48 protein-coding genes, 1 pseudogene and 1 riboswitch (1 of these 50 only partly in view) are annotated in these 57671 nt (G+C 69.3%); of the genes and pseudogenes, 26 read left to right on the top strand and 23 right to left on the bottom strand.

The annotated features are described in order from the left end of the window. Positions 1 to 818, bottom strand: partial view of an aspartate ammonia-lyase gene (locus HQ308_RS05960; protein ID WP_222645882.1) — the 5' portion only. Its footprint begins 580 nt before the window's first position; only the first 818 of its 1398 coding nucleotides appear in the window; its start codon is at positions 816 to 818; the stop codon falls past the left edge of the window. A gap of 155 nt (positions 819 to 973) precedes the next feature. Here HQ308_RS05960 and recC point away from each other — a divergent pair, with 155 nt between their 5' ends. The 5 genes from recC to HQ308_RS05985 all read left to right on the top strand — a co-directional run bounded on the left by recC (position 974) and on the right by HQ308_RS05985 (position 12234). After that, entirely contained in the window at positions 974 to 4309 is a 3336-nt protein-coding gene (gene recC / locus HQ308_RS05965) for an exodeoxyribonuclease V subunit gamma (RefSeq protein ID WP_222645972.1), read from the top strand. Between the two features lie 54 nt (positions 4310 to 4363). Beyond that, the gene (locus HQ308_RS05970) at positions 4364 to 7678 is read left to right on the top strand and encodes a UvrD-helicase domain-containing protein (protein WP_222645889.1); all 3315 of its coding nucleotides are present in this window, start codon (positions 4364 to 4366) and stop codon (positions 7676 to 7678) included. Positions 7679 to 7683: 5 nt separating this feature from the next. Beyond that, positions 7684 to 9552 carry an exodeoxyribonuclease V subunit alpha gene (gene recD, locus HQ308_RS05975; RefSeq protein ID WP_222645973.1) on the top strand — a complete coding sequence of 623 codons (1869 nt, stop codon included), beginning with the start codon at positions 7684 to 7686 and terminating at the stop codon, positions 9550 to 9552. A gap of 203 nt (positions 9553 to 9755) precedes the next feature. After that, positions 9756 to 11201, top strand: a complete 1446-nt coding sequence (locus HQ308_RS05980) for a hypothetical protein (RefSeq protein ID WP_222645891.1) — start codon at positions 9756 to 9758, stop codon at positions 11199 to 11201. Between the two features lie 46 nt (positions 11202 to 11247). Continuing rightward, the gene (locus HQ308_RS05985) at positions 11248 to 12234 is read left to right on the top strand and encodes a hypothetical protein (protein WP_222645984.1); all 987 of its coding nucleotides are present in this window, start codon (positions 11248 to 11250) and stop codon (positions 12232 to 12234) included. 4 nt (positions 12235 to 12238) lie between these two features. Here the strand turns inward: HQ308_RS05985 and HQ308_RS05990 are convergent, their stop codons facing one another. From HQ308_RS05990 to HQ308_RS06000, 3 genes are all read right to left on the bottom strand, one after another. Further along, positions 12239 to 13696, bottom strand: coding sequence for a DUF2079 domain-containing protein (locus tag HQ308_RS05990; protein ID WP_222645893.1), 1458 nt, complete (start codon positions 13694 to 13696; stop codon positions 12239 to 12241). Positions 13697 to 13785: 89 nt separating this feature from the next. Continuing rightward, positions 13786 to 14589 (bottom strand): ABC transporter permease, encoded by an 804-nt coding sequence (locus HQ308_RS05995; protein WP_027504944.1) that lies wholly within the window; start codon positions 14587 to 14589, stop codon positions 13786 to 13788. Continuing rightward, complete coding sequence (locus HQ308_RS06000) at positions 14586 to 15593, bottom strand: daunorubicin resistance protein DrrA family ABC transporter ATP-binding protein (protein ID WP_027504945.1); 1008 nt, start codon at positions 15591 to 15593, stop codon at positions 14586 to 14588. The genes HQ308_RS05995 and HQ308_RS06000 overlap by 4 nt, the downstream gene beginning before the upstream one ends. Positions 15594 to 15782: 189 nt before the next feature. On the opposite strand from HQ308_RS06000, the gene HQ308_RS06005 reads away from it, so the two are divergent. After that, positions 15783 to 16964, top strand: a complete 1182-nt coding sequence (locus HQ308_RS06005) for an FAD-dependent oxidoreductase (protein WP_308115689.1) — start codon at positions 15783 to 15785, stop codon at positions 16962 to 16964. Positions 16965 to 17006: 42 nt separating this feature from the next. Here HQ308_RS06005 and malQ read toward each other — a convergent pair whose 3' ends face one another. Beyond that, entirely contained in the window at positions 17007 to 19106 is a 2100-nt protein-coding gene (gene malQ, locus HQ308_RS06010; RefSeq protein WP_222645895.1) for a 4-alpha-glucanotransferase, read from the bottom strand. Between the two features lie 109 nt (positions 19107 to 19215). Here malQ and HQ308_RS06015 point away from each other — a divergent pair, with 109 nt between their 5' ends. The 4 genes from HQ308_RS06015 (at position 19216) to HQ308_RS06025 (ending at position 22690) form a co-directional block, all read left to right on the top strand. Next, a complete protein-coding gene (locus tag HQ308_RS06015) occupies positions 19216 to 20316 on the top strand; it encodes a hypothetical protein (RefSeq protein ID WP_222645896.1) in 1101 nt (366 codons plus the stop codon). A 106-nt stretch (positions 20317 to 20422) separates the two neighbouring features. After that, positions 20423 to 21811, top strand: a complete 1389-nt coding sequence (locus HQ308_RS06020) for an OFA family MFS transporter (protein WP_051613185.1) — start codon at positions 20423 to 20425, stop codon at positions 21809 to 21811. Continuing rightward, positions 21808 to 21933 carry a hypothetical protein gene (locus HQ308_RS22480; RefSeq protein WP_261770158.1) on the top strand — a complete coding sequence of 42 codons (126 nt, stop codon included), beginning with the start codon at positions 21808 to 21810 and terminating at the stop codon, positions 21931 to 21933. The genes HQ308_RS06020 and HQ308_RS22480 overlap by 4 nt, the downstream gene beginning before the upstream one ends. Continuing rightward, positions 21926 to 22690 (top strand): DUF2071 domain-containing protein, encoded by a 765-nt coding sequence (locus tag HQ308_RS06025; RefSeq protein WP_308115690.1) that lies wholly within the window; start codon positions 21926 to 21928, stop codon positions 22688 to 22690. Before HQ308_RS22480 ends, HQ308_RS06025 begins: the two co-directional genes overlap by 8 nt. Here the strand turns inward: HQ308_RS06025 and HQ308_RS06030 are convergent. The 10 genes from HQ308_RS06030 to HQ308_RS06070 form a co-directional block, all read right to left on the bottom strand. Then, positions 22687 to 23910 (bottom strand): SfnB family sulfur acquisition oxidoreductase, encoded by a 1224-nt coding sequence (locus HQ308_RS06030; protein WP_222645897.1) that lies wholly within the window; start codon positions 23908 to 23910, stop codon positions 22687 to 22689. The two genes, HQ308_RS06025 and HQ308_RS06030, sit on opposite strands and share 4 nt — an antisense overlap. After that, the gene (locus HQ308_RS06035) at positions 23907 to 25088 is read right to left on the bottom strand and encodes an LLM class flavin-dependent oxidoreductase (RefSeq protein ID WP_027504950.1); all 1182 of its coding nucleotides are present in this window, start codon (positions 25086 to 25088) and stop codon (positions 23907 to 23909) included. The genes HQ308_RS06030 and HQ308_RS06035 overlap by 4 nt, the downstream gene beginning before the upstream one ends. 65 nt (positions 25089 to 25153) lie before the next feature. Continuing rightward, the gene (locus tag HQ308_RS06040; protein ID WP_307091894.1) at positions 25154 to 26299 is read right to left on the bottom strand and encodes an alkaline phosphatase family protein; all 1146 of its coding nucleotides are present in this window, start codon (positions 26297 to 26299) and stop codon (positions 25154 to 25156) included. Between the two features lie 31 nt (positions 26300 to 26330). After that, a complete protein-coding gene (locus HQ308_RS22485; RefSeq protein ID WP_261775756.1) occupies positions 26331 to 27704 on the bottom strand; it encodes a YbjN domain-containing protein in 1374 nt (457 codons plus the stop codon). Between the two features lie 47 nt (positions 27705 to 27751). Then, positions 27752 to 28045 (bottom strand): GNAT family N-acetyltransferase, encoded by a 294-nt coding sequence (locus tag HQ308_RS06045; RefSeq protein ID WP_027504953.1) that lies wholly within the window; start codon positions 28043 to 28045, stop codon positions 27752 to 27754. A gap of 9 nt (positions 28046 to 28054) precedes the next feature. Further along, entirely contained in the window at positions 28055 to 28801 is a 747-nt protein-coding gene (locus HQ308_RS06050; RefSeq protein WP_222645898.1) for an ABC transporter ATP-binding protein, read from the bottom strand. Beyond that, on the bottom strand, positions 28798 to 29592 hold the full coding sequence (locus HQ308_RS06055; RefSeq protein WP_222645899.1) for an ABC transporter permease: 795 nt from the start codon (positions 29590 to 29592) through the stop codon (positions 28798 to 28800). Before HQ308_RS06055 ends, HQ308_RS06050 begins: the two co-directional genes overlap by 4 nt. Beyond that, positions 29570 to 30604 (bottom strand): ABC transporter substrate-binding protein, encoded by a 1035-nt coding sequence (locus HQ308_RS06060; protein WP_056448409.1) that lies wholly within the window; start codon positions 30602 to 30604, stop codon positions 29570 to 29572. Before HQ308_RS06060 ends, HQ308_RS06055 begins: the two co-directional genes overlap by 23 nt. Continuing rightward, positions 30601 to 31353, bottom strand: a complete 753-nt coding sequence (locus HQ308_RS06065; RefSeq protein WP_222645900.1) for a TenA family protein — start codon at positions 31351 to 31353, stop codon at positions 30601 to 30603. The genes HQ308_RS06060 and HQ308_RS06065 overlap by 4 nt, the downstream gene beginning before the upstream one ends. Beyond that, positions 31347 to 31442, bottom strand: a riboswitch (TPP riboswitch). It overlaps the preceding gene by 7 nt. A gap of 29 nt (positions 31443 to 31471) precedes the next feature. Next, positions 31472 to 32869 (bottom strand): sugar porter family MFS transporter, encoded by a 1398-nt coding sequence (locus HQ308_RS06070; RefSeq protein ID WP_027504958.1) that lies wholly within the window; start codon positions 32867 to 32869, stop codon positions 31472 to 31474. A gap of 148 nt (positions 32870 to 33017) precedes the next feature. On the opposite strand from HQ308_RS06070, the gene HQ308_RS06075 reads away from it, so the two are divergent. After that, the gene (locus tag HQ308_RS06075) at positions 33018 to 33407 is read left to right on the top strand and encodes an SRPBCC family protein (protein WP_222632754.1); all 390 of its coding nucleotides are present in this window, start codon (positions 33018 to 33020) and stop codon (positions 33405 to 33407) included. 46 nt (positions 33408 to 33453) lie between these two features. Further along, on the top strand, positions 33454 to 34998 hold the full coding sequence (locus HQ308_RS06080) for a carboxylesterase/lipase family protein (protein ID WP_056448415.1): 1545 nt from the start codon (positions 33454 to 33456) through the stop codon (positions 34996 to 34998). A 6-nt stretch (positions 34999 to 35004) separates the two neighbouring features. On the opposite strand, the gene HQ308_RS06085 is transcribed toward HQ308_RS06080, so the two are convergent. Beyond that, entirely contained in the window at positions 35005 to 35304 is a 300-nt protein-coding gene (locus HQ308_RS06085) for a DUF1540 domain-containing protein (RefSeq protein WP_027504961.1), read from the bottom strand. A 167-nt stretch (positions 35305 to 35471) separates the two neighbouring features. Between HQ308_RS06085 and HQ308_RS06090 the strand changes: the two genes are divergently transcribed. The 5 genes and pseudogenes from HQ308_RS06090 (at position 35472) to HQ308_RS06110 (ending at position 41140) form a co-directional block, all read left to right on the top strand. Beyond that, positions 35472 to 36446, top strand: a complete 975-nt coding sequence (locus tag HQ308_RS06090; protein WP_222645902.1) for an LppP/LprE family lipoprotein — start codon at positions 35472 to 35474, stop codon at positions 36444 to 36446. A 73-nt stretch (positions 36447 to 36519) separates the two neighbouring features. Next, positions 36520 to 37356, top strand: a complete 837-nt coding sequence (locus HQ308_RS06095) for a nitrilase-related carbon-nitrogen hydrolase (protein ID WP_222645904.1) — start codon at positions 36520 to 36522, stop codon at positions 37354 to 37356. Further along, the gene (hydA, locus tag HQ308_RS06100) at positions 37353 to 38771 is read left to right on the top strand and encodes a dihydropyrimidinase (protein ID WP_222645905.1); all 1419 of its coding nucleotides are present in this window, start codon (positions 37353 to 37355) and stop codon (positions 38769 to 38771) included. The genes HQ308_RS06095 and hydA overlap by 4 nt, the downstream gene beginning before the upstream one ends. Before the next feature lie 3 nt (positions 38772 to 38774). Further along, a pseudogene (locus tag HQ308_RS06105) lies at positions 38775 to 39817 on the top strand (TIGR03842 family LLM class F420-dependent oxidoreductase). A gap of 12 nt (positions 39818 to 39829) precedes the next feature. Beyond that, on the top strand, positions 39830 to 41140 hold the full coding sequence (locus tag HQ308_RS06110; protein ID WP_222645907.1) for an aspartate aminotransferase family protein: 1311 nt from the start codon (positions 39830 to 39832) through the stop codon (positions 41138 to 41140). Here the strand turns inward: HQ308_RS06110 and HQ308_RS06115 are convergent. Next, positions 41137 to 42510 carry an FAD-binding oxidoreductase gene (locus HQ308_RS06115; RefSeq protein WP_204868670.1) on the bottom strand — a complete coding sequence of 458 codons (1374 nt, stop codon included), beginning with the start codon at positions 42508 to 42510 and terminating at the stop codon, positions 41137 to 41139. The genes HQ308_RS06110 and HQ308_RS06115 overlap by 4 nt on opposite strands. A 271-nt stretch (positions 42511 to 42781) precedes the next feature. Here HQ308_RS06115 and HQ308_RS06120 point away from each other — a divergent pair, with 271 nt between their 5' ends. Beyond that, a complete protein-coding gene (locus tag HQ308_RS06120; protein ID WP_231476246.1) occupies positions 42782 to 43162 on the top strand; it encodes a hypothetical protein in 381 nt (126 codons plus the stop codon). A 3-nt stretch (positions 43163 to 43165) separates the two neighbouring features. Here the strand turns inward: HQ308_RS06120 and HQ308_RS06125 are convergent, their stop codons facing one another. Continuing rightward, the gene (locus HQ308_RS06125) at positions 43166 to 43801 is read right to left on the bottom strand and encodes a Type 1 glutamine amidotransferase-like domain-containing protein (RefSeq protein WP_222645909.1); all 636 of its coding nucleotides are present in this window, start codon (positions 43799 to 43801) and stop codon (positions 43166 to 43168) included. A gap of 60 nt (positions 43802 to 43861) precedes the next feature. Here HQ308_RS06125 and dhaL point away from each other — a divergent pair, with 60 nt between their 5' ends. Further along, positions 43862 to 45517, top strand: coding sequence for a dihydroxyacetone kinase subunit DhaL (gene dhaL, locus HQ308_RS06130; RefSeq protein WP_222645911.1), 1656 nt, complete (start codon positions 43862 to 43864; stop codon positions 45515 to 45517). Between the two features lie 16 nt (positions 45518 to 45533). Here the strand turns inward: dhaL and HQ308_RS06135 are convergent, their stop codons facing one another. Together HQ308_RS06135 and HQ308_RS06140 are read right to left on the bottom strand one after the other, a co-directional pair. Beyond that, positions 45534 to 45953, bottom strand: a complete 420-nt coding sequence (locus tag HQ308_RS06135; protein ID WP_027504969.1) for an HIT family protein — start codon at positions 45951 to 45953, stop codon at positions 45534 to 45536. Continuing rightward, on the bottom strand, positions 45950 to 46744 hold the full coding sequence (locus HQ308_RS06140; protein WP_222645913.1) for an NAD-dependent deacylase: 795 nt from the start codon (positions 46742 to 46744) through the stop codon (positions 45950 to 45952). Before HQ308_RS06140 ends, HQ308_RS06135 begins: the two co-directional genes overlap by 4 nt. Positions 46745 to 46990: 246 nt before the next feature. Between HQ308_RS06140 and HQ308_RS06145 the strand changes: the two genes are divergently transcribed. From HQ308_RS06145 to HQ308_RS06155, 3 genes are read left to right on the top strand one after another with little or no spacing between them, the layout of a single operon-like run. Beyond that, positions 46991 to 48115 carry an NAD(P) transhydrogenase subunit alpha gene (locus tag HQ308_RS06145; protein WP_261775823.1) on the top strand — a complete coding sequence of 375 codons (1125 nt, stop codon included), beginning with the start codon at positions 46991 to 46993 and terminating at the stop codon, positions 48113 to 48115. Continuing rightward, on the top strand, positions 48115 to 48456 hold the full coding sequence (locus HQ308_RS06150; protein WP_056448442.1) for an NAD(P) transhydrogenase subunit alpha: 342 nt from the start codon (positions 48115 to 48117) through the stop codon (positions 48454 to 48456). Before HQ308_RS06145 ends, HQ308_RS06150 begins: the two co-directional genes overlap by 1 nt. Then, the gene (locus HQ308_RS06155; RefSeq protein WP_222645915.1) at positions 48456 to 49898 is read left to right on the top strand and encodes an NAD(P)(+) transhydrogenase (Re/Si-specific) subunit beta; all 1443 of its coding nucleotides are present in this window, start codon (positions 48456 to 48458) and stop codon (positions 49896 to 49898) included. Before HQ308_RS06150 ends, HQ308_RS06155 begins: the two co-directional genes overlap by 1 nt. A gap of 28 nt (positions 49899 to 49926) precedes the next feature. Here the strand turns inward: HQ308_RS06155 and HQ308_RS06160 are convergent, their stop codons facing one another. From HQ308_RS06160 to pdhA, 3 genes are all read right to left on the bottom strand, one after another. Further along, positions 49927 to 50580, bottom strand: coding sequence for a hypothetical protein (locus HQ308_RS06160; protein ID WP_056448448.1), 654 nt, complete (start codon positions 50578 to 50580; stop codon positions 49927 to 49929). A gap of 69 nt (positions 50581 to 50649) precedes the next feature. Further along, positions 50650 to 51678, bottom strand: coding sequence for an alpha-ketoacid dehydrogenase subunit beta (locus HQ308_RS06165; RefSeq protein ID WP_222645917.1), 1029 nt, complete (start codon positions 51676 to 51678; stop codon positions 50650 to 50652). Next, on the bottom strand, positions 51675 to 52754 hold the full coding sequence (gene pdhA / locus HQ308_RS06170; RefSeq protein ID WP_222645919.1) for a pyruvate dehydrogenase (acetyl-transferring) E1 component subunit alpha: 1080 nt from the start codon (positions 52752 to 52754) through the stop codon (positions 51675 to 51677). The genes HQ308_RS06165 and pdhA overlap by 4 nt, the downstream gene beginning before the upstream one ends. Positions 52755 to 53013: 259 nt before the next feature. Here pdhA and HQ308_RS06175 point away from each other — a divergent pair, with 259 nt between their 5' ends. The 4 genes from HQ308_RS06175 (at position 53014) to HQ308_RS06190 (ending at position 57665) form a co-directional block, all read left to right on the top strand. Further along, entirely contained in the window at positions 53014 to 54498 is a 1485-nt protein-coding gene (locus tag HQ308_RS06175) for a cryptochrome/photolyase family protein (RefSeq protein WP_222639171.1), read from the top strand. 71 nt (positions 54499 to 54569) lie between these two features. Beyond that, positions 54570 to 55397, top strand: coding sequence for an SDR family oxidoreductase (locus tag HQ308_RS06180; protein WP_027507259.1), 828 nt, complete (start codon positions 54570 to 54572; stop codon positions 55395 to 55397). Between the two features lies 1 nt (position 55398). After that, the gene (locus HQ308_RS06185) at positions 55399 to 56616 is read left to right on the top strand and encodes an acyl-CoA dehydrogenase family protein (RefSeq protein WP_222632738.1); all 1218 of its coding nucleotides are present in this window, start codon (positions 55399 to 55401) and stop codon (positions 56614 to 56616) included. Positions 56617 to 56663: 47 nt separating this feature from the next. Next, entirely contained in the window at positions 56664 to 57665 is a 1002-nt protein-coding gene (locus HQ308_RS06190; protein WP_222645976.1) for a phosphotransferase family protein, read from the top strand. The last annotated feature ends 6 nt before the right edge of the window (positions 57666 to 57671 follow it).

The following is a 57671-nucleotide window of genomic DNA, read 5'->3' on the forward strand; positions in this document are numbered from 1 at the left end:
CCGACGTCCTGCGTGGCCTCGACGAGATCCGTCGCGCTGACGAGGGGGAGTGCGGTGATCTCGCGGAGGTGCCGGACCGCTGCCTCGCGGTAGCCGGGGGCGGCGTTGAGTCCGGTGCCGATCGCGGTGGCGCCGATGTTGATCTCGTGAACCAACAGTGACGCCTCCTCGAGGCGGGCGCGGTCCTCGTCGATCATGACGGCGAACGTGCCGAACTCCTGGCCCAGTGTCATCGGCACGGCGTCCTGCAACTGGGTCCTGCCCATCTTGACGATGGCGCGGAACTCCTCTGCCTTCGCGCGGAAGGCGTCCTGCAGGATGCGCATCGACTCGGACAGGTCGGCCACCGCGAGGATCGTCGCGATGTTGCAGGCGGTGGGGTAGACGTCGTTGGTCGACTGGCCGAGGTTGACGTGCTCGTTGGGGTGCAGGTGCGCGTACTCGCCGGGACGGTGGCCGAGCAGCACCAGCGCGCGGTTGGCGATGACCTCGTTGGCGTTCATGTTGGTCGACGTGCCGGCGCCGCCCTGGATCACGTCGACGACGAACTGGTCGTGCCACCGGCCGTCCAGGATCTCGCGGGCGGCCTGCAGGATCGCGTCGCCGCGCACCCCGTCGAGAAGACCCAGTTCGATGTTGGCCGCCGCGGCCGCGTACTTCACGGCGGCGAGCGCGCGGATCAGCTTGGTGTTCGACGAGATCGGTCGTCCGGTGATGGGGAAGTTCTCGGTGGCGCGCAGAGTGTGGATGCCCCACAGCACGTCGGCGGGCACCTCGCGCTCTCCCAGCAGGTCGTGCTCGGTACGGGTGGCGGCCACGGCGTTCTCCTTCGGTTGCTGTCAGGCTGTCTGACAGGTCGAGTGTGAACCACGGCACAGTGGATGTCAACGGTGATCTGTCGGAGCCGGGCGCTACGGTCGGGTCGACACCGGACCTCACGGTCGGGGACACCACGACGTTCCAGGAGGGCCACGTGCTCGAGCTCCACCGCGCCGAACGCGCGAGCACGTTGGCCACCGGTCTCGCGACGCTGCTCGCCGAGCCCCTCGCGGACGCCTTCGCCGCAGACGTCGTCGCGGTCCCGGCGAAGGGCGTGGAGCGGTGGCTCCAACAACGGCTCTCCCTCTCGTTGGGGGCGGCAGGAGTGTCGGACGGCATCGCGGCGAACATCGACTTCCCGTCGCCCGGCCGCCTGGTCGACGACGTCCTGGCCGTGGTGACGGGCGTGGACGCCGACTCGGATCCGTGGGCCGCGGGCCCGTTGCTGTGGACCGTCCTACGCGTGATCGACGAGTGTTCGACCGAACCCTGGTGCTCGGTTCTCTCCCGGAGCATCGGCGGTGCGGCGGCGGCGCCCGACGATCACCGCCGTGGTCGACGCTGGTCCACCGCGTCCCACGTGTCCGGGCTCTTCCGTTCGTATGCCGCACAACGGCCCTCGATGATCGTCGACTGGGCGGCCGGTGCCGACACGGACGGCGCCGGCGCCCCGCTCGCGCCGGATCTCCTGTGGCAGGCGGAGCTGTGGCGCCGGGTGCGGGAGCGCATCGGGGTGCCCGGCCCCGCGGAGAGACTGGACCCGGTCTGCGACGCCCTCGCCGAGGACGGGTCGACGCTCGATCTTCCGTCGCGCCTGTCCCTGTTCGGGGCGACCCGTCTCACCACCCTGCAGCGACGCGTGCTGCGGGCGGTGGCCTATCACCGCGACGTCCATCTGTGGCTGCCACACCCCAGCCCGGTCTCGTGGGCTGCGACGTCCCGGCGTGCGGGCGCCGGGTCGGTTCGGCGTGTCGACGCGCCGCCGGTGTCGACGGCGGGTCATCCCCTGCTGGTGAGCCTCGGCCGCGACGTGCGCGAGTTGCAACCGCTTCTCGAACCGACGGCCGATGCGGACCGCCATCTTCCCGATCCGGAGCGGTCCGACGCGCGGCGTGTCGAGGCGTCGACGACGGTCCTGAGGCGGATGCAGAACGACATCGTGGCCGACCGCGCCCCGGCCGCGCCCGACGTCCCGGGGATGGACGACAGCGTGCAGATCCACGCCTGCCACGGCCCCGCCCGGCAGGTCGACGTGCTGCGCGACACCTTGCTGCACCTCTTCCAGGACGATCCGACGCTCGAACCGCGCGACGTCCTGATCATGTGCCCGGACGTGGACACCTTCGCTCCGCTCGTGCGAGCGGCCTTCGGGAACGAGGGCGCGGTGGGCGATCCCTCGGCGCACCCGGCGCACGGACTCCGCGTGCGGCTGGCGGATCGGGGGCTCCGGCGCACCAATCCCGTGCTCGACGTGATCGCGGCGATGATCGAGATGGCCGGGGACCGCGTCACCGCGTCGCAGATGCTCGATCTCGCTGCGTCCGAGGCTGTGCGGACCCGGTTCCGCTTCTCCGACGACGATCTCGAACGGCTCGCCGAGTGGACACGGGTGTCCGGTGCGCGCTGGGGCATCGACTCTGTGCAGCGAGAGTTGTTCGGTCTGGGCGACTTTCGTCAGAACACGTTCACCGCGGCCATGGACCGACTGCTGCTCGGCGCCGCTGCCGACGAGACCACGGGGGACTGGCTGGGCCTGGCTCTGCCCGTGGACGACGTCGACGGGAACGACATCGATCTCGCCGGTCGGTACGCAGAACTGGTCGACCGGGTCTCTGTCGTGTTGCGCGGTATGCGGGGCGAGCATCCGGTCCGGACGTGGCGCGCGAGCCTGATCCGAGCGATCGACCTGCTCACCGAGGTCGGGCCGGCAGACGTCCGACATCGGGTCGACGCGCTGCGGGAACTGTCCGCCGCGCTGGAACACGGTGACGACATCTCCCTGCAGCTCGCCGACATCCGGTCGATGTTGCGCGATCGCCTGGCCGGGCGCCCGACGCGATCGAACTTCCGCACCGGAGAACTGACGGTGTGCACCATGGTCCCGATGCGGTCGGTGCCGCACCGGGTGGTGGTGTTGCTCGGGCTCGACGACGACGTCTTCCCGCGCGCCGGCCACCTCGACGGCGACGACGTCCTCGCACGCGGTGCGCTGATCGGCGAGCGTGACATCCGCAGCGAAGACCGTCAGCTGCTGCTCGACGCCCTCATGTCGGCCGGCGAAAAACTGGTTCTGTTCCATACCGGGGCGAATCCGGTGTCGGGTGCCCACGAACCTCCCGCCATCCCGTTGTCGGAGGTCATCGAGGTCGTGGCGGCCACGGCGGGGGTCGAGAACAACCGCGCGGTCACGCGGCACCCGCTGCAGCCGTTCGATCCGTCGATCTTCGACGGCAGCGCTCCCGCCGGGTTCGACAGTGCCGCGCTCGCGGGCGCGGTGGCGGCGAGCGCTCCCTTCGTGCCGCGGCAGCCGTTCCTCGACGGTCCGCTTCCAGCGCGAGACTCCGCGGACGTGGCGTTGGCGGAGCTGGTGGCGTTCGTGCAGAGCCCCGTCACCGCGTTCGTGCGGCAGCGATTGAAGGTGGGTCTGTCGGGGCGGGACGACGACGTCGTCGACGCCCTCGCCGTGGAGCTGGACGCGCTGTCGGCCTGGGACATCGGAGAGCGCATGCTGTCGGCGCTCCTGACCGGTGTGGAACTGGCCGACTTCCGGGCCGCGGAATGGCGCCGCGGAACGCTGCCGCCCTTCGCCCAGGGGGCGCGCCTGCTCGAGCAGATCGAGAACGACGTGGTGCCCATCGCCGACGCGGCGGCCGAGATCCACGTCGGGCCGCCGGAGAGTGTGGACGTCGTCGTGGATCTGGACGGGGGGCGGCGGCTCACGGGCACCGTTCCCGGGGTGCACGGCACCACCGTGGCGCGCACGTCCTATTCGAGGATGGCCCCGAAGCGGCGACTGGAGGCCTGGATCCACCTGCTGGCGGTCGCGGCGCAGAGCGGCTCGGACGGATGGACGGCGGTCACCACCGCGCGGGGTCGGTCCTCACGGCCCGTGTCGCGGTCGACCCTCACGACACCCGAGGACGCCCGCGCGGTTCTGGCAGAGCTGGCGGACCTGCGCGACCGCGGTCTGCGCGAGCCACTGCCCCTGGCGCTGAAGTCCGGGGAGGCATACGCCACCAGAGTCGTTCGGGGAAGCAGCGAGGAGATGGCCCTCGCGGCGGCAGCTCAGCAGTTCTCGGATCGGTTCGGCGACGTCACGGAGCCGGCGGTACTTCTGGTGCACGGAAGCGGAGTCGACTTCGGGCAGTGGACAGCGATTCCTCCGGCCGCCGACGAGGCGAAGTGGTCGGCCGACGGCACGCGCTTCGGTGTGCTCGCGCGACGAGTGTGGCAGCCGTTGCTCACCCACGAGAGCATGGAGCAGCGATGAGCGCTCCCGAAGGTATGGAGCAGCGATGAGCGCTCTCGAAGGTATGGAGCAGCGATGAGCACGTTCGATCTGACCGGGCCGCTCCCGCTGGGCACTACCGTGCTCGAGGCGAGCGCCGGCACGGGCAAGACCTACGCCATCGTGGGCCTCGCCGCCCGCTACGTCGCCGAGGGCGTCACCGACATCGCGGGCGTACTGCTGGTGACGTTCAGCAAGGGCGCGACGCGCGAGCTACGCGAACGCACGCGTGCACGCTTCGCCGAGGTCGCGGCCGCCCTGGCGGATCCGTCGGCGGCCCGTACGGGCGGTGACGAGCTGATCGCACTGCTCGCCGACGTCGACGACGACGAGGTGGTGCTGCGGCGCACTCGGCTGCTGACGGCGCTGTCGGAGTTCGACGCCGGGACTATCGCCACGACGCACAGCTTCTGCCAACGCATGCTCGACGGACTCGGGATCGCGGGTGAGCGGGAACCGGACGCGACCTTCGTCGAGTCCGTGGACGATCTCGTCGACGACGTGGTCGACGACCTGTATCTGCGTCGCTACAGCGCAGAGGTCGGTGCGCCGCCCCTGACCGTCGCGCAGGCGCGCACGGTGGCCCGGGCCGCGGTCTCGGACCGGCGGGCCGTGCTCAGTCCGGACGCTCCCGACGACACGGCGGCCGGTCAGCGGGTCGCGGTGGCCCGCGAGGCGCGGGAGGAGACCGAGCGCCGGAAGCGGAGGCTCGGGGTCCGTGACTTCGACGACCTCCTCGAACTCCTGCACGGCGTGCTGTCGGACGAGACGCACGGCCCGGCCGCGTGCGCGCGTGTCCGCGAGAAGTTCACGGTGGTGCTCGTCGACGAGTTCCAGGACACCGACCCGCTGCAGTGGTCCATCCTGCGGAGGGCGTTCCACGGGCAGTGCACCCTGGTTCTCGTCGGTGATCCCAAGCAGGCCATCTATGCGTTCCGCGGCGCCGAGGTGCTCAGCTACCTCGACGCGGTCGCGGTGGCGGACCGGCATCTGGCACTCACCACCAACTGGCGGAGCGACGCGGCCGTGATCGGCTCGCTCGCGCACCTGTACGAGGGTGCCGCACTGGGACATCCCGACATCGTCGTCACTCCGGTGACGGCATCGCATCGGGAACCTCGGCTGCTGGCCGCCACGACGCGGGACCCGCTGCCTCCAGTGCGCCTGCGCGTGTTCGGTCGAACGGGCTCCGGTCCGCTGAACAACAAGGGCCTCCCGGCCACCGAGAAGGTTCGACTGCGTATCGCCGACGACGTCGCGCAGGACATCGTCGCGCTTCTCGACGGCGACGCGACGCTGACGGTCGACGGCGCGTCGCCGCGGCCTGTCGCTCCCGGAGACATCGCCGTGCTCGTCCGGTCGGGCAGACAGGCCGAGCAGGTGCGGTCCGCTCTCGAGCGCGCCGGCGTGCCGTCCGTGCTGTACGGCGGCTCGTCGGTGTTCGCCACCGAGTCCGCGGTGCACTGGCTGCTGCTCCTGCAGGCACTGGAGCAACCGCACCGTGCCGACGTCGTGCGGCGCGCCGCGCTCACACCGTTGCTCGGATGGTCTGCTCGCAGCCTCGACGAGGGTGGCGACGCCGCGACCTCCGCACTGAGTGCGCGCTGCCGCGAGTGGTCCGCGCTCGTCACGGGGGTGGGCTTCGCGGCGATGGTCGAGAATCTCACCGGATCCACCGAGCTCCAGAAACGTCTGCTGGCAACCGAATCCGGTGAACGCGATCTGACGGACCTGCGGCACGTCGCGCAACTCGTCCAGCGCGAGTCGCTCGAGGGCGGACACGGGGTGACCTCGTTGACCCGCTGGCTGGCCGACCGGATCCAGGACCCCACGAGCGGCGCTGTGGCCGACCGCAGCCGACGGCTCGACAGCGATGCCGAGGCCGTGCAGGTGGCCACGGTGCACGCGATGAAGGGTTTGGAGTTCCCGATCGTGTACGTCCCGTTCGCGTGGGGTGCCGCCGGATCGTTCGATCCGGACACCCTGCTCTTCCACGATGACGAGGGTGCGCGTGTGCGCGACGTCGGTGGGTCCTCCACTCCGGGGTACCGCGAACGCAAGCAGCGCCACGACGAGGAGGCGGCGGGCGAGGAGATGCGCCTCCTCTACGTCGCTCTGACCCGCGCGCAGTGCCGTCTGGTGCTGTGGTGGGCACCGACGGCGATCACGGCGGCGTCCCCGTTGCATCGACTGCTCTTCGGCAGAGTGCCCGGCATCGCGGAACCGGAGTCGACGGTGCGCCTGCAGGACGATGCCTCCGCGGCGACGACCCTGCAGTCGCGCTGCGGCAGCGCGATCGGCGTCGAGGCGGTGCAGGACGTGACGGTGGTGGCCCGGCCCGCGCGGACGTCCGAGAGAAGCGGTGGCGCACTGGCCGTCGCGCACTTCGACCGGAGGCTGGACACCGCGTGGCGGCGAACGTCCTACTCTGCGCTGACCGCGGGCGCGCACGATCAGCCGGTCGAGGTCGTCGAGTCCGAGGACCCGATACTCGGCGACGAACCGGTGGAGGACCCGTTCGCGGCAGGTGTGGGCGCGGGGGCCCCCTCGCTCATGAACGGTCTGCCCGCGGGAGCCGCGTTCGGCACCCTGGTGCACGAGATTCTCGAGTACGTCGACACCTCCGTCGACGATCTGCCTGCAGAGGTGCAGCGCCGGTGTGTCGAGGCCGTCTCGGCACACGGTGCCGACATCGACGCGGATCATCTCTCTCGAGCGCTGACGGCCGTCCTGCGCACGCCCCTGAACTTCGGCGCGGCGGGCACCGGCACGCTCGCCGACGTCCACCCGTCGAACAGGCTCGCCGAGATGGACTTCGAGATCCCGTTGTCGGGCGGTGACCACGCCGCAACGGCGCACGTGACCGTGCACGCCGTCGCCGATCTCGTGGCGGACCACCTCGCTTCGGACGACGTGCTCGCGGCCTATCCGCAGCGGATGCGCCGACTCGACGACCGGACGCTCCGGGGCTACCTCACCGGCAGTGTCGACACGGTCCTGCGTGTCGGGTCGTCCGACGATTCCCGCTACGTGGTGGTGGACTACAAGACCAATCGCATCAGAAGTGGCGACCTCACCGTCGACGACTTCACGGTCGAGGACATGGCCGGCGAGATGATGGAGTCGCACTATCCGCTGCAGGCACTGCTCTATTCCGTTGCGCTGCATCGCTATCTGCGGTGGCGTCGACCGGGATACGACCCCCGGGTACACCTCGGAGGAGTGCAGTACCACTTCGTCCGAGGCATGATCGGCCCGGACACTCCGCCCGGGCGCGGGGTCTTCTCCTGGGCGCCGTCCCCCGATCTCGTGACCGCACTGTCCGATCTGCTCGCAGGAGTCCGGTCGTGACCGCGGTGTACCCGGGCGCTGTCGCACAGCGCGGCAAGGGAGTGCTGCGCGCGTTCAACGACGTCGGCGTCCTCACCGCGGCCGACGTGCACGTCGCCCTCCGACTCGGCGCGCTCGGCGGGGAACGGGACGAACTGACGCTGTTCGCCGTGGCACTCGCCGTGCGCGCGGTGCGCGTCGGCTCGGTGTGCCTGGACCTGACCCGCCTGCGCGACGTCACGGCCGACGACGGGGTCGACACGGACGCTCTGCCGTGGCCGGACGACGCGGCGGTCGTGGCCGCCCTCCGGGCGAGCCCACTCGTCCTGGGCGGGGAGAGCGGTCCGCTGCGACCGGTGCTCGTGGTGGACACCGCGGACGGCCCGTTGCTCTATCTACAGCGGTACTACTTGCAGGAGAAAGTGATCCGCGACGTGCTGGCTGCGCGCGCACTCGACGCGCCGGCTGTCGACGTGGAGGCGGTGCGGCAGGGACTGGCCACCTACTTCCCGAGCACCGAGGTGCCCGACAGGCAGCGCATCGCGGCGGCACTCGCGGTGACCGGGTGGACCACCGTCATCGCGGGCGGCCCCGGAACGGGCAAGACGCACACGGTCGCGCGCATTCTCGCTCTGCTCACCGCAGTGCACGGCCCCGGTCTACGGATCGGGCTCGCCGCGCCGACCGGGAAAGCGGCTGCGCGACTGCAGGAGTCGGTGGCCGAGCAGGCACCGGAACTCGGACTGCGAGACGACATCCCGGCGATGACGGTGCATCGGCTGCTGGGCTGGCAGCCCGGCAGCCGCAGTCGGTTCCGTCACGACGCACACAACAGGCTCCCGTACGACGTGGTCGTCGTCGACGAGACGTCCATGGTGTCGTCCACGCTGATGAGCCGACTCATGGAGGCGGTCCGCGCCGACACCAGGCTCGTACTGGTCGGCGATCCCGACCAGCTGACCTCGGTGGACGCGGGCGCGGTGTTGGCCGATCTGGTCGCGCGGCCGGTGACGGCGGCGTTGCCGGAGGTGGTCACCGCCCTGGTGGGCGCCGACCTCGGGTCCGTCCCGGCGGCGGGGGACTCGTCGGAGAAGAGTCTCTCGACGGGCGAGGTGCGCCGACTCGCCGCGGGCACCGTGCGACTGAGCCGCGGGCGTCGGTTCGGCGGTGTCATCGCCGATCTCGCCGTCGCTGTGCGTGACGGCGACGAAGACGAGGTGGTGCGCCTGCTGAACTCGGGCGATCCCGCCCTCGAGTTCGGTCCGCGGTCCGACGTGTCATCGCTCGAACGCGATGTGGTCTCCACGGCCCGGGCCGTGACCGCGGCCGCCGCGTCCGGTGATGCGGCCGCGGCCCTCGCCGCTCTCGAGCGGCACCGCCTGTTGTGCGCGCACCGCGAGGGCCCCTCCGGTGTGGATCACTGGGCACGGTGGGCGATGGACCGCGTGGGCGCCGACACCTCGACCTTCCTCGACGCCGCACAGTGGTATCTCGGGCAACCGCTCCTGGTGACGACGAACGACCACGACAACCGTATCTACAACGGCGACACCGGCGTGGTCGTCGACGACGGACACGGCGGCGTGGTCGCCGCGTTCGCGCGCGGGTCGACTCCGTTCCTTGTTCATCCCAGCAGGCTGTCGGCCGTGCAGACGGTGTACGCCATGACGATTCACCGCAGTCAGGGAAGCCAGTACGACACCGTCTCGGTGGTCATCCCGGACGAGACGTCGTCGCTGTTGACGAGGGAACTGCTGTACACGGCCATCACGCGCGCCCGCCGCACCGTGCGCATCATCGGCAGCGAGGAGTCGGTGCGCGCCGGTGTCCGTCGCCGGGTGCTGCGGGCCAGCGGACTGCGTCGCGACTCGCCGGTGCCCTTCGGTCACTCCTGATCCACCGCGCGCGCGGCGTCTCGTGGCAGTCGGTTCTCCGAGCACTGCCCGCACGTCGTGCGTGTGCGCTATATTCTCCTCGACTGCGGTCGGGGGGACCGTTACAGGCGGTGAAAACAGGACGGGGGACAGGGTATGACGAGTCGTCACCACCTGCCCGTCGTCCGGTCCACCTCGGCACCGAGCCACGACGAGCTCGCCTAGTGTCCACATTCCTCACCCCGGGCGTCGAACACGAACCGCGACCGCACCGCCGCGGGTTGTTCGGCTCGCACCCCGGGACCACCGAGAGCGAGGATCGGCGGGTTCTGTCCGGCGCTCTCCCCGTCCGACACCGCATCGTGATCGCCGACATCGGTCTCGGCGAGATCCTCGGCAGCGATGCGCTGGCCGGGATGTCCGCCGCGGTCGGCGAGCGTCGGCCGGGGGGCGTGATCGCCTGGGATCTGGCCGGTGAGGCCACCGGGCACGGTGCCGCCGCGCAGATCGCCGAGGACGTCGAGGCCCTGGTGGCGCCCGAGTGCGATCCGCGAGCACTGTCCCACTACGTCGACACCCGGCCCGAAGGGCACGATGCTCTCGGAGCGGATGCGTCGCTGCAGGACCCGCACGCCATCGAGGCCGTTCTGACCGTCCTGACGCACCACCGGCAGACCGTCGTCGTGCACGCCCGCAGCGACGAGCAGCACTTCGTCGCGATGATCGACGACGCGGACTCGATCGTCGTCCCGATTCCCCATTCCGAGGCCGCCGCACTGCGCGTCGTGGCACTGATGGACTCGCTCCGCGGCAGCGGCCGCGACACCTGGTCGGACCGCATCGTCGTCGTCAAACACGATGCGGTACATGCCGGTTCGCGATCCGGCTCCACGGATCTGCGACGCGTGCTCGGGGATGCGGGCGTCCGCACCGTGCTGGACGTGCCGTCCACGTCGGACTCCGATGCGGACGTTCGCCGCGCCTGGTCGCACGTCGCCGCCGTCGTGATGCGGACGCGCGGGCCCGTACGCCCGATCGTTCCCGACGCGCACCCGGGTCTGCACGCCGACGACCACACACCCTCCTTCGACAGCACGACGGCGACACTGCGCGCGCGCTCTGCCGACACCCGGCCGAGTCGTCGCAGCGGGCGACTTCCCGCCCTCGCCGCCCTCGGTGCCCTTCTCGTCGCGGGAGGACTCGGCACCGCCGTCATGATGCAGCGCGCCCCCGCGGATTCCGCACCGGTCCCGGTCGCCACCGCGGGTGTCGGTGCGGACGCGGCCGATCAGACCGCGTCGGCGGCGCCGCCGCCGATCGATGCTGCCCGCGCGAGTGGTCCCGCCGTGATCGTGCGCTACGACGATCTGTACTACCGAGATCGCGACGCCGCAGCGGCCGCAGCGCTCTGGGATCTGTCCGACACGGCCGGTGTGGACGCCACGGTGGCCGATCTGCAGCGATCCATCGACGCGGTGGACCCGGCGATACGGCACCGCATCGACGTGGCGCCCACCTCCGACCCGCTCGTCTTCGACGCCGTCTTGACACTCACGGTTCCGGACGGCCGGGAGTTCCGGTACGACCAGCAGTTCACAGTGCGGGAGGACGACGACGGCTTCGCCATCGTCCGCAAGATCGACTGCACCGGCGTCTGTCCCGCTCCGTGACCCGTCTTCCGGCCCTCCTCCCGCCACGACTCGAGAGAGACACACGATGACGCACCGCGCGCCCGTACGCCGCCGACGCACAGTGGGATCCGGTCTCGCCGCGAGTGCGATGGCCGTGGGTGCCTGGGGGCTGGTGACCTGCGCGTCCGTCCTCGTCGCTCCCGCGGCGTCCGCTGCTCCGACATCGGTGAACGACGAACCGAACACGGCGGCGGAGAAGGTCGCCGAGAGCAGGCGTCGCGACGAGTTGTCGCAGAAGGAGCGTGCCGCAGAGGACGCGGAACGCGAACGCCAGGAGAAGGAAGCGAAGCAGGCAGCCGACGACCTCGCGGCGCAGGAAGCCGACGAGCGGAAAGAGCGGCGAGAGGACCAGGCCGCAGCCGTGCAGAACGGCACCGCGCCGGCGCCGGCACCGTTCGTCTTCCAGCTTCCGCCGCTTCCGTTCGAGATCCCCGGCGTCACGCCGCCCGCCCCGGCGGTCACGGCACCCGAGCCGGTCGCGCCGCCGGTCGACACGGCACCGCCGCCCCCCGCGACGGCCCCGGCTCCGGTGGTCGACGACGTCGCCGACGTCGTCGAGGTCGAGGAGGCTCCCGCGCCGACGCCGGCCGTCACGGCACCTGCCGCGCCGGCACCGGTTCCCGAGCCGGACCCCGCACCGTCGCGCCCCGACCCGACACCGGGTCCCGGCCCCGCGCCGCTCCCCGCCACTCCCCAAGTGCAGTCCGGTGGTCATGGGCCGCACACCGGCCCCGATCCGGATCGCGACCCGATCGATCCTCCGTCGCCGCCTCCCGGTGAGGCCGACGAGCCCCGTCAGCCGTCGCCGAGAGCTGCGACGATGAGCAACCCGGCTCCGCCGTCGGTGAGCAACCCGGCTCCGCCGACGATGAGCAACCCGGCTCCGCCGTCGGTGAGCAACCCGGCTCCGCCGTCGGCGAGCGACACCGCGCCGCAGTCGGTACAGCCGTCCGGAGAAGGTCGGCATGCGGCACCCGACCCGGGCTGGACGAATCCCGTTCCCGGACGCTGACCCGTCACCGACGAAGTACGAGGATGCCGTTCACGTCGGAGACGACCGAGTAACCGTCCGCGAGAGCTGCACTGATCGCCGTGTTGTCGCCCGACTCGTCCTTGGGCCACCCGGCGGGCCGGCCGATGTTCACGACGATCCAGTCCGGTGTCGTGGAATCGGTCTCCCGCTGCGGGAACACCGAGACGGGGTGGTCGGACACGAACTGCGGGACCAGGTTGTTGGAGGCCGACACGCGGTCCCCTGGCGGTATGGATGCCGACACGGCTCTCGCGGTGGTCACCTGCGGGTCGACGCGCCACCCGTCGGCGTCGGCGAGCCGAGCCAGCGGCTGGAAGGGCAGCGCGACCAGAGCGACGGCGGCGACGGCGGCGAGCACCACTCTCTGGGCACGCGGTGACAGGTGCATGTCACGCCGACCGCGGATGAGTGCATCGATCAACGCGGCGAACAGGATCGGCATCAGGATCGCGTTGTAATGGAAGATCGGCTTCCAGAAATTGGTGTTGTCGCTGAGGAACCGCCATGCGACGGTGGGTACTGCCACCAGCGTCAACGGTGACCGCAGTGCTGCGAAGCCGGTGACGGCCAACAGCAGTAGCACGGTCGCGGCACGCGAGTCCCCGCTGACGAGACCGTGTGTCGTGTCGGCGATGCCCTCACCGAGGGGCGGAAGTTTCGAACCCTGACCGTAGGCGTCGTCGGCGCTCAGCAGCGGTATGACCACCGTGATGGCCAGCACGATCCACGCCGCGCCCCACGCGGCCGTCGCCAGGCCCAGAATCCGTGTGCGACCCGTGGTCCACCAGGCGATCAGGGCGCCGATCACGATGACGGTCAGCCCCATGTCCTCCTTGACGAAGACGAGCGGGAGCGTCCACGCCACCGCGGCACGCCAGTGCCCCTGGCCGAGCGCTGCCATGGCGAAGGCCAGCATCGGGACGCCGAAGGCGATCTCGTGGAAGTCGAAGTTCAGTGCCGACTGCAGGCCCCACGACAGTCCGTAGCCGAGGGCCACCACGATGCCCGCGACGGTGCCGAGGCTGCGGCACGCCCACCGGGAGAGGGGCACGACACCCACGGCGAACAGGACGCCCTGGGCGATCAGCAGGGTCTCGGGGACAGGGGCGAGTCGGTAGAAGGGCGCGAGCAGTGCGGTGATCGGAGAGAAGTGATCACCGAGCGTGTTGTAGCCCGTGCCCAGCAGATCCGACGTCGGCGCGTCGAGGCGTGCGTACGAGGCGATCTGCTGCACGAAGATGCCGAGGTCGAAACCGGAGGTGCGCAGCTGGTGCTGACCGACGACGGACAGTGCGCTGTAGAGCGGGGCGAGCAGGAGGAAGGCGATCGCCGGGACCGCGATGTCCGCGCGGCGGGCACGACGCAGAATCTCCTGCGGTCGGCGCGCCCCGCCGGACGGGGCGGCCGCTGCAGTCTCCGCAGAAGGTCTGGTTGCCGTCACAGGAGATAATTTCTACACGAACTTCGTGTGATCAGGCTGTGAACGCGAGGTGCGGCCGCCCCGGCTCAGGACGTCGACGGCTCAGGACGTCAGCGGCTCACCGCCTTGGTGTAGCGGTGGATGGCGAACGGTACGAAGACGATCAGGATGAGGATCGACCAGCCCACCGTCGCGAGCACGGGGTGTTGGAGTGGCCACGCGTCCGGAGGCGGCATCGTCGGGTTCGTGTTCCCGAACAGCACCCGGCTCGCCTGCGTGATGGCGGAGACAGGATTCCACTCGGCGATGGGTTGCAGGATCCCGGGCAGATCCTGACTCTGCACGAACGTGTTGGCGATGAACGTCAGCGGGAAGATGACGATGAAGCTGGCGTTGTTGAACACCTCGGGCGTCCGGATCCACAGACCGATCACCGCCATCACCCAGGACAGTGCGTAGGCGAAGAGCAGCAGCAGCCCGAATCCTGCCGCGGCCTCCCAGAACGACGACCGGATGCGCCAGCCGACCAGCAGACCGGTCAGAGACATCACGACCAGGCTGATGACGTTGATGACGATGTCGCTGCTGGTCCGTCCGACGAGCACCGCGGACGGAGCCATGGGCAGGGAGCGGAAGCGGTCGATGATGCCCTTCTGCATGTCCTCGGCGAGCCCGAGGCCGGTCCACGTGGACCCGAAGATGACGGTCTGCGCGAAGATGCCGGCGATGAGGAACTCGCGGTAGGACATGCCGGGGATCTCGATGGCCGATCCGAAGATGTACGCGAAGACCAGGACGAACATGATCGGTGACAGCAGTGTGAAGACGATGAGGTCGGGGACGCGCTTGATCTTGATGAGGTTGCGTCGGGCGATGGTCGCGCCGTCGCTCAGCGCCGTGGTGGGTGAGTTCATCGGGCCGTCTCCTGTCCGCTGGGCTGCTGATCGGCCGCGTCGGGCCGGGTCGACGTCTGGCCGGTGAGAGTGAGGAAGACGTCGTCGAGGCTGGGCTTGCCCAGCGAGGCGTCGGCAGGGGTGACGCCGTTCTCGCGGAGCAGGACCAGCGCGTCGACGAACGTGGTGGTCCCGTCGTCCGCACCGACCGTGAGCCGCCGGGACGCGGCATCGGAGGTGACCTGACCCGGTGCGAAACGCTCCATGACGCCCTGCGCCGTCGTCAGATCGCCGTCCGTGTCGAAGGCGAACTCCAGCCTGGCTCCGCCCACTCGCGACTTCAGTTCGTCGGCGGTGCCGCGCTCGATGACGCGACCACGATCGATCACCGCGATCTCGTCGGCCAGCTGGTCCGCTTCCTCGAGGTACTGGGTGGTGAGGAGCAGGGTCGTCCCGCCCTGCACCAGTTCCTCGATCACCGACCACAGCTCGAGGCGGGCGCGAGGATCGAGCCCGGTGGTGGGCTCGTCGAGGAAGAGGACCGGTGGATCGGCGACGAGGGCGCCCGCCAGGTCCAGGCGTCGGCGCATCCCACCCGAGTAGCCCTTGACCGGCCGGTCGGCCGCCTCGACGAGGTCGAACCGTTCGAGCAGTTCACGTGCCCGATCACGGCTGCGCTTCTTCCCGAGGTGGTACAGCCGGCCGACCATGTCGAGGTTCTCGAAGCCCGTCAGATACTCGTCCACCGCGGAGTACTGCCCCGAGACGCCGATGCGTGAGCGGAGTTCCGCCGCGTCGGCGACGACGTCGAGGCCCGCCACCCGTGCGGTGCCGGCGTCGGCCCGCAGCAGTGTGGTGAGCACGCGGATGGTGGTGGTCTTCCCGGCTCCGTTGGGCCCGAGCAGTGCCATGACCGTGCCCTCGGGCACCTCGAGATCGAGACCGTCGAGTGCGTCGACGCCCCCGTACCGTTTGACGAGGCCGACCGCGCTGATGGCGGTGGCACCCGAACTGCGTGAGGCCATGAGACTTCCCTTCCGGACGTGACACGACGATGCGCCCGTCCGATGTGACTCGGCCGAGCGTCGGAACTCATCACAGCACGCAGGTACGACACGGTCGGGTTTCCGCGGAGCCCGCATCGGCTACTCCCTGTGCAGGTGACGCGCGGCCCGACTCGGTCGGCGCGCACGGCTCATGAAGAGGGGTACAACGTGTCCGAGTACGACTACGTCATCGTCGGCGGAGGAATGGTGGCCGACAACGCCGCCAAGGGGATCCGCGAGCACGACGAGAACGGCACCATCCTCGTCGTCGGCTCCGACGTCGACGGTCCCTACACCCGCCCCGCGCTGAGCAAGAAGCTGTGGACCGACGCGGAGTTCACCACCGACGAGGTGCCGTTGGGCACCGAGGAGACGGGTGCGACGCTGGTGCTGTCGACGACGGTCACGTCGATCGATCGCGACGCCCGCACGGTGACCACCGACAAGGGGGACACCCACCACTACGGATCGCTGTTGCTGGCGACCGGGGCGACCCCGACGACGCTGGACCTGCGTCCGTCCGAGCGGGTCGTCTACTTCCGCACCTTCGCGGACTACCGGCGCCTGCGGGCGCTGGCGACGGAGGGCACCCACATCGTCGTGGTGGGCGGTGGTTACATCGGCACCGAGATCGCCGCGGCGCTCGCGCAGAACAAGGTCACCGTCACCCTGGTGAGCAGTGACGACGTGGTGGGCGGCCACATGTTCCCCGCGGACCTCGCGTCGGTGTTCCAGCAGGACTTCGAGGATCACGGCGTCACGGTCCGCACGGGTGTGAAGGTCGACTCCGGTGCGCAGCAGGGCAATGCGGTGTCGCTGACCCTCAGCGACGGTTCCACGATCGATGCCGACGCGGTGGTCTTCGGGCTCGGCGTGACGCCGAACACCGACCTCGCGGAGAAGTCGGGGCTCGACGTCGACAACGGCATCGTGGTCGACGAGTTCCTGCGCACGGCGGACGAGCACGTCTACGCCGCGGGCGACGTCGCCAACTACCCCGACGCGATCCTGGGCCGTCGTCGCATCGAGCACGTGGACAACGCCAACAGCATGGGAAAGACGGTCGGCAAGATCATGGCCGGCTCCACCGAGCCGTACACGTACACGCCGTACTTCTACTCCGACGTGTTCGACAACGGTTACCAGGCGGTGGGCACGATGAGCACCGACCTCAGGACGGTCGAGGACTGGAAGACGCCAGGCAAGGAGGGTGTCGTGTACTACCTCGACGACGACTCCGTGCTCCGCGGTGTGCTGATGTGGAACGTGTGGGAAGGACTCGACACCGCGCGCGAGATGCTGAAGAGCGGCGAGAAGCGCGACGACAAGTCCCTGCTCGGCGCGATCTGACGACCACCCGTCACCCCGCCGCGTCGGCGGGGTGAGGGCGTCTCAGTACTGCACCAACGGGTCCGCGCGCCGCAGGTCCTCCACCGAGACCGCGCGGCCCGCGGCGTCGGCGAGGGGAACGCGCCAGTTCCGATACTGGGTCTCGTCGGTTCCCGGCTGGTTCTGGATGCGGTGCTCGCCGACCATGTCCACCAGTGCCACTCCGATCAGCAGGGACGGGCTGCGCTGGATCAGCCGGTACAGCGCCGCGACCGTCTCCCCGGTGGACGCACCGTCCGCGAGCAGGCCACGCTCGCGCGCGAGGTCCAGTACGGACTCACGCTGTTTCTCGTCCTGCGCACGCTCCTCGTCGACGGCTCTCTCGAGGAGGCCGAGCCGCGATCGCAGATCGATGTGCTCACCCGCCAGGTACCCGGCGGTGGGCGGCAGGTCGTGGGTGGTCACCGAGGTCAGGCACAGCTCGCGGTACTTCTCCGGGGCGATGGGGCCGTCGTCGTCCCGCTCGAACCACAGGATGGACGTGCCCAGCACGCCCCGCTCGGCCAGGTAGTCCTGAACGACGGGTTCGAAGACGCCGAGGTCCTCACCGATGACCACGGCGCCGGCCAGTTCCGCCTCGAGCGCGAGGATGCCGATGAGCGCCTCGTGGTCGTACGTGACATAGGTGCCGCCCGCGGGAGTCTCGGCATCGGTGGGGATCCACCAGAGCCGGAACAGTCCGAGGATGTGGTCGACCCGCAGCCCGCCCGCGTGCTTGAGCACGGTGCGCAGCATGTCGCGATACGGTGCGTACCCGAGTTCGGCCAGCCGGTCGGGCCGCCAGGGTGGCTGGTTCCACTGCTGCCCTTGCTGATTGAAGTCGTCCGGGGGAGCGCCGACGGTCACGCCCTCGGCCAGTGCGGAACCCAGGGACCAGGCGTCGGCACCCGAGAGCTGCACTCCCACAGCCAGATCGTGCACGACACCGATGGCCATTCCGGCCCGGTGCGCGGTGGCCTGGGCCTCGGCCAGTTGCTCGTCGCAGATCCACTGGAGCCAGCTGTGGAACTCGATGCGATGCGCGAGTTTCGCCTGCTGCCGCTGGACCCACGGCGTGCCGGGGGCGGCGGCCTTCGTCTGCCATCGCGTGTCGTCCGGCGACAGCTTCTCCGTCAGTGCGCACCACGTGGCGAAGTTGTGCAGGCCCACGCCCTCCGCGGCGCGGAACTCGTCGAACGCGGCCTGGCGGGACGCGCTCCGCGGAACGAGGAAGATCGCTTCGAGCGCACGGAGTTTCGCGCGCAGAGACTTGTCCCTGTCCAGATCGTCCGTGCGACCGTCGGCGCGGTGCAGTCGGCGTGCGGTGTCGCGGATGCGGGCATACCTGTCGCGCGGCAGCATCGCTGTCTCACGGATGTTCTCGACGCGGATGTAGAGCGGATTGAAGAATCGACGGGTGGTCGGCAGATAGGGCGAGGCCTCGATCGGTGGCCGCGGCGCCGCGGCGTGCAAAGGATTGACCAGGACGTAGTCCGCTCCGTGCTCGCCGCCCAGGATCGCCGCCATGTCGGCCAGATCGGCCAGATCGCCGATGCCCCACGACTGTGCGGACCGGATGGAGTAGAGCTGCGCCAGCACGCCCCATCGTTGACGATCGGACAGTGCCTCGGCGGTGGACAGACGGGCCGGCGTGACGACCAGCGTGCACGACGCCTCGAGACCGTCGTCCCCCTCCGCGCGCAGCGTGTGCCATCCGAGCGGGAGATCGACCGGGACGGCGAACGTGGCTCGGCCGACGAGGGCGCCGTCGATCTCGCGGGGGTCGACCCAGACGTCCTGCTGAGCCGCCTCGCGCGTGCCGCCGTCCTCGAGCTCGACGGTGACCGTCACGGACGTCCCGTGCGGCACGTGGACGGGAACGTGGTGGTCCTTGCCGGACGTGACCACGACGACCGCCGGCACGGTGCGCCGCCAGGGTGCCTCGTCGTGATCGACGATCGCGGTCTCGATGTCGTCGTCGCTGTCGACGGGCACGTCGAGCGCCGTCAGGACCGAGCGGAGGGTGGATTCACCGACGTCGCGGCGGGCCTTGTCCCACCCCTCGTACGACGTGGCGACGCCGTGGAGCCCGGCGAGGTGGCGTAGTCGTTCCATGTTCGTCACGCTTCGATGGTAGTGCCGCGCGGGGGTGGCCGCGGACGTGAGAACCGTGTCCCGACTCGATCTGGAACACTGGTGGCACCTGCAGAATCGGTGGGGGAGGTGGAGAACGGTGACGAGTGACCCCGCGGACATGCGTGCCCGTCGAGCGGACACCGTGCGGACCATCGCCGAGTCGACGCGCATCGAGTCGGACCGGTCCGGACGCGCTCACGAGCCGCTGTCCGACCGCGCCGCGCTGCTCGTCGCACTGGGTCGTCTCGACGAGGAGACGCGCGGAATCGCGCTCGCGCGCCTGCGCGCCGGCCGGAAGTTCCCCGCACTGGGCGGATTCGGCACCCTGCGGCTGATCACGGAGGAGCTGCACTGGATCGACGGTCGCACGGCCGTACTGCGCACCGGGCCCACGCGCCTGGCTCTGCTGCAACGGCACGTGCTGCTCGAACGTCGACTGGGGTCGTACCGCACGCGGTTCGTGATGAGTTCCGGTCACTACGCGTCGGGGGTCCGCGCGATCCGCCGGGAGCGGCGCGAGGGCATCCACCTCGACGTCGACCAGCGCACCGCCCTCTTCGAGGCGTTGCGGCACACGCCGACTCCGCTCGGTGTCGGACCGGGTCCACTCTCGCGAGCCCGAGGGATCCTCGGCGGCGCCGCGGCGGAGCGCCTCGACACGCTGCACGCGCGGGGCGCCGACGTCGTCCGCACCCTCGCGGGCACGGACGCGGATCGGTTCGCCGATCGCTACGACACCCTGCTGTTCCTCGCCGGGATGTACCACGACCGGATCCTCTCCTCGCGGATCTGGCGCTCGGACCTGTTCGCGGTGGCCCGGGCGCAGCTCGACCCGGGAACCGAACTGGTGCAGATCGCGGTGGACGTGGTCGCACTCGCCCAGTTGGACGCGGAACTCACCGCGGCCTTCGAGGCGCAGGGGGACACGGTGGACGAGGAGGGTCGACGCGAGGTGCTCGTGCGCCGAGCCGATCTCATCCCGGTGTGGGATCAGGTGATCGACCGGGTCGCAGCGTTGTCACGCGTGGTCGACGAGATCGCGGTGGCGGAGATCGAGCACCGGAGCCTGGACGCCGTGCAGCGCACCGTGGGCCTCGACCAGCGCATCGACGATCTCATCTCCCGGTCCGGTACGCGGGAGATCTCGGCCGACAACACCCATTCGGTGTCCGATCAGATCTCGCGGGACACGCTCTGACGTGCGCCCGTGCCTTCGTCCTGTTTGGAACGAGTCGGATCGGTGAAAGCACGGTAGTACGCGGTCGACCTCTGAGCGCGTGACCCGCGCCGGAAGGACGACCTCCATGCCAGCAGTACTCGAACGCGCCCGTATCGTCGCGCCACCGGGATGGAGCCGCTGGCTCATTCCGCCGGCCGCCCTCGCGATTCATCTCGCGATCGGCCAGGCCTACGCGTGGAGCGTGTTCAAGGCCGCCATCTCCTCCGACACCGCCATGGGACTGAGCGGGACGATGACCGCGATCCCGTTCCAGCTGGCCATCGTCATGCTCGGCCTCTCCGCAGCCGTGCTCGGGACGAAGGTGGAGACGCACGGTCCGCGGTGGGCCATGACGATGTCGCTCCTCTTCTTCTGCTCCGGGCTGCTCATCTCCGCCCTCGGCATGAGCCTCGACCAGTTCTGGTTGGTGATCGTCGGATACGGACTCGTCGGCGGCATCGGCCTCGGCATCGGGTACATCTCCCCGGTCTCCACGCTGATCAAGTGGTTCCCCGATCGCCCGGGCATGGCGACGGGTATCGCGATCATGGGATTCGGCGGCGGCGCCCTGGTTGCCTCGCCCCTGACCACCAAACTCCTGTCCGCGTACGGCGGCAACACCGATGCCTCGATCGCCACGACGTTCCTCACGCTCGGCCTCGGCTACGCCGTCTTCATGGCGCTCGGCGTCGTGCTGATCCGGGTTCCCGCCGACGACTGGAAGCCGGCCGGGTGGACGCCACCGCAGACCCCGGCGGGTCAGCACACCGCACGCGTGTCCGCGGCGAACGCCGTCAAGACCCCGCAGTTCTGGTTGCTGTGGATCGTGTTGTGCTTCAACGTCACCGCCGGCATCGGTATCCTCGAGCGCGCCGCGGGCATCTACACCGACTTCTTTCCCGACCCCACCGCCCCGGAATCCGTGGTGGCAGCGGCCGCGGGCTTCGTCGCGTTCCTCTCGCTGACGAACATGCTCGGCCGGTTCGTGTGGTCGTCGGTGTCCGACCTGGTGGGTCGCAAGAACATCTATCGTCTCTACCTCGGTGTGGGTGCGCTTCTCTACCTGTACATCTCGCTCTTCACGAACACGAACAAGGTCTTGTTCCTCGTCAGCGCGATGGTGATCCTGTCGTTCTACGGTGCAGGCTTCGCCACGGCGCCCGCCTACCTGCGTGACCTGTTCGGTACCTATCAGGTCGGTGCCATCCACGGACGACTGTTGACGGCCTGGTCGGTCGCGGGCGTGCTCGGACCACTGATCGTCAACGCGATCGCCGACCTCGGCGAGGAGGGAACCACCGGACGGTACGTTCCCGCGTTCGTGACGATGATCGTCCTGCTCTCCATCGGCTTCGTCGCGAACGAACTGATCAAGCCCGTGGATCCGAAGTACTCGGAGCCGGACCCGGAGGCGACGACGCCGGGCACTGCGACCGACGAGGGTACGAACGACAAGAACGAGGCGACGGTATGAGCGAGACGAAGCAGGGCGCGCGTGTGCCCGTCGTGGTGGTGTCCTGGCTGTGGGTCGGGGTTCCCTTCGCCTGGGGTGTCTACGAGCTGATCCTCAAGGCCAAGAACCTCTTCGGTGCGTGATCGGAGCGTCGATCTCTGGCCTCGCCCGCCTGTGCTGCCGCGCCCCGTGATCATGGACCAGCGGTGGGAACGCCTCGTGTTCCTGCACTGGCGTGTCGCCCCGGACGTCGTCGCGCCGTTGCTGCCTCGCGGCATCGTCCCCGACACGATGGACGGGTACACCTATGTCGGACTGATCGGCTTCGAGATGGTGGGGGCCGGGTTGGGGTACGGCCGACCGGTACCGCGACTCGGAACCTTCGGCGAGATCAACGTGCGGCTCTACAGCCGCGACGGTGACGATCGCCGAGGGGTCGTGTTCCGTTCTCTCGACGCCACCCGTGCCGCAGTGGTGCTGGCCACGAACGCGGCGGGGGTGCCGTATCGCTGGTCGCACATCGACATCGTCGACGACGGTGATCCTCGGAACCGGGTCGTCGGCTACCGCTCTCGGCGACTGGCACCGCCGCACCGTGGTGCGACGACCGACTTCACCGTGTCCCCCGGCGACACCGACATGTCCGACGATCCGCTGTCGGTGTTCCTCACCGCTCGGTGGGGGATGCACACGTCCGTCGCGAGCCGACCCGTCTTCGTCCCCAACACCCACCGCCGGTGGCCGCTGCGCGCGGCGACCCTGGTGCGCTGCGACGACCAGCTCATGGCCGCGGCGGGCGTGGGGGACCTGGCCGCCCGTCCGCCGGACTCCGTGCTGTACTCCGACGGAGTCCGGACGCAGTTCGGCCGTCCCTACGCCGCGACACCGGTGCGCGACTAGATCAGTCCGTGGCGCGGCGGGTGCGCCCCAGTGAGCGCGTACCGGCCGACGTGCTGAGTCTTCCATCGCACAGGGTCGTGGAGCGTGTGGGTCCTCGCGTCGCGCCACAGCCTGTCCAGCCGTAGAGAGGCTGCGGCACTGCGAGTTCCGCCCGCGTCGAACAGTGCCGTGGTGGCGTCGAGGGACGCACGCGCCGAGGCGACCTTGGCCGCTGCCGTCGCGATGGAGGCCGCGGCGGCGCTGTCCGGTGTGAGCTCGCGCTCGGCCACGTCGATCGCCTCGCCGGCCTCGCGCACGAGCGCCTCGGCCCCGCGCACCCCGATCTCCACTTCGCCGAACTGCTGCAGCAGCAACGGATCCCGGTCGGCCGTCGCCACGTCGGCGTCCACCGGAGGGCGAGCGACGACCACGACCTCGCGAGCGGTGTCGACGGCGGCGCGGGCGATGCCGGCATCGATGGCGGCGTGCAGCAGCTGAGCGCGCGCCCCGTAGGTGGTCGCGCCGTCGAAGAGGGCGGAGTACGGGACGAGGGAGTCGGCAGGCACCACGACGTCCGTCAGGGTCACGGTGCCGCTGGCCGTCGTGCGCTGTCCGAGCCCGTCCCAGTCGTCCTCGACGAGCACTCCGGGCGCGTCCGCCGGGATGTAGGCCAGCACCTTCCGGCTCTGATCACCCTGCTCGCCGGGGCCCGCCTGCACGCCGCGGACCACCAACCAGTGTGCGAAGAGCGCGCCCGTCGAGTAGTACTTGGTGCCGTTCAGCGACGAGGTGCCGTCCGGACGGGACGTCACCGTGGTCCGGTCGACCGCGATGGAGGGTGTGCCGCGCTCGCTCTGGGCGTTGGCGAAGCGGCGACCGGCGAGGGCCTCGGCGAAGAAGCGTCGCTGTTGCTCCGTCGATCCCTGTCGCCGCAGCGCGTCGAGGAAGGTCATGTGGCTCTGCGGTATCTGCGCGATGCTGGCGTCCCCGCGAGCGAGCGAGAGGAACACCGAGGCGAGGGTGCGCGCCGAGACCGGCCTGCCGCCGAACTCCGCGGGCACGGTGATGCCCAGCAGCCCCGACGCGGACAGCAGGTCCAGTTCCGGGCCGGGCAGCCGTCGATCGCGGTCACGTTCGATCGCGGACGGGGCGATCTTCGCCCCGAGCGCGGCGGCGACGGCCAGCGCAGCGTCGTCGTCGAGCACCGGCGGCAGGGTCTTCGGGCCGGGTTCGGTGGTCATCGGGCGGGGAGGAACGGGGTGTGGCCCGTGGCGCGTGCCGCGGCGCCGCCGGAGAACAGTCCGCGGCTGCGCAGCTGGGGGATGACACCCTCGCCGAACCAGTACAGCTCCTCGAGGTGTGGATAACCGGAGAGAACGAACTCGTCGATGCCGACGGCCGCGTACTCCGCGATGCGATCGGCCACCTCGGTGTGGCTCCCGACGAGGGCCGTTCCGGCTCCGCCGCGCACCAGGCCGACACCGGCCCACAGGTTGGGGGAGATCTCGAGTGCGCGCGGGTCCTTCCAGGACCCGGTCCTGCGGCTCTCCTCGTGCAGGGCGAGCATCGCGCGCTGGCCCACCGACTCGCTCCGCGCCAGGTTGGACTGCGCCGTCGCGACGGCGTCCTCGCCGAGCGCCTCGACGAGCGCGCCAGCCTGCTTCCAGGCCTCCTCGGACGTGTCGCGGGTGATCACATGCAGGCGGATGCCGAAGCGCACGGTGCGTCCGCGCTCGGCCGCGAGTCCGCGGATCCACTCGATCTTCTTCGCCACGGCCGTGGTCGGCTCACCCCACGTGAGATAGACGTCGGAGTGGTCCGCCGCCACCGGGCCCGCAGCGGGAGAGGAGCCGCCGAAGTACAGCGGAGGCGTGGGGTCGGGGAGGAACGGCAGCGACGCGTCCTCGACCTGGATGTGCGTGCCCTGGTGCGTCACCGACTCGCCGCGCCAGAGGCCGCGGACGATGGTGAGGAACTCGTCCGTGCGGGCGTACCGCTCGTCCTTGGACAGGTGATCGCCGTACTGACGCTGCTCGTGAGCCTCGCCCCCGGTGACGACGTTGAGCAGGAGTCGGCCGGGCGCATGGTTGCTGAACGTCGCCGACATCTGCGCCGCGAGGGTCGGGCTGATCAGACCCGGTCGGAAGGCGATGAGGAACGCGAGCTTCTCGGTCTCGCGGGCGAGCATCGCCGTGGTGAGCCACGCGTCCTCGCACCACGCGCCGGCCGGGGTGAGTGCACCGGTGAAGCCGAACTCCTCGGCCGCGCGGCCGATGGACGACAGGTACCCGATGCTCGCGCGACGATCTCCGCCTGCGGCGCCGACTCGCGTGCCGTGTCCGCCGCCGACGATCGACCTGCTGTCGCCGTAGGTGGGAAGGAACCAGTGCAGGGCGAGAGAAGAGTTGTCGAGGGTCACTCGTCCCACCGTAGGACCGTCGCGGCGCCCCGCGAAGCGTTGGAATCAGGGCGATTCTCGGCGTGTCAGCCCCGTGCCACGAGGAGAGGAACGGTCATCTCGACGTCGGTCAGGGAGCCGTGATGGCCGGGCAGCGCCGACTGGTTCGGTTCGGCCCCGCGGCGGATCAGGGCGCCGTCGCCGAGAGCCAGAGCCAGGACGTCACCGATGCACGCCGCGACGTCGGGGCGCACCGACGGCCCGAACCAGCCCCGGGAGACCGCATCGTCGCGGCCCACCACCAGGTGGTCCGGACCCAGGGTCTCCCGCCAGGCATCGAGCACCGTGGCAGCGGCGCCGGCGTCGGCGAAGACGTGGCGCGCGCGGGGTTCGCCGCAGATCATCCGGACGTCGGCGGTGAGCGCGGGCGTCGCGTCGATGTCCACGCGGGTGCCGATCTGCACCATCCCGTGATCGGCGGTGACGATCAGCGCTGCGTCGGAGGGCAACTCGCCGAGAATGCCGGCGACGATGGTGTCGACCTGAGTCAGCTCGTGGCGCCACGCGTCGGAGTCCGGCCCGCGCACGTGGCCGGTGAGGTCGAGTTCGGACCAGTACGAGTAGACGAGGGACCGCCGGCCGCGCCGCAGCGCGCGCGAGGTCTCGGCGACGAGGTCGCCCGCGGACACCGACGCGGAGAAGTCCCCGCCGCGCAGCACGGCGCGGGTGAGCCCGGACTCGCGCTGGTAGGACGGCGCGATGCGAGTGACGGACACCCCGTCCGCCGCGGCGCGCTCGAACACGGTGTCGCGAGGTTGGAACTGTTCAGGAACGAGCTCGGCGAGCAGATCGACGCGGGGTCCCTGACCGTGCAGACGCCAGTGCAGCGGATTCATCGGACGGTCGAAGCCGGGCACGGCGGTGAGGTAGCCGACGATGCCGTGCTCACCGGGCGTGCGTCCGGTGCCCAGTGACGCCAACGACGTCGCGGTGGTGGACGGGAACGTGGCGGTGACGACCCGCTCGGTGAGCGAGGAGAGTGTCGGCGCTGCCGAGGCGTGCGCCGCCAACTGTCGAGCTCCGAGGCCGTCGACCAGCAATACGCAGACCCGCCGGACCCCGGACAACCCCAGCCCGACGGTGTCGGACTCACCGGGGACGCCGAGTGCGCCGAGCACCGACGGCAGAAGATCGGACAGGCTGTCGCCGCCGTAGCGCGGAGTGGTCACCACACATCGAAGGCTATCGGCAGCACCCTTCTCGTCAGTCGAAGAGGCTGTCACCGGTTCCGCCGGCGAGGTCGGTCCCGAACAGGTCGAGCTGGGAGCCGGACGACCGCGTCGGTCCGTCGACGCGGTCGGCGGCCAGACGCCGGTGCGCGGAGGTGAGGAGCGCGGAGGTGGTGCGCCAGACCCGCGCATCGAGACCGGCCGACGCGGCGACTCGCGGATCGGTGTCGTCGAGCGTGCGATCGAGGGCGGAGAGCTCGCACTCGCGTGCCACGTCCAGGAAGCGGACGACGCGCGTGCGATCGTGTCCGCACGCGTTCAGCACCTCCTCGACGTCGATGTCGGCGCCGCGCTCCCACACCGCCTCGGCGATCGTGCGCAGTGCCTCGGGAATCACCGGACCGCCGTGCTCGTCCGTCCCGTCACCCGCGTCGTACTCGGGCGTCGGTTCACCGAACGCGTCGAGGTAGGGCCGCGCCCCGAGCCCGGCCCGGAGATGCTCGGCGGCCTCGCCGGCGAACTTCTCCATGACGGCCAGCATGTCGGCCACGTGCTGCGGGACGAACGGCACCACCGTGACGTCGATGGTGGCGACGATGCGATCCTCGTCCAGCAGCACCTTGACGTGCGGCCACCGGCGATTGACGTCGTTGACGACCGACAGTGCTCGCGCCTCGTCGGTGACGCCGGCCGCGAGCGGCGCGAGGATCTGTACGAACGGCGCCTCCGGGGTGGGGCACAGGTAGAGCCAGGCCGGCCCGAGACGGAACGGGTAGTCGCCGTCCTCGTCGGGGTGCGGCACGAACCCGAGGATGTGCAGGAGCGTCTGCTCGATGATCTCGAGACGGGCATCGGGACCGGACGTGCGGACCGGCCGCAGCGGGTCGAACGGGACAGGGTCGGACGGCGGCGCGTCCTCGGGGTCCGTGGACGACGCGCCGAACCGGTCCTCGATCACGGGGCCGCACAGGTCGCCGTCCAGCTCGAGGAACGACGGATGCGGGACACCCCACACCGAGTGCAGGACGCGGACAGCGGCGTCGGCGAGTTGGTCGGCGTAGCGCCGCGGGCGATCGACGAACCAGTTCACCGGCTCGTCATCGCGGCGAGCGGTGTGCGGGAGCGACGGCGGCGGCGCGAACCCGAACTGCTCCAGCAGTGCGCGCCCCTCGGACGTCCACCGGCGGTGCTCGGCGAGGTACTCGTCCGCCAGCACCTCGCACCGGACCGTCTCGTCGTCCCATCCGTAGAACTGCAGGCACGGCGGAACCGGATCGGAGTCGGCGTGCGGGCACGCGAGCACCAGAGAGTGTCCCGCCGGCATCCCGTCGAGGTGATCGGCGAGCAGGGTGCGGAACCGGCTCCAGGCGGCCTCGGGCGAGAGGTCGACACTGTTCAGGTCGTTCATGGGGCGACCGTAACGCGGCCCACCGACACGGTGTCGCGAGTCCCGGCTCACACGGTCAGATCGGCGTACTCCTCGTGCGTCTCGACGAAGTGGTGCACGTAGGAGCACGACGGGACGATCTTCAGCCCCGCGGCGCGTGTGTCGTCGAGTGCGTGACGCACCAGGACGGCCGCGAGTCCGCGGCCGCGGAACTCGGGAAGCGTCACGGTGTGGTCGAAGTCCCGGACCGTCGGATCGGTCTGCCGATACTCGGCGTAGCCGGCGACCTCCTCACCGACGAGGATCTCGAAACGCTGACGATCGGGATGGTGCTCCACGCGGGTGTCGTCTGTGTCTGCCATGGACCGAACCTACTCGCCCGCGCCGGGACGAGGGCCCGTGCTTCCGAGGGCGTCCAGCAGTGCGCGTTCGTAGGTCGCGAACTCCCGCGTGGTGGCGGTCTCGGCGCGTCGCGGCCGCGGCAGATCGATGCTCACGTCGGCGACCACCCGCGCGGGCCGCGGCGACAGCACGACGACCCGGTCCGACACCTGCACCGCCTCCCGGATGTCGTGGGTGATCATCAGGACCGTCCAGCGGTACCGCTGCCACACCTCCTGCAACCAGTCCTGCATGGCCGTCCTGGTCAGCGAGTCGAGAGCGCCGAACGGCTCGTCCAGCAGCAGGACGTCGCGTCCCTGCACGACGGTCCGGAGCAGTGCGGCCCGCTGCCGCATCCCGCCGGACAGCGACGAGGGGCGTGCGTTCTCGAAGCCGTCGAGGCCGAAGACCGGGAACAGGTCGCGGGCCCGGCTCCGCGCCTGCGCCCTCGGAACCCCCTGCACCTCCAGCCCGAGTGCGGTGTTCGCGAGAACCGAACGCCACGGGAACAACAGATCCTTCTGCGGCATGTACGCGCAGCGCGGTGTCACCACGGTGCCGCTGTCCGCGGTGTCGAGACCGGCGAGGAGGGTGAACAGCGTGCTCTTGCCGCAGCCGCTCGGGCCGACGATCGACACGAACTGTCCCCCCTCGACGGCGAGGTCGATCCCGTCCAGTACCGGTGTCCCCGGGTAGGACTTGCGTACCGAGGTCAGCTCCAGAACAGGATCCGTCATCGCGTTCCCTCCTTCGCCGCGAGCGCCCACGGCGCGAGAAGCCGCTCGGCCACGAACGTGAGGAGGAAGAGTGCGATGCTGCACACCGCCGTGACCATGACCGCGGCCAGCACGAGATCCGTGCGGAACGCGTTCTTCTGCTGCGCCATGTAGATGCCCAGACCCGACGTGGCGCCGACGTACTCGGAGAAGACGGCACCGACGACGGCGTAGGTGATCCCGATGCGGAGCGCGGTGAAGAAGCGCGGCAGCGCGGACGGGAGCCGGACGTACCGGAACTGTTGTCGCCGTGACGCTCCCATGCTGCGCAGCAGTGCGTCGGACTCCTTGTCCGCGGAGGCGAATCCCTCGATCAGGCCGAGGGTCATCGGGAAGAACGTCACCAGCGCGATCACCAGGAGCTTGGGGAGGATGCCGAATCCGAACCAGATGATCATCAGGGGAGCGACGGCGATGACCGGCAGTGTCTGCGACACCACGAGCAGGGGAACGATGGCGCGGCGCAGCCACGGCGAGAAGTCCACGGCCGTGGCGATGATCCACGAGATCGTCAGGGAGACGGCGAAACCGAGCAGAGTGACCTGAATGGTGGACGATGCGTGACCCGCGATGACGGCACGGTTCGTCCAGCCCTGATCGACGACGCGGGCGGGGGAGGGGAGTACGCGCGGCGAGATGCCGCTGACGACCACGTACACCTGCCAGGCCGCCACGAGGCCCGCCGCGAGCAGCAGCGCCGGCGCGTACCGCCCCACCTGTCCGCCGCGCTCAGCCCTGATCGAGGTACTCATCGGTGAAGTAGGTCGACCAGTCGGGCTCGGTGGTCAGCGGTGCGCCGTCGGGCCCGGCCAGGACACCGGCGTCGAACAGGAACTTCGAGTACCCGGACCATCGCTCCAGGGTCTGCGTCCCGACGCGGCCGTTCTCGTCGAGCATGTAGTCCTCCGCCAGCATGCGCTGACTCTCGACGACCAGGTCCTCGTCGGGAAATGCTCCCGGGTTGGCGTCGATCAGATCGCGCGCGCCCGCGTCGGGATCGTCGGCGGCCTTCTGGTAACCCTTCTGCAAGGCCTGCACGAACTGTCGCGCCTGTTCGGGGTGCTCGGCCATCCACTCGTCACCGCCGTCGACGACGATCGCGTACGAGTCGGGGAAGCCGAAGTCGGTGTAGTCGAAGTACGTCATCGGGGTTCCGGCCCGCTCGGCCTCGAGACCCTCCCACGCGAAGTAGGAGACGGTGAAGTCCGCGGTACCGGAGTAGACCGCCTCGTACGCGGACGTCCCGAGCACCACGGTCTCGAAATCGCCGGTGCCACCGTCGTTCTCGATCACCTTGCGGAGGGTGGCCTCCTCGCCCGCGTCGCCGAACCCGGCGTAGGTCCGCCCGTCCAGGTCGCGAGGGCTCCGGATGTCCTGCCGGTCGGCGCGGACGCCGATGCCGGTGGCCCAGTGCTGCAGCGGCGCCATCACCGAGGTCACCTTCGCACCGGCAGCGCGGGCGTAGGTGGCGGAGCTGTGGAAGCTGATCCCGAACTCGGCGTTGCCGGAGTCGATCAGCGTGTCGGGGGACGTCGAGTTGTACGGCAGGATCTCGACGTTCAGCCCGGCGTCCGCGAAGTAGCCCTCCTGCTGGGCGACGAACAGGCCCGTGTGGTTCGTGTTGGGTGTCCAGTCGAGCGCGAAGCGGATCGTGTTCGCGTCGGAGGCATCGGACGTGGCGCAGCCCGCGAGACCCGCGGCGGCGACGAGCGACACGGTGAGCAGAGCCGCGACGCGCCCGACCCTCGTGTGCCGCGCCCTCATGCGTCCGACCCCGAAGCAGGCCAGGGCACGGTGTTCAGGGCGGTGTCCCAGAACAGCAGTTCGTAGCGCATCGCCACGACGAACGCGTCACTCATCCGCTGTCGTTCGGCCGGGCCGGCCACCTCGGCAGCCGCGTCGACGAGCTCGCGGGCGCGCGCGGCGGAGGTCTGGAAGTCCTCGGCGTCGTACGTCGTCACCCACCGGGCGTACGGGTGGTCCGGATCGGCGTCGAGCACGGCGCGGGCCGAGGCCGCGAGTCCGCGGCCGACCTCGGCGTAGATCCAGAAACAGGGGAGCGCGGCCGCGGCGCCGACGGCGTAGGTGTCGGTCGCCGCCGTCGCCGTGAGGAACGAGACGTACCCGAGGCACGCCTGGCTGTGCTCGACCGGCGTCTCCGACGGACCGCCGAGTGCGACGTCGGCGAGAAGGCTGGTGTGCAACGACTTCTCGACCGTCGCGGCCGTGGCCGCCGACGTGGCCCAGAACGCTCCGGCCTCCGGATCGACGGCGCGCGAGGACAGGAGGGCCAAGGCCTTCGCGTATCCCTCGAGGTAGAGGCCGTCCTGCTCGATGTACGTCCGGAACGACGTGGTCGGCAGGGTGCCGTCGCCGAGTCGGGTGAGGAACTCGAGGTCGTCGATCCGGGCCCGCAGGCCTGCCGTGCGGTCCCAGAGGAGGTCGGTGAAGCGTGTGAGGTCGGCTGCATCCGTGGTGGAGGCAGCGTCGACCGCATGGTCGTACGGCGTCATGGCCGTGACATCCCTTCGTCAGAATTACCTGCATCAGGTTCTCGGGTGTGGTCTCAGCCTCGCGACGCGAAGCACCCCGTGTCAGAACTCGCCGACCATAGCACCGGCGGTCGTGCGGCTACTTCATGTCCTCCAGTTCCATGCCCTTGGTCTCGGGGATCTTGGACTTCACGAAGAAGAACGACAGGGCGGCGAAGAGTGCGAAGCCGCCGTAGACGATGGAGAGTCCGACCATCTCGGTGAGCGACGGGAACAGCAGCGAGATGACGAAGTTGGCCACCCAGTTCGCGGCCGTACCGATGCCGAGAGCCATGGCGCGCATACGGTTCGGGAACATCTCGCCGAGCAGGACCCACATGATCGGTCCCCACGTCGACGCGAAGAAGATCACGAACAGGTTTGCGCCGATCAGCGCCACGACGCCCCAGGGATCGGGCAGGGAGACCTCGTCGCCGGTGCCGATCTGCTGGGAGAACGCGATCGCCGCCATGAGGAGACCGACGAACATACCGATGGAACCGGCCATGAGCAGGTTGCGCCGACCCACCCGGTCGACGAAGAGAATGGCCACGAACGTCATGGCCACGTTGATCACGGAGGTGATGACCGACGTGGTGAAGGACTGACTCTCGGTGAAGCCCACCGACTTCCACAGTGTGGTGGAGTAGTAGAAGATCGCGTTGATACCGACGAACTGCTGCAGGACGGCCATGATGATGCCGACCCACACCAGCGGCTGCAGACCGAAGCGCGGACCGCGGATGTCGGCGAACGACGAGCGCTGCTCCTTGCGCAGAGTCAGGCGGATCTCGTGGATGCGCTCGTTGGGGTGCTTCTCGCCGGTGATGTTCGCGAGAATCTGCGCGGCCTCCTCGTCGAGGTGCTTGCCCACGAGGTAACGCGGCGACTCGGGGATGAGCAACGCGAGGACGCCGTAGACGACGGCCGGGATCACGCCGACGATGAACATCCATCGCCAGGCCTCGAGGCCGAGCCACAGGTCGTTGGACGCACCGTCCGCACGATCCGCCAGCACGGCGTCCGAGAGCAGTGCGGCGAAGATGCCGATGGTGATGGCCAGCTGCTGCAGCGACGCGAGACTGCCGCGCATCCGGGCCGGCGAGATCTCCGCGATGTACGCGGGGGCGATCACCGACGCGATGCCGATGCCGAGACCGCCGAGCACACGCCACAGCATCAGGTCGGGAACGCTGAAGGCGAGACCCGAGCCGACCGACGAGATGATGAAGAGCGCGGACCCGAGCAGCATCACCTTCTTGCGTCCCCACCGGTCGGCCAGTCCGCCGGCGAACCAGGCGCCCGCCGCGCACCCGAGCAGGGCGATCGCGACGGTGAAGCCGGTGAGGAACTCGCCGAGGGCGAATCTGCCCTGGATGGAGTCGACGGCGCCGTTGATGACGGAACTGTCGAAACCGAAGAGGAAGCCGCCGACGGCGGCCGCAATGGTCACGCCGATGACTTTGGCCGTGTGATTGGCCGATGCCTGTGTGGTCATCCTTGTCCACCTACATGTCGGCCACCGGCCGCGCCGGTCGATGGCGGAGGAGTATCGCTTGGTTCGGACCCTACGCCCGGCGCGACCGCTGTGGAGCGGCGACCTGACGACAGTTTGAGCAGCGCCGGAACGGTGAATCCCGCCGGTCATGAAGAAGACTCTGCGACGCACCGGCGACGCCTCCGCCGACGTCGCGTGGGAGCGGTACATGGACCTGTCGCTCTGGTCGACGTGGGCACCGCAGATCATGGGGGTCGACGCGTCCACCGACCGTCTCGCCGCCGGCACGACCGGCACGGTGCGCGGACCCCTCGGCGTGCGGGTGTCCTTCGAGGTCCACTCCGTGGACGAGGCCGCACGGGTGTGGTCGTGGCGCGCGTGGATCGGCGCTCCGAGTGCCGGGCTCACCCTGGAACACGGTGTCGACAGCGCCGGGTCGGGCTCGTCGACGTGGTTGGTCGTGGACGGTCTGGCACCGCTCGTCCTCGGCTACTCTCCAGCGGCCCTGTTCGCGCTCGGTCGACTGGTGACAGCGTGACGACCATCGGGGTCCGATCCCCGCACTCCCTGTAACGTCGGTCCTCGTGGGGGCAACCGAGAGCAGCCATGTCGTCTCGTCGCGCGACGGTGAGATCCGCGGCTACGGGCACGGCGACGTGGTCAGTTGGAAGGGCATCCCGTTCGCGGCGCCACCCGTGGCGGAGCACCGATTCCGCGCACCACGCCCACCGGAGCCGTGGGACGGGGTCCGCGACGGCAGGACCTTCGGTGCGATGGCACCGCAGGGCCGTGACGGCCCGATTCCCATGGACTCGTCCATCCCGATGGACGAGGACTGCCTGACTCTCAACGTCTGGGCCCCGACACCGGACGGCATCTCCCGTCCGGTGATGGTGTGGATCCACGGCGGCGCCTACGTCCTGGGATCATCTGCGCAACGGATCTACAACGGGCGCAACCTGTCCCGCCTCGGTGAGGTGGTGGTCGTGACCGTCAACTACCGGGTGGGCGCGCTGGGGTGGTTGGACCTGTCGTCGTTCGACACCGATGGCAGCGTCTTCGAGACCAATCTCGGGCTCCGCGACCAGATCGCGGCGCTCACGTGGGTGCGCGACTGCATCGCCGCGTTCGGCGGCGACCCGACCAACGTCACCGTCTTCGGTGAGTCGTCCGGTGGCGCGTCGGTGACCACTCTCATGACGTCACCGCACGCGGAAGGTCTGTTCCACAAGGCGATCGCCCAGAGTTCCCCGGCCACCTCGGTGTACGGCCCGGAACGCGCGCGCACCGTCGCGCAGCGGTTCCTCGAACTCGTCGATCTGCCCGCGGAGCGTGCCGAGGAGCTGCGGACGATGCCGGTGGAGAGGTTGGTCGACGCAGCCGAGAAGCTGGTCTACGAGGTTCCCGAGAAGGTGCCCGGCACATTGGGATTCGCACCCGTCGTCGACGGTGACGTGGTGCCCCGGTATCCGGTGGCCGCGTTCCAGAAGGGCTTCTCGCACGACGTCCCGCTCATCATCGGGTCGAATCACGACGAGGCATCGGTGTTCCGCCTGATGAAGTCGCCGTTGATGCCCGTCACCTCGGACACGGTGAGCACGATGTTCGAGGCGATCGCCGTCGATCATCCCGATCTCTCACCGGCCCGTATCGCCGACATCCTCTCCGCGTACCCGGACCTGCCGAAGAGTGCTGGCGCGCTGGCCCTCTCGCGCGACGCAGGGTTCCGGATGCCGAGCCTGTGGATCGCGGAGGCCCATTGCCGACGAGCGCCGACGTTCGTCTACCGCTTCGATCACGCGACACCCGTGCTGCGCGCGGCACGTATCGGCGCCGGTCACGCCACCGAGTTGCCGTACGTCTTCGGCAATTTCGGGACCTTCGACCGGGACCCGACCTTCTGGCTGGGTGGGCGCAAGGCAGCGCAGCAGGTCTCCCGGCGAATTCAGCGACGCTGGGTGGCGTTCGCGTGGCACGGAGTTCCTGCTGCGCTGGACGGGTCGAAGCACTGGGCGCCCTACGACGAGCGTCGTCGCACTCTCGTCATCGACGGGCGTGATGCTCTGGTCGAGGATCCGGACCGTGAGCTGCGCGAGATCTGGGGCGAGAAGGTGCTCGGCTTCAGCTGAGGTTCGTCAGGCCTTGCTGTAGGTGAGGCAGTTCGCGGTGTCCGACGACTCGCCGGCGCCGATGCGGACCGCTGCCGCGCTGCACTCGAGGTTGTCGTTGAACGAGCAGTCGACGCGCTGGCACGCACCGACCTGGGTGGAGACGGTGTCGAGACCGCCCTTGGTGCTCAAGGGAATGAACGTGCCGCAATCGGCCGTTCCGTTCGAGCCTCCGACATTGATGGCGAAGGCGTGGCATCCGTCGTGGTTGTACGAACAGGCGCTGACACTGCACTCACTGACGCGGGGCATTTCGAGGGAAGTCATGACGATGACGGTAATACGCGAAAAGCGTCTCCACCAGCAAGGTCAGGCTGACCTAGATATGGTCACCCTTTCTACAACAATGATGTTTCCTATTCCTTCGGATCACGGATCGATGACGAATTCGTCGACGACGTAACGATCGGTCTGTTCGCTCGGATGGACCGATCATGAGACGAACACTTCTCGCGACCCTGGCCGTCACCGTGCTGTTCGCGAGCGGGTGCTCCGACTCCGGCCAGGGCTCCGCGGCGCCACCTCCTCCGACCACCACCACGACCTCGACAGCGGTGGGTCCGGCACCGGGTACGGAACCCGCCTCGTCGGCCGCGCCGGAACCGTCGACCGCGTGTGTGGAGGACTCCGTCGTGGCGGCGGGCATCGAATCGCTGCCCCAGTTCTTCGGTAGCGGGTGGCGGCTCGTCCGCCAGGGCGATCCCTGCGCGACCCTCTCGTGGGCGCTCGCGGCGCTCGACGGGGGCACGGGGTCGAGTCCGTGGACCGTCTTGTTCTTCCACGACGACACCTATCTCGGTACCGCCACCGCGTTGCCGTACTCGTTCACCGACGTCGCCTCGCAGACCGACGACACGGTCACGGTGTCGTACGGGTGGCTCCGGGAGGGTGAGTCCACCTCGCAGCAGTCCGGCGGACCCGGGTTCGTCCGCTACACCTGGAACGGATCGTCCGTGGTGATGCTGGACGACCTGCCGCAGGAGGTGGTGGACGGCAACAGGCAGACTCCTGCCGATCCGTGCCTGGACGACTCGGTGGTCGCCTCCGCGATCGACTCTCTGCCCACCTTCTCCGACAGTGCCTGGAGCCTGTACAGCCAGGGCGATCCGTGCGCCACGCTGGCCTGGGCGATGGCCGTTCCCGACGGTGCCACCGGTTCGAGCCCCACGACGGTGCTGTTCTTCCACGACGGCGCGTATCTCGGAACGGCGACCGCCCGTCCGTACGCGTTCACCGACATCGATCCGTATGCGCAGCTGGACGACACGGTGACGGTGTCGTACCGATGGCTCAGGGACGGAGAAGCGACCGCGGAGGTCTCCGGCGGACCGGCGCTGGTCCGTTATCGCTGGAACGGCTCGTCGGTGGACATGCTCGACTCCCTGCCTCCCGAGGTGGCGAACGGCTGAATTCCACCGGTGGACGACCCGGCCGATCGGGTGCAGGATCACCGGTACGGGGCCGACGCGGAGGTGTCATGTCATGACTGTCGTTCGAGCAGCACTGGTTCAGACCACCTGGACCGGCGACAAGGAATCGATGATCCAGGCCCACGAGGAGTACGCCCGCCAGGCAGCCGAGCAGGGCGCGCAGGTGATCTGTTTTCAGGAACTGTTCTACGGCCCCTATTTCTGCCAGGTGCAGGACGCGTCCTTCTACGACTACGCCGAATCGGTTCCCGGACCCACCGTCGAGCGTTTCCAGTCTCTCGCGAAGGAACTCGGCATGGTGATGGTGCTGCCGGTCTACGAGAAGGAACAGCCAGGCATTCTGTACAACACCGCTGCCGTGGTGGACGCGGACGGCACATACCTGGGCAAGTACCGCAAGCACCACATTCCGCACCTGAACGGCTTCTGGGAGAAGTTCTACTTCCGCCCCGGCAACCTGGGCTGGCCCGTGTTCGACACCGCCGTCGGCAAGGTGGGGGTCTACATCTGTTACGACCGCCATTTCCCGGAGGGCTGGCGCGCACTCGGACTGGCCGGTGCGGAGATCGTGTTCAATCCGTCCGCCACCTCGCGAGGCCTGTCGAACTACCTGTGGAAGCTCGAGCAACCGGCGTCGGCCGTGGCCAACGAGTACTACATCGGCGCGATCAACCGAGTGGGAGACGAGGAGTTGGGCGACAACGACTTCTACGGTACGAGCTACTTCGTCGATCCCGAGGGGAAGTTCGTCGGCGAGGTCGCCTCGGACAGCGCGGCCGAAGTGATCGTCCGCGATCTGGACCTGTCGCTCATCGCGACCGTCCGCGATCGGTGGGCTTTCTACCGCGATCGCAGACCCGACGCCTACGGTCCCCTGGTGACACCGTGACGACCACGTTCGTCCACGGGGGCATCGTCGTCTCGCCGACGGGGTCGCAGCCCCTGGACGTCCTGATCGACGGTGAGACGATCGTCGCAGTGCTGCAACCGGGTTCGACGCTTCTGGGCGCCGACCTCGCGTCGTCGAGCGACGTCGTCGTCGACGCGACCGGGAAGTACGTGATCCCCGGAGGGGTCGACGGCCACACCCACATGGAGATGCCGTTCGGCGGCACCTTCGCCTCCGACTCGTTCGAGACGGGGACGCGCGCTGCCGCGTGGGGCGGAACCACCACGATCGTCGACTTCGCCATCCAGAACCCCGGGATGCGCGTGCAGGACACCCTCGCCACGTGGCACGACAAGGCTGCCGGTTCGTGCGCCGTCGACTACGGATTCCACCAGATCATCGGAGACGTCGACAGCGACTCGTTGAAGGCCATGAGCGAGTTGGTCTCCGAAGGAGTCACCAGCTTCAAGCTGTTCATGGCCTATCCCGGCGTCTTCTACTCGGACGACGGGAAGATCCTGCGGGCGATGCAGACTGCCGCGGAGACCGGCGCGCTGCTGATGATGCACGCGGAGAACGGCATCGCCATCGACGTCCTGGTCGAGCAGTCGATCGCACGCGGTGACACGGCGCCGTACTTCCACGGCACGTCCCGACCGTGGCAGCTCGAGGAGGAAGCGACGCATCGCGCGATCATGTTGGCCGACGTGACGGGAGCGCCGCTGTACGTGGTCCACGTGTCGGCGAAACAGGCGCTCGAGCAGATCGCGACGGCACGGGGCAAGGGGCAGAACGTCTTCGCCGAGACGTGTCCGCAGTATCTGTACCTCTCGCTCGAGGAGCAACTCGGTGCGCCGGGCTTCGAGGGCGCGAAGTGGGTGTGCTCGACCCCGCTCCGGTCCCGTGCCGAGGGGCACCAGGACGAGTTGTGGCGGTACCTCCGCACAGGGGACGTCTCGACGGTCGGCACCGATCACTGTCCCTTCTGCATGAAGGATCAGAAGGAGATGGGTATCGGCGACTTCTCCAAGATCCCCAACGGAATCGGGTCGGTCGAACATCGGATGGACCTGATGTACCAGGGTGTGGTGTCGGGGAAGATCACGCTCGAGAAGTGGGTCGAGGTGTGCTGCACGACGCCGGCACGCATGTTCGGGATGTACCCGCGCAAGGGCATCGTGTCGCCCGGTGCCGACGCGGATCTGGTGGTCTACGACCCGAACGGCCGCACCACCATCGGAGTCGAGACACACCACATGAGAATGGACTATTCCGCCTACGAGGGCATGACCGTGGACGGCCATGTCGACACGGTGATCTCCCGCGGGGCCGTCGTCGTCGACCGCGGCGAGTACCTGGGCCGCGCCGGGCACGGCCGTTTCGTGCGCCGCGACCTGTCCCAGAATCTGGTGTGAGGGATGGACTTCGGAGTGGGCTGCAGTGCACCCCACCCAGTTCGCGGGTGGTCGAACTCGCTCGCATCGCCGAGACGCACGGCTTCTCCCATGTGTGGACCTTCGATTCACACCTGCTGTGGCAGGAGCCCTACGTCATCCACAGTCAGATCCTCGCGAGCACCCGCACGGTGGTCGTCGGACCGATGGTGACCAACCCGTCGACGCGGGACGTCACGGTGACGGCATCGACGTTCGCCACACTCAACGAGATGTACGGCAACCGCACCGTGTGCGGGATCGGCCGCGGCGACTCCGCGGTGCGCACTCTGGGTGGGAAGCCCACCACGATCGCGCGGCTCGCCGAGTCGGTGGAGATCATCCGCGAACTCGGCAACGGGCGGTCCGCCCGCATCGGCGAGACCACCGTGCGGCTGCCGTGGGCGTCGCGGTCCGAGCTCGAGGTGTGGATCGCCGGATACGGCCCGCGGGCACTGGAACTCACCGGGCAGGTCGCCGACGGGTTCATCCTGCAACTCGCTGATCCCGACATCGTCGAGTGGACCGTGGCCACCGTCCGCGACGCCGCCGAGAAGGCGGGGCGCGACCCCGATGCCGTGACCATCTGCGTCGCCGCCCCCGCCTATGTCACCGACGGTTCCGCGGCCGCCGCCGCGCATGCCCGTGATCAGTGCCGGTGGTTCGGCGGCATGGTGGGAAACCACGTCGCGGACATCGTGTCCCGCTACGGAGCGACCTCCGGTGTCCCGGCCGCTCTCACGGACTACATCGCCGGCCGCCAGGGGTACGACTACAACCAACACGGCAGAGCCGGCAACACGCACGCCGACTTCGTGCCCGACGAGATCGTCGACCGGTTCTGCATCCTGGGCTCGCCCGAGCAGCACGTGCAGCGACTCCGGCAGCTCGAGTCGCTCGGTGTGGACCAGTTCGCGGTCTACCTCCAACACGATGCGAAGACCGCGACGCTGGATGCCTACGGCGAGTCGGTTCTTCCTGCCATGATGACGTCAGAGGTGGCGACGGAATCCGGAATCGCCCGATAACGGAGGTGGTACATGACCGACCATGTCTTCTATTCCTGGTCCGCCCAGGCGGAGCTGAACCCGGTCACCATCACCGGGGCGTCCGGGTCCTACTTCTGGGACGACCAGGGCAGGAAGTACCTCGACTTCTCCTCGCAGCTGGTCAACGTCAACATCGGACACCAGCACCCCGACATCGTGGCGGCGATCGTCGAGCAGGCCGGTGTGCTCACCACCATCTCCCCGACGGTCGCGAACGACAAGCGCAGCGAACTCGCTCGACTGATCGCCGAGCGCGCTCCCGGTGACCTGAACCGGGTCTTCTTCACCACGGGCGGGGCCGAGGCCGTCGAGCACGCCGTGCGGTTCGCTCGCCAGCACACCGGGCGGACCAAGATGCTGGCCGCGTACCGGTCGTACCACGGCGGCACCGGTGTGGCCATCGGTCTGACGGGAGAGCCGCGCCGGTGGGGAACCGAGCCGACCAACGTCGACGTCGTCCGGTTCTTCGGGCCGTATCCCTATCGGTCACCGTGGAATTCGACCGGCCCCGAGGAGGAGACGGCCGCGGCGCTGGCCCACCTCGAGATGGTCATCACGCTGGAGGGACCGCAGAACATCGCGGGGCTCATTCTCGAGTCGGTGGTCGGCACCAACGGCGTGCTGGTCCCGCCGCCGGGATATCTGGCCGGTGTCCGCGAACTCTGCACTCGCTACGGCATCGTGTACATCGCCGACGAGGTGATGGTGGGCTTCGGCCGGACCGGGCACTGGTTCGCGTGCCAGGCGTGGGGCGTCGAGCCCGATCTGATCACGTTCGCGAAGGGTGTGAACTCCGGCTACGTCCCGCTCGGCGGAGTGGTGATCTCCGAAGAGATCGCGCAGCGGTACGACCACACGCCGTATCCGGGAGGTCTGACCTACTCGGGACACGTGCTCGGCTGCGCCGCCGGTATCGCGTCGATCCGGGTGTTCGAGCGCGACGACATCCTGGGCCACGTCCGCGCCGTGGGGGAAGGCGTCCTCGGGCCGGGGCTCACCAAGCTGGGTGAGGCGCATCCGAGCGTGGGTGACGTGCGGGGCATGGGGTTCTTCTGGGCCGTCGAACTGGTGACGGACAAGGGCACCCGCGAGCCGCTGACACCGTTCAACGCCACCGGCGCCGCCGCAGCTCCCATGGCGGCCGTCACGAAGGCGGCCAAGGAGCGCGGGCTGTGGCCGTTCGTGGCGGGCAATCGGCTGCAGATCGCGCCGCCGCTCGTCACGACGGAGGAGGACATCCGTCGCGGACTCGAGATCCTCGACGAGGTGCTCGAGGTCGCCGACGGGTACACCCGGAACTAGAGCACGGCACCGGGATTCAGGATGCCCGCGGGATCGAGGGCGTGCTTGATGCGCCGGGTCAGCTCCATGACGTCCTCGCCCACCTGATCCGGCAACCACGCCTTCTTGAGCCGGCCGACACCGTGTTCCCCGGTGATGGTGCCGCCCAACGAGATCGCGAGCGTCATGATCTCGCCGAATGCCTGGTGCGCACGCTCCTCCATGTCCGCGTCCTCGGGGTCGAACACGATCAGCGGGTGCGTGTTCCCGTCGCCCGCATGGGCGATGACGGCGACGACGACGCCGCGGGCATCGGCGATCTTCGCGATTCCCTGCACCAGGTCCGCGAGTGCGGGCAGCGGAACTCCGACGTCCTCGAGCAGGAGGGATCCGGTGCGTTCGACGGCGGGGATGGCGAAGCGCCGGGCCGCGGCGAACGCTTCGCCCTCGTCGGGATCGTCGGTCACGAACACCTCGTCGGCGCCGGCGGCCGTGCACGCCGCGGCCATGGTCTCGGTCTCCTCGGTACGGTGCGCGCCGGGTGAGTCGGAGCGGGCGATGAGCATCGCGGCCGCCGTGCGGTCGAGGCCCATCTTCATGGCGTCCTCCACGGCGTTGATCGACGTGGAGTCCATGAACTCGAGCATGGCGGGCCGCAGCGAGCGGGTGATCGCCAGAATGGCGTCGGTCGCGTCGGACAGGCGGGTGAAGGTGGCCACGACCGTGCTCGCGGGTGGTTGAGCCGGGATCAGTCGCAGCGTCACCTCGGTGATGATGCCGAGGACGCCTTCGCTGCCGACGAAGAGTTTGGTCAGCGACAGGCCGGCCGAGTCCTTCAGACGCGGGCCGCCCAGGTTCACGACGGTGCCGTCGGCGAGGACCACCTCGAGACCGAGGATGTAGTCCGTGGTCACCCCGTACTTGACGCAGCACAGGCCGCCGGCGTTGGTGGCGGCGTTGCCGCCGATCGAACACATCTCGAACGACGACGGATCCGGTGGGTACCACAGGCCGTGTTCGGCCGCAGCGGCCTTGACCTCGACGTTGAGCAGACCGGGTTGGACCACGGCCGTCCGCGTCACCGGGTCGACGGTGACGGCGCGCATCGCCTCGGTCGTCAGCACGATGCCGCCGTCGACGGCGGTCGCACCACCGGACAGACCGGATCCCGCGCCGCGCGGCACCACCGGGACGGAATGCTCGGTGGCCCAGAGCATGACGGCGCGGACGTCGGCCGTGCTGGTGGCGCGCACGACGGCGAGCGGAGTGCCGGCGTTCGGATCACGGGCCCAGTCCTGGCGATAGCCGGCGGTGATGTCCGGATCGGTCACCACGATGGCGGCTCCGACCGCGTCTGTCAGGGACGTCACGAGATCGTCGATGATGCTCACCTTCCTCGACCGGCGGGTCCTACGTCTCGACGCTACCCCCAGCCCTGCCCGTGACCTCGCCGGAATGACGAGACACTGTGCGGGACAGTGGGAGACCGCGTCGAACGGTGGCCGGGTCGACGTCCGGCCGATGTTCACATCAGTCACACGAGCAACTCTGTTACCAGATCGTGCCCCGATGGGTGCCGACAAGAGCACGTCGGAGGATTAGCGTCCGGATGACGGAGATCGGCACGTGGGCCGAGACCGAGGGGGCGAGAAGGAGGCACTCATGGCACCGTCACACGACATCACACGGTCGGCATCTGCACCATCGACGACAGCGTCGCGCAGACCGACGAAGAACACCCCGTTCGAGTGCGCGGCGGCGCTGTTCTCCTACGACTTCGTCTCCGGCGGCGTCGACTACGACACCCTCGAGTCGCTCCATCGTGGCGAGGTGACCGAGTGGACGTCGGCGCTACGACGCTCGGGACTGTTCACCGATGCCGAGATGGACGCTCTCGCCGCCCAGTGGTCCGAACGTCCGGGCCTGCTGCTCGATGCGTTGCTCCGTGACGCCGACGAGATGACCGTGCGGCGTTGCCGGCTCGCGTGGTCGGCGATGGACCGGCTCGCGCCGTTCCAGATGCCCATCGCGCACAGCGGCTGACAGTCAGATCACCGCGGCATCGCCGCCGTCGACGACGTAGACCTGGTCGTCGGTGAGCGTGCGGTACGGCGTTCCCGCCGCGTCGCACGCCGTGGCCATCGCGGCCGACGCTCCGTCGGGATCCAGAGTGTCCGACGCCCAGTGCGGCACGAGCACGTCGTCGATGATCCCCAGGCCGGTCCACAGCACGTCCTCGCCCGTGGTCGGCTCCACCTCGCCAGGCGGGTCGGCGTACTCCACGCCCCGCAGCGTCGGACCCAGGACGCAGGCTCCGGCGCTGTACCCGCCGTACACGAGGGAATCCTCCGCAAGTAGTCGAGCGATCGCCTCGTCTGCACCGGACGAGGCCATCCTGCGCCGGAGCACGAAGGTGTTCCCACCGCGGACCCACACGGCGGGGAAGGCGGCCAGGACGTCGTGCGCCGTGCTCGGCATCAACTCGCGCAGGTCGACCTCGACAGGGAGGAAACCCGCCGAGCGCAGGAGGGTGAACTCACTGGTGACCGCGGACGCGCGCGCGGCGTCGGGCCAGGAGTCCGCCGCGTTGGCGATGACGGCGATGCGGCCGGGTGGTCCGGTGAGTTCGAGGAACCGGTCACGGGCGAGCCCGAATCGGTAGGACGCGAGGAACAGGCGCATGGCGGGAGCGTAGGTCAGTACGCACGCGTCGGGTGTGCAGACGTGGTTAGTGTCGGGTGCATGTCGCTGCACAAGATGATCGATGATCCGTCCCGCGTCATCGTCGACGCCTGCCGCGCCGCCGCCCGGCGCAGCGCCGACCTCCGCTTCGTCGAACGGCCCGGATACTTCACGCGCCGCGAGCGCACGACGGACGGGCGCGTGGCCGTGATGTCGGGCGGTGGTTCCGGCCACGAACCGCTCCACTCCGGCTTCGTCGGCGCCGGGATGTTGGACGCGGCGGTGCCGGGGTCTGTGTTCACGAGCCCGAACGCGCTGCAGATCGAGGCGGCGACGCGGGCCGTCGAGGCCGGCGCCGGCGTGATCCACGTGGTCAAGAACTACACCGGCGACGTCATCAACTTCCGCATCGCGGCCGATCTGTGTGCTGCCGACGGCATCACGGTCGAGACGGTGCTCGTGGCCGACGACGTCGCGTCCGAGAGCGAGGACGGGCCCGGCCGACGCGGAACCGCCGCGACGGTGGCCGTCGAGAAGATCTGCGGCGCCGCCGCTGCTCGCGGCGACGACCTCGCCTCCGTCGCCGCGCTGGGGCGGCGGGTCGCCGAGGGCGCTCGCAGCATGGCGGTGGCCTTCCGTCCGTGCACGGTTCCGGGCGCGTCGTCCCCGTCCTTCGAGCTCGGCGACGACGAGGTCGAACTCGGTGTCGGTATCCACGGCGAGCGCGGCACCGCGCGCGTCGCGACGCTCACCGCCACCGAGATCGCCGAGGCGCTGCTCGGACCCGTGGCCGATTCGCTGGGACTGTCCGGCGGCGAGGACGTCGTGCTCATCGTCAACGGACTCGGCGCGACCCATCCGCTCGAACTCGACATCGTCTTCGGTGCCGCGCTGCGGTATCTCGAGGGGCGCGGCATCACCGTCCGACGCACGCTCGTCGGGAGCCTCGTGACGGCGTTCGACATGGCGGGGGTGTCGTTGACCGCCGTCCGCTGCGACGACGAGATCCTCGGTTTGTGGGACGCCCCGACCGAGGCGCCCGCGTGGCCCCGCTCGCCGGCGCAGGACCTGCACGACGACGCCGTGGACGACACGGACGCGGCAGCGGCGTCGGAGCTTCCCGGCGGCGCGGCCGACCCGTTCGTCACCACCTGGGTCTCGTCGTTCGTCGAGCGTGTCCGGTCGTCGATCGACGAGCTCACCGACCTCGATCGCCGAGCCGGTGACGGCGACTTCGGAGTCAACATGGAGATCGGTCTGGCCGACTTCGCGGTGGACGAGAGTGCCTCGCCCGCAGCGGTGTTCGAGATCCTGGCTCGTGGATTCCTCGGCAATGCGGGCGGAACGTCCGGCGCTCTCTTCGGTGCGTTCTTCCACCGGGTCTCGGTCGCCCTCGACGGTCCCGGGGCGAGCACCGCGAGCATCGCCGCGGGAGTGGCCGACGGACTGGCCGCCATCACCGATCTCGGCGGTGCGCAGCCGGGGGACAAGACCATGGTGGACGCGCTGGACCCGGCGTCACGAGCTCTGGGGGACGCCGGATCGGTCGAGCTCTCGGCGGCCCTCGCCGCGGCCGCCGAGGCTGCGACGCGCGGTGCCGAGTCCACGACGGACACCGTCGCCCAGCGTGGCCGCGCCAGCTACATCGGCGACGCGGCGCGCGGCGTCATCGACCCCGGTGCTCTCGTGGTCTCCTGGTTCTTCGCCGCCGCCTGAGCGGCTGCATCGGACCTCAGGAGGCGAGTGCGGCCCGAATTGCCCGGGCGGTCGCCTCGGGCTCGCTCTGACGCCGCGTGATCATGCCGGCGACGAAGCGGATGCGATCGCCGTGGTGGCGAGGTACGACATGCAGGTGCGAGTGGAACACGGTCTGGAAGGCGGCGCGTCCGTCGTTCATGGCGAGGTTGACCCCGTCCGCCGCCAGGGTGCTGCGGCGCATCGCGCCGGCCAGGGCCTGGCCGGCGGCGAAGACCTGCCCACCCACGACCGGGTCGAGTGTCTCGAGCCCCGAGGAGTGCACCTTGGGAACCACCAGGGTGTGCCCGCGGGTGACGGGCCGGATGTCGAGGAACGCGAGCACCGAGTCGGTCTCGTGGACGATCGTCGCGGGGGCGCGGCGGGCGACGATGTCGCAGAACACGCACTCGGTCATCGCTGCTGCTCCGTGACGGCGGCGACGAGTGCAGGCAGGGAGTCGGCCGCGGTCGCCCGCCAGACGTGGTGGGCCATGTCGGAGACCGCGGTCTCGTCCGGGTTGATCTCGATGACGACGGCGCCCGCGCTGCGAGCCTGAGCGGGAAGCCCCGCGAAGGGGTAGACCACGCCGGACGTTCCCACGACCAGGACGGCGTCGGCGGCCTCGACGGACGCCGCGACCGCTGCCCACTCCACTTCCGGGAGCGGCTCGCCGAACCACACGACACCGGGGCGGACCGGACTCCCGCAGAGACCGCACGCAGGCGGCGCGATGCGTTCCGCGCCGTCCTCGACGTCGTCGACCGGTCCCTCGAAAGGCTCCTCGCAGATCGAGCACCGCACGGCGGCCAGCGTGCCGTGGACGTGGGCCAGCACGGTGGACCCGGCGCGCTCGTGCAGGTCGTCGACGTTCTGCGTAGCGATCTCGACGGTCTGCTGCGGTGCGGACCTCTGCCACTGCGCGAGGGCCACATGACCGGCGTTCGGGCTCGAGGCGGCCACGAGCTGCGCTCGTCGGCGGTACCAGGCCCACACCAGATCCGGATCGCGGACGAACGCGTCGGGGCTGGCCAGCTCCTCCGGGGAGTACCGCTCCCACAGCCCGGTCTGCGCGTCGCGGAACGTCGGCACGCCCGACTGCGCGGACATCCCGGCCCCGGTGAGCACGGCGACGCGGGACGCGGACCGGACGGCCTCCAGCACGGGCTGCGGAACGTCGGATGCGGGGTCGGCACTGTCGGTGGTCATGAAGCGAGTGTGCCAAGTCGCACCGACACACTCGGTCCGTTATGACCTCCGCCTCACATTCGACCTCGACGCTCGTTATGTCTGTGTCGTGCGTTACCTTGCGGTGGGCCCACCCGGCCGACTCCAGGACCTCTCACGCGGGCGAACATGAGCCACCGTCGACGAGGTCGTTCTCGGAACCGACGACAGTCGGCGGCAGTGCAGCTCCGCGGGACGCGGACGTGCCGCCATTCACAGGAAGTACAGCTGGTGGAAGATTCTCGAGAAGCAGGGACGCTGGTCGGCGTCGTGCGTGAGACGAACGAGGGGGAGCGCCGGGTGGCGCTGGTCCCCAAGGTGGTCGCCGCGCTGACGGGCAAGGGTGTGCGCGTGGTGGTGGAGGCGGGTGCCGGTCTGGGCGCTCTGATCCCCGATCAGCTGTACGTCGACGCCGGTGCGAGCATCGGCGATCCGTACAGCGCCGACGTGGTGGTCAAGGTGGCGCCGCCGTCGTCGGCCGAGGTGCGCAAGCTGCGCCGCGGATCGACGCTCATCGGCTTCCTCGCGCCGCGCAACGCGGACACGATCATTCCGGAGTTGACCGCCGCGGGCGTGCAGGCCTTCGCGGTGGAAGCAATCCCGCGGATTTCTCGCGCGCAGGTCATGGACGCGTTGTCCTCGCAGGCCAACGTCGCCGGCTACAAGGCGGTGCTGCTCGCGGCGTCGGAGTCGACGCGGTTCTTCCCGATGCTCACCACCGCGGCGGGCACCGTGAAGCCGGCGACGGTGCTGGTACTCGGTGTGGGTGTGGCGGGGCTGCAGGCGTTGGCGACGGCGAAGCGTCTCGGTGGCCGCGCCACCGGGTACGACGTGCGTCCCGAGGTCGCCGATCAGGTGCGGTCGGTCGGCGCGCAGTGGCTGGATCTGGGGATCGACGCCGCCGGTGAGGGCGGCTACGCCCGTGAGCTCACCGAGGACGAGCGTGCCCAGCAGCAGGCGGCGCTGGAGAAGGCGATCTCGACGTTCGACGTCGTCATCACCACCGCTCTGGTGCCGGGTCGTCCGGCGCCGAAGTTGGTCACCGCGGCGGCTGCCGCGGGGATGCGACCGGGCAGTGTCGTGGTGGACCTCGCGGGGGAGACCGGTGGCAACTGCGAGCTCACCGAGCCGGGTCGCACGGTGGTGAAGAACGACGTCATCATCGCCTCGCCGCTGAATCTGCCGGCGACGATGCCCGAGCACGCGAGTGAGCTGTACTCGAAGAACATCTCGGCACTGATCGAACTGATGCTCGACGATGCCGGTGCCCTCGCCCCCGATTTCACCGACGAGGTCCTCGCGAAGTCGTGCGTGACGCGCACGGCCGACACCACCGTGAAGGCGGACGCCTGATGTACACACCGTTGCTCGCGAACATCGCGATCCTGGTCCTGGCCGGGTTCGTCGGTTTCGCTGTCATCTCCAAGGTGCCGAACACGCTGCACACGCCGCTGATGTCGGGTACCAACGCCATCCACGGCATCGTCGTGCTCGGCGCCCTCATCGTGTTGGGCAGGTTGCCGGAGGACGCGCCGTGGGGTGTGCGGATCATCGCGTTCGTCGCGTTGATCTTCGGCACGCTCAACGTCGTCGGTGGGTTCCTGGTGACCGACCGCATGCTCGGCATGTTCAAGGGCAAGAAGGCGCCCGCTGCTGTGTCGACCGCAACCGGCGAGAAGGGTGCTGATTCCTGATGAACAATCTTGTCAACATTCTCTACATCGTCGCGTTCGCGATGTTCATCTACGGTCTGATGGGTCTGACCGGTCCGAAGACGGCGGTGCGCGGCAACTGGATCGCCGCTGTCGGTATGGGTATCGCCGTGGTGGCGACTCTGATCGAGGTCCGTGACACGGCGGCGATCAACTGGATCCTCATCGCCGCCGGTCTGGCCATCGGTGTCCTGCTGGGTGTCCCGCCGGCCAAGCGCACGAAGATGACGGCGATGCCGCAGCTGGTGGCGCTGTTCAACGGCGTGGGCGGCGGCACGGTCGCGTTGATCGCCTGGTCGGAGTTCATCGAGACCGACGGGTTCTCCGCGTTCCAGCACGGTGAAGAGCCGACGGTGCACATCGTCATCGGGTCACTGTTCGCGGCGGTCATCGGCTCGGTGTCGTTCTGGGGTTCGCTGGTGGCGTTCCTGAAGCTGCAGGAGCTGCTGAACAAGAAGGTCGAGAAGGCGTTCGTGAAGAACGCCCGCATCTTCCAGCTCACCAACATCGTGTTGCTGCTCCTCGCGGTGGCGGTGTCGGTCTACATCGGTCTGCGCGCCACCCCGGGGGAGGGCACCTCGCAGTGGTGGATCGTGCTGGTGCTCGTCGCGGCGGCGCTGATGGGCCTGTTCGTGGTGTTCCCGATCGGCGGCGCGGACATGCCGGTGGTGATCTCGCTGCTGAACGCGTTGACGGGTCTGTCGGCTGCGGCGGCGGGGTTGGCGCTGAACAACACCGCGATGATCGTGGCGGGCATGATCGTCGGCGCGTCCGGCACCATCCTCACGAATCTGATGGCGACGGCAATGAACCGGTCGATTCCGGCGATTGTGTTCGGGTCCTTCGGTGGCGGCGGCGCGTCCGCGATCGGTGGCCCGGACGATGCCGGCGGCACGGTGAAGTCCACCTCGGCGGCCGACGCGGCGATCCAGATGGCGTACGCCTCGCAGGTCATCGTGGTGCCCGGCTACGGTCTCGCGGTCGCCCAGGCCCAGCACGCGGTCAAGGACATGGCGTCGATCCTCGAGTCCAAGGGCGTGGAGGTGAAGTACGCGATCCATCCGGTGGCCGGGCGCATGCCGGGTCATATGAACGTATTGCTCGCCGAGGCGGACGTGGAGTACGAGGCGATGAAGGAGATGGACGACATCAACGGGGAGTTCTCCCGCACCGATGTCACCCTCGTCATCGGCGCGAACGACGTCACCAACCCGGCGGCGCGCAACGATCCGAGTTCGCCGATCCACGGGATGCCGATCCTGAACGTGGACGAGTCGCGGTCGGTGATCGTGCTCAAGCGGTCGATGAGCTCCGGGTACGCAGGTATCGACAATCCGCTGTTCACGGCGGACCGCACGTCGATGCTCTTCGGCGACGCGAAGAAATCCGTCAACGCCGTCATCGAGGAACTCAAAGCCCTCTAGGTGTACCCGGCCCTGATGCCCCGCCCGCTCACCGGCGGCGGAGCATCAGGGCCGCGGTGTCGAGAGGGTTCTTCGCCTCGCGGGCAGCGGCGACGGGGGAGTGCGCCATGACGACACCGGCGGCGCCCCACCACATCCCGGTCACCAGCAGCGCCCCGACGATGCCGATGCCTGTCGCACCCGCGGTGACCACGGCGGCGAGGGCCACGCCGGCGACTAGGGCCGAGCCCAGCCCCAGGACGACGGGACGCAGCCGACCGGGCACGACGAGCGCACCCGACGCGATCACCGAGGATGCTGCGACCACGCGGCCGTCGGGAAGTGCCGACGTCGCGATGTGATCGGACAGCCATGCCGACCCGGCTGCGGCGGTCAGGGTCGACCCGAGGCACAGCATGAGGATCGCGCCGATGCCGTACGGCAACTTGCGCACCACCGCGACCACCGTCAGCGCGGCGACCACCACCAGCACGGTCGTCACGTCGATGACGTCGAGCACCGTGTCGGCCGGGGCGTACAGGGCCTCGAGCGCGACCGACGCCGGTGGGTAGCGCACGCCCAGCAGCGGCAGGACGGCGTAGAGCACGACCAGTGCCGCCGCAGACACGCCTGTCAGTGCCCACCACCGAGGGGTGGTGCGTCGGGCGCGAAGCGCGATCTGTTGCGTCGTCGTGGTACTCACGGGTCCCCATGATGGCGCACGAGGCTGGCAGAATCCTGTGACCCGGCGCAGTGATTCCCGTGCGGCGCGTCAGCCTGCGAGAACCGTGTCGACTCCCGTGAGAATCCGATCGACGTCCGGGAGGTGGTGCCGCTCGAGGCGTGCCGGCGGGTACGGAACGTGGAAGCCCGTGACCCGCTGGACGGGTGCCTCCAGCGAGTAGAAGCACTCCTGCGACACCTGGGCCGCCACCTCCGCCGCGATGCCGAGGTAGCCCGTGTCCTCGTGCACGACGACGAGGCGCCCGGTCCGACGCACGGACCGACAGACCGTGTCGGTGTCCAGCGGCGACAACGACCGGAGGTCGATCACCTCGAGGCTGTGGCCCTCCTGCGCGGCGACGTCGGCGGCCTTCAGTGCGGTCTGCGCCATCGACCCGTAGGCCACCACTGTCGCGTCGGTACCGGTGCGGCACACGCGAGCGGCGTCCAGCGGCAGATCGGGCGCATCGGTGGCCCATTCGCCCTTGTCCCAGTACCGACGCTTGGGCTCGAGGAAGACGACGGGGTCCTCCGAGTGCACGGCCTGCTGGATCATCCAGTAGGCGTCGTGAGGCGTGCTCGGGCTGACCACCCGCAAGCCGGCCGTATGGGCGAAGTACGCCTCGGGAGATTCCGAATGGTGTTCGACGGCTCCGATGCCACCACCGAACGGGATGCGGATGACCATCGGGGCGCCGATGCGACCGGCGGTGCGGTACCGGATCTTGGCCACCTGGGACACGATCTGGTCGAAGGCCGGATAGACGAACCCGTCGAACTGGATCTCGACGACGGGGCGGTAGCCGCGCAGCGCCATGCCGAACGCGGTGCCCACCATGCCGGACTCGGCGAGGGGCATGTCGAGCACGCGCTGATCGCCGAAGTCCTTCTGCAGTCTGTCGGTCACGCGGAACACACCGCCGAGCTTGCCGATGTCGAGGCCCATCAGCACGACCTTGTCGTCGGCTTCGAGGGAGGCACGGAGACCTGCATTGATCGCACCACCGAGGGTGCCCTTGACGTGGAGATCGGACGACGCGGTGGTCGCGCCGGCGCGGGAGAGGGTTCCGGTGGTCATCGCAGTGTCTCCTTCTGGCGGTCCACCACAGCGTGGGGTTCGGCGTAGACGTGGTCGAGCAGGGTGGACGACTCCGGATCGGCGGCGGAGATCGTGGCGGAGCGGAGCCGGGCGGCGACGTCGTCGGCGGTCGCGGCGATGTCCTCGCGCACGGACGGAGTCAGGGCGCCCTCGCGGGTGAGCAGTCTGTCGAGGCGGTCCAACGGATCGCGCGCCGCCCACACGTCGCGCTCGGCGTCGGCGCGGTACCGCGTCGGATCGTCGGACGTGGTGTGCGGGCCCATGCGGTAGGTCATGGCTTCGATGAACGTGGGGCCTCCGCCGGTGCGGGCGCGGTGCGCGGCGGCACGGGTGACGGCGAGGACGGCGACGGCATCGTTGCCGTCGACCCGCAGGGCGGGCATGCCGAAGCCGGCGGCGCGGGAGGCGAGCGGCAGCGGACTCTGCAGCGCGACGGGCTCGCTGATGGCCCAGTGGTTGTTCTGGCAGAAGAAGACGACGCCGGCCCCGAAGGAGACCGAGAACGACAACGCCTCCGAGATGTCGCCCTCGCTCGTGGCGCCGTCACCGAAGTAAGCGACCGTGGCGATCTCGGCACCGTCGAGTCGCGCCGCCATGGCGTATCCGGTGGCATGCAGACCCTGCGCTCCGACGATGATCGCCGGGTTGGTGATGTTGTACTCGTCCGGATCCCAGCCGGAGTGTGCGGTGCCGCGCCACAGTGCGGTGAGCTTCTCCACCGGCACGCCTCGGCAGTACGCCACCGCGTGCTCGCGGTAACTCGTGAAGATGTAGTCGTCCGCGGTGACGGCGTGAGCCGAGCCCACCTGGGCTGCTTCCTGACCCAGCAGCGGTGCCCACAGTCCCAGCTCACCTTGGCGCTGCAGCGCGGTCGCCTCGGTGTCGATGCGGCGAGCGACCACCATGTCGCGGTACATGTCGAGCATGTGAGCGGCATCGACGTCGGCGACGAGTCGCCAGTGCTCGGGGTCGTGCACTCGCCGGCCGTCGGGCTGGACGAGCTGCACGGGATGCGCGATGCGATCGCCCCGCGGTGATGTGTCCGATCGGGTCATGGATTCCTCTCCGCCGGTGCGCGGACCTCGTCGTGAGAGGAGGGCGCACAGTGTGGACGAACCGGGTGTGGCTCACCTCACAGCATGCTCGCCTGACCGCATTGCGCAAGTGATGCGGACGAGAGTGAGCAACTCGCTCGGCGATTGCCTCCCCGACACGCACAGAACGAGCAGGATGGGCATCGGGCGACGGTGTCGGACGGTCACGCGTAGCGGTTCCCGGCCGGTTGGCTCCGCGGAGGACGGGGAACAGCAGAGCATGTCCTCTCCGGCTCCGCTCTGGGTGTTCGCCGATCAACTCGGCCCCCACGTCCACTCGTCCGAGGAGATGGTGGACCGCGACGTCGTCATCATCGAGTCGGCGCGCGCGTTGGGCCGTCGACGGGGTCATCGGCAGAAGGCGCATCTGTTGCTCAGCGGCATGCGGCACCTCGCGGACGAACTCGGCGACCGTGCCACGTACATCCGAGCCGACACCTACCGCGAGGGCCTCGCCCGCGTCGGGCGCCCGGTCGTCGTGCACGAACCGACGTCGCGGCGTGCGGAGGCCTTCGTCCGTCGGCTGGCCGACGAGGGTCTGGTCGAGGAGATCGTGCCGACTCCGACGTTCGCCCTGTCCCGTGCGGACTTCGCCGAGTGGGCGGGCGGCAAGAAGTCGTTCCTGATGGAGAACTTCTACCGAGAGCAGCGCCGCCGGTTCGACATCCTGATGGACGGCGAGAACCCGGTGAGCGGCACCTGGAACCTCGACGCGGAGAACAGGGAGAAGCCGCCCAAGAAGCGGACGACACTCGGTGTTCCCGAACCGTGGTGGCCGGAGGAGGACGACATCGACGCCGGTGTGCGCGCGGATCTCGACGCCATGGACGTCGACTGGTCCGGCGAGGACGGACCGCGTCTCTTCGCCGTCACCGCAGCTGAGGCGGCGTCGGCGCTGAAGACCTTCGTGGCCACCCGTCTCGCCACGTTCGGTCCCTACGAGGACGCCGTGATGGCGGCGGACTGGACCATGTCGCACTCGCTGCTGTCGGTGCCGTTCAACCTCGGTGTGCTGCACCCGTTGGACGCGGCGCGCGCCGCCGAGCAGGCCTACCGGGACGGGACGGCACCGCTGGCGAGCGTCGAGGGGTTCGTACGCCAGATCCTCGGGTGGCGCGAGTACGTGTGGCACCTCTACTGGCATCTGGGCGAGGACTACATGCGCACGAACGCGCTCGACGCCGACACCCCGCTGCCCGGATGGTTCCAGACCCTCGACGCGGAGGAGGTCACCGCAGCGTGCCTGTCCGACGCCCTCGCCGGCGTGCACGATCGCGGGTGGGTGCACCACATCCCGCGCCTGATGATCCTGGGAAACCATGCGCTGCAACGGGGGTACGACCCGCGGGCGCTCACCCGGTGGTTCACCGAGCACTTCGTCGACGGGTACGAGTGGGTCATGCCCGTCAACGTCTTCGGCATGAGTCAGCACGCCGACGGGGGAGTGATCGCGACCAAGCCCTACACGTCCGGCGGCGCGTACATCGACCGCATGACCGACCACTGCAAGGGCTGCGCGTTCGACCCCAAGAAGCGGGTCGGGGAGGACGCGTGTCCGTTCACGGCGGGGTACTGGGCGTTCACGCACAAGCACCGCGAGCGGCTGGCGAAGAACATGCGCACGCGCCGAGCAGTCAGTTCGATGGAGCGGCTCGGCGACATCGACGAGATCGTCGAGCAGGAGCGGCACCGGACCTCTTTCTGAACTCGAGGTCGACCTCGAGTTCGTTGACCCTGAAAGCCCGTCACCCACTGCGCATGCCTACTATCTGAATGATGCGGGTCACAGACAAGGTCGCCATCGTCACGGGAGGTGGCGCCGGTATCGGCGCCGCCCTCGCCACTGCACTGGTCGAGGCCGGGAACTCGGTCCTGGTCGCCGATCTCGACGGGGCGGCCGCCGATGCGGTCGCCGCGCGACTGGGGGAGCGGTGCATCGCCGTCGGCGGCGACGTCGCCGACGACGCGGTGATCGCCCAGATGATCGAGCGGGTCGAGGAGGCGTTCGGGCCACTCGACATCTACATCGCCAATGCCGGGACGACGGCAGGGATGGGGCTCGACAGCACCGACGCCGCCTGGGACACCGCGCTGTCGGTCAACGTCCTCGCCCATGTGCGCGCTGCACGCGTGGTGATCCCGCGATGGATCGAGCGCGGAACGCACGGCTACTTCCTGTCCACCGCGTCCGCGGCGGGCCTGCTCACCCAGATCGGATCGGCCACCTACTCGGTGTCCAAGCACGCCGCCGTCGGCTTCGCCGAATGGTTGTCGGTCACCTACGGCGACAAGGGCATCGCGGTGAGCTGCCTGTGCCCGATGGGCGTCAACACGGCGCTCCTGAACTCGGGCTTCGACAGTGACGCCGAGGGTGCCTCGGTGGCGGCCTCCGCCGTGACCGGCGCCGGCACCGTCCTCGAACCGGAGGACGTCGCTCGCATCGTCCTCGAGGCGATGGAGACCGAGAAGTTCCTCGTTCTCCCGCACCCCGAGGTGCTCACGTTCTACTCGCACAAGAGTGCCGACTACGACCGGTGGATCGCCGGGATGCGTCGGTACCGAACATCTCTCGAGACGGCCGCACGGCCAGGACAGGATCGCTGACATGGATTTCGCGTACTCGGATCGGTGCAAGGACTACCAGCAGCGCCTGCTGGCGTTCATGGACGAGAAGGTCTATCCGGCGGAGGCGGTCTACGCCCAGCAGATCCTGGAGTCCGGTGATCCGCACTTCCAGCCGCCGATCCTCGAAGAACTCAAGGCCGACGCCAAGTCTCGCGGGCTCTGGAACCTCTTCCACCCGGATCCCGCCTACGGCCCCGGTCTGACCAACGCCGAGTACGCACCGCTCGCGGAGATCATGGGCCGCAGCCCCGCGATCGCGCCCGAGGCCTGCAACTGCGCCGCACCGGACACCGGCAACATGGAGGTGTTCACCCGCTTCGGCACGGACGAGCACAAGGAGAAGTGGCTCGCCCCGTTGCTCGAGGGCACCATCCGCTCGGCCTTCGCCATGACGGAGCCCGATGTCGCCAGCTCCGACGCGACAAACATCGCGATGTCCATGGTGGCCGACGGCGAGGACTGGATCCTGAACGGCCGCAAGTGGTGGACCTCGAACGCCCTGCACCAGAACTGCAAGGTGCTGATCGTCATGGGCAAGACCGCGCCCGAGGCGTCGACGTACGAACAGCAGTCGATGATGGTCGTGCCGATCGACGCGCCGGGCGTCACCGTCCTGCGCGGACTGCCCGTGTTCGGGTACCAGGACCGCGAGGGTCACGCCGAGGTCCTGTTCGAGAACGTCCGCGTCCCCGGCAAGGACGTGCTCGCCGGACCGGGTGCCGGCTTCATGATCGGCCAGGCACGTCTCGGCCCCGGCCGAATCCACCACTGCATGCGTGCGATCGGAATGGCCGAGCGCGCACTGGAACTCATGTGTGACCGTGCGTCGTCCCGCGTGGCGTTCGGCAAGCCGATCGCGGCGCAGGCCAACATCCAGGACTGGATCGCCGAAGCCCGCATCGACATCGAGATGGCGCGCCTGCTCACGCTGAAGGCCGCCTGGATGATGGACGAGTTCAGCAACAAGGAAGCGCGCGTGGAGATCGCGGCCATCAAGGTCGCCGCGCCCGCGATGGCCCTCAAGATCGTCGACCGCGCCATCCAGGTCCACGGCGGCGGCGGTGTCTCCGACGACTTCCCGCTCGCCAGCATGTACGCCCACCTGCGGACCCTGCGTCTCGCCGACGGTCCGGACGAGGTGCACAAGCGGACCATCGCACGCACCGAGCTCGCGCCGTACCGCAAGGTCGACAAGTGAGCACCGGAACGACGCCGGGCCTCGACGACGGTGCGGTGACGGCGTGGATGGAGAGCCTCGACATCGGGGTCTCGGGGCCACTCACCTTCGAGCGCATCGGTAACGGGCAGTCGAATCTGACCTTCGCGGTGACCGACGCCGCGGGCAGCAACTGGGTCCTGCGGCGTCCGCCGCTGGGCACGTTGCTGGCGTCGGCACACGACGTCGCTCGCGAGTACCGCATCCTGTCGGCGTTGCAGCACACCGCCGTTCCGGTGCCGACGACGATCGCGCTGACGGACGATCCGTCGGTCACCGATGCGCCGCTCGTCCTGATGAGTCACGTCGACGGGTTGGTGATCGACAGCCCCACCGTCGCGGAGACGCTGTCGCAGGAGCGTCGACGGGCCATCGGGGAGGCGATGCCCGCCACGCTCGGGAAGATCCACGCCGTGGATCTGGAGAGCACCGGCCTGGTGGATCTCGCCAGCCACAAGCCCTATGCCGCACGCCAACTGAAGCGGTGGTCGGCTCAGTGGGAGCAGTCGAAGACGCGGGACGTCCCGGACATCGAACGCCTGGCCACCGCGCTCGCAAATTCGGCTCCGGAGCAGACCGAGGTCTCGTTGGTGCACGGCGACTTCCATCTGAGCAACATCATCACCAGCGGAGCCGGTGAGGGAAGTGTCGACGACGCGATCGTCGCGGTGGTCGACTGGGAGCTGTGCACGCTGGGCGACCCGCTCGCGGACGTCGGTGCGCTGCTGGCCTACTGGTCGGAGGCCGACGACGACAACGCGGGCATGTTCATGTCCTCCACGTTGCCGGGCTTCCCGACGAGGAACGAGCTGGTCGAGCTCTATGCCGCCGCCACCGGCCGCGACGTCTCCGCGGTGGGGTACTGGCACGCCCTCGCGCTGTGGAAGCTGTCCGTCATCGCCGAGGGCGTCATGCGCCGGGCCATCGACGACGAGCGCAACCGGGCACGCGACGGTTCTCCGACGACGGATCTGGTGGACGGCATCATCGGCCGCGCCGTCGCCACGGCGGAGGAGGCCGGGATCCTCTGAGTGGGC

This window comes from Rhodococcus sp. BP-241, from assembly GCF_019836145.1.
GTDB lineage: Bacteria > Actinomycetota > Actinomycetes > Mycobacteriales > Mycobacteriaceae > Rhodococcoides.

What these genes read in the sequence shown, in the direction of transcription:
- HQ308_RS06070 (WP_027504958.1), bottom strand. Translation starts at nt 32,869, where the DNA reads ATGACCACACAGGCATCGGCCAATCACACGGCCAAAGTCATCGGCGTG.
- HQ308_RS06175 (WP_222639171.1), top strand. Translation starts at nt 53,014, where the DNA reads ATGTCCTCTCCGGCTCCGCTCTGGGTGTTCGCCGATCAACTCGGCCCC.
- HQ308_RS06045 (WP_027504953.1), bottom strand. Translation starts at nt 28,045, where the DNA reads ATGGCAGACACAGACGACACCCGCGTGGAGCACCATCCCGATCGTCAG.
- HQ308_RS06120 (WP_231476246.1), top strand. Translation starts at nt 42,782, where the DNA reads ATGGCACCGTCACACGACATCACACGGTCGGCATCTGCACCATCGACG.
- HQ308_RS06110 (WP_222645907.1), top strand. Translation starts at nt 39,830, where the DNA reads ATGACCGACCATGTCTTCTATTCCTGGTCCGCCCAGGCGGAGCTGAAC.
- HQ308_RS06140 (WP_222645913.1), bottom strand. Translation starts at nt 46,744, where the DNA reads ATGACCACCGACAGTGCCGACCCCGCATCCGACGTTCCGCAGCCCGTG.
- HQ308_RS05970 (WP_222645889.1), top strand. Translation starts at nt 4,364, where the DNA reads ATGAGCACGTTCGATCTGACCGGGCCGCTCCCGCTGGGCACTACCGTG.
- HQ308_RS06020 (WP_051613185.1), top strand. Translation starts at nt 20,423, where the DNA reads ATGCCAGCAGTACTCGAACGCGCCCGTATCGTCGCGCCACCGGGATGG.
- HQ308_RS06090 (WP_222645902.1), top strand. Translation starts at nt 35,472, where the DNA reads ATGAGACGAACACTTCTCGCGACCCTGGCCGTCACCGTGCTGTTCGCG.
- pdhA (WP_222645919.1), bottom strand. Translation starts at nt 52,754, where the DNA reads ATGACCCGATCGGACACATCACCGCGGGGCGATCGCATCGCGCATCCC.
- HQ308_RS06060 (WP_056448409.1), bottom strand. Translation starts at nt 30,604, where the DNA reads ATGAGGGCGCGGCACACGAGGGTCGGGCGCGTCGCGGCTCTGCTCACC.
- HQ308_RS06135 (WP_027504969.1), bottom strand. Translation starts at nt 45,953, where the DNA reads ATGACCGAGTGCGTGTTCTGCGACATCGTCGCCCGCCGCGCCCCCGCG.
- HQ308_RS06095 (WP_222645904.1), top strand. Translation starts at nt 36,520, where the DNA reads ATGACTGTCGTTCGAGCAGCACTGGTTCAGACCACCTGGACCGGCGAC.
- HQ308_RS06000 (WP_027504945.1), bottom strand. Translation starts at nt 15,593, where the DNA reads ATGGCCTCACGCAGTTCGGGTGCCACCGCCATCAGCGCGGTCGGCCTC.
- HQ308_RS22480 (WP_261770158.1), top strand. Translation starts at nt 21,808, where the DNA reads ATGAGCGAGACGAAGCAGGGCGCGCGTGTGCCCGTCGTGGTGGTGTCC.
- HQ308_RS06185 (WP_222632738.1), top strand. Translation starts at nt 55,399, where the DNA reads ATGGATTTCGCGTACTCGGATCGGTGCAAGGACTACCAGCAGCGCCTG.
- HQ308_RS05985 (WP_222645984.1), top strand. Translation starts at nt 11,248, where the DNA reads ATGACGCACCGCGCGCCCGTACGCCGCCGACGCACAGTGGGATCCGGT.
- HQ308_RS06125 (WP_222645909.1), bottom strand. Translation starts at nt 43,801, where the DNA reads ATGCGCCTGTTCCTCGCGTCCTACCGATTCGGGCTCGCCCGTGACCGG.
- HQ308_RS06150 (WP_056448442.1), top strand. Translation starts at nt 48,115, where the DNA reads ATGTACACACCGTTGCTCGCGAACATCGCGATCCTGGTCCTGGCCGGG.
- HQ308_RS22485 (WP_261775756.1), bottom strand. Translation starts at nt 27,704, where the DNA reads ATGAACGACCTGAACAGTGTCGACCTCTCGCCCGAGGCCGCCTGGAGC.
- HQ308_RS06050 (WP_222645898.1), bottom strand. Translation starts at nt 28,801, where the DNA reads ATGACGGATCCTGTTCTGGAGCTGACCTCGGTACGCAAGTCCTACCCG.
- HQ308_RS06055 (WP_222645899.1), bottom strand. Translation starts at nt 29,592, where the DNA reads ATGAGTACCTCGATCAGGGCTGAGCGCGGCGGACAGGTGGGGCGGTAC.
- HQ308_RS05995 (WP_027504944.1), bottom strand. Translation starts at nt 14,589, where the DNA reads ATGAACTCACCCACCACGGCGCTGAGCGACGGCGCGACCATCGCCCGA.
- HQ308_RS06065 (WP_222645900.1), bottom strand. Translation starts at nt 31,353, where the DNA reads ATGACGCCGTACGACCATGCGGTCGACGCTGCCTCCACCACGGATGCA.
- HQ308_RS06180 (WP_027507259.1), top strand. Translation starts at nt 54,570, where the DNA reads ATGCGGGTCACAGACAAGGTCGCCATCGTCACGGGAGGTGGCGCCGGT.
- HQ308_RS06030 (WP_222645897.1), bottom strand. Translation starts at nt 23,910, where the DNA reads ATGACCACCGAACCCGGCCCGAAGACCCTGCCGCCGGTGCTCGACGAC.
- HQ308_RS06085 (WP_027504961.1), bottom strand. Translation starts at nt 35,304, where the DNA reads ATGACTTCCCTCGAAATGCCCCGCGTCAGTGAGTGCAGTGTCAGCGCC.
- dhaL (WP_222645911.1), top strand. Translation starts at nt 43,862, where the DNA reads ATGTCGCTGCACAAGATGATCGATGATCCGTCCCGCGTCATCGTCGAC.
- HQ308_RS06165 (WP_222645917.1), bottom strand. Translation starts at nt 51,678, where the DNA reads ATGACCACCGGAACCCTCTCCCGCGCCGGCGCGACCACCGCGTCGTCC.
- HQ308_RS06190 (WP_222645976.1), top strand. Translation starts at nt 56,664, where the DNA reads ATGGAGAGCCTCGACATCGGGGTCTCGGGGCCACTCACCTTCGAGCGC.
- HQ308_RS06075 (WP_222632754.1), top strand. Translation starts at nt 33,018, where the DNA reads ATGAAGAAGACTCTGCGACGCACCGGCGACGCCTCCGCCGACGTCGCG.
- HQ308_RS06155 (WP_222645915.1), top strand. Translation starts at nt 48,456, where the DNA reads ATGAACAATCTTGTCAACATTCTCTACATCGTCGCGTTCGCGATGTTC.